General features: G+C 61.0%; 49 protein-coding genes and 1 pseudogene (2 of these 50 running past the window's edge). 25 read left to right on the top strand and 25 right to left on the bottom strand.

The features are described from left to right. The 4 genes from CGA21_RS04575 to CGA21_RS04560 form a co-directional block, all read left to right on the top strand. Nucleotides 1–459 carry the 3' portion of an ABC transporter permease gene (locus CGA21_RS04575; protein WP_188263635.1) on the top strand. The gene continues 447 nt to the left of window position 1, outside the view, so only the last 459 of its 906 coding nucleotides appear in the window; the start codon falls outside the window, past its left edge; its stop codon occupies nt 457–459. Then, nucleotides 456–1,241 carry an ABC transporter permease gene (locus CGA21_RS04570; protein ID WP_188263634.1) on the top strand — a complete coding sequence of 262 codons (786 nt, stop codon included), beginning with the start codon at nt 456–458 and terminating at the stop codon, nt 1,239–1,241. Before CGA21_RS04575 ends, CGA21_RS04570 begins: the two co-directional genes overlap by 4 nt. Nucleotides 1,242–1,266: 25 nt before the next feature. Beyond that, a complete protein-coding gene (locus tag CGA21_RS04565) occupies nt 1,267–2,028 on the top strand; it encodes an ABC transporter ATP-binding protein (RefSeq protein ID WP_188263633.1) in 762 nt (253 codons plus the stop codon). A gap of 63 nt (nt 2,029–2,091) precedes the next feature. Then, on the top strand, nt 2,092–3,423 hold the full coding sequence (locus tag CGA21_RS04560) for an LLM class flavin-dependent oxidoreductase (RefSeq protein ID WP_110752388.1): 1,332 nt from the start codon (nt 2,092–2,094) through the stop codon (nt 3,421–3,423). Between the two features lie 179 nt (nt 3,424–3,602). On the opposite strand, the gene CGA21_RS04555 is transcribed toward CGA21_RS04560, so the two are convergent. From CGA21_RS04555 to CGA21_RS04540, 4 genes are all read right to left on the bottom strand, one after another. Next, entirely contained in the window at nt 3,603–4,037 is a 435-nt protein-coding gene (locus CGA21_RS04555; protein WP_110752390.1) for a VOC family protein, read from the bottom strand. A 43-nt stretch (nt 4,038–4,080) separates the two neighbouring features. Further along, complete coding sequence (locus tag CGA21_RS29830) at nt 4,081–4,479, bottom strand: hypothetical protein (RefSeq protein ID WP_110752499.1); 399 nt, start codon at nt 4,477–4,479, stop codon at nt 4,081–4,083. Nucleotides 4,480–4,659: 180 nt separating this feature from the next. Further along, nucleotides 4,660–6,432 carry an acyl-CoA dehydrogenase C-terminal domain-containing protein gene (locus CGA21_RS04545; RefSeq protein ID WP_188263631.1) on the bottom strand — a complete coding sequence of 591 codons (1,773 nt, stop codon included), beginning with the start codon at nt 6,430–6,432 and terminating at the stop codon, nt 4,660–4,662. A 112-nt stretch (nt 6,433–6,544) separates the two neighbouring features. After that, nucleotides 6,545–8,167, bottom strand: coding sequence for an acyl-CoA synthetase (locus CGA21_RS04540; protein WP_110752394.1), 1,623 nt, complete (start codon nt 8,165–8,167; stop codon nt 6,545–6,547). A gap of 229 nt (nt 8,168–8,396) precedes the next feature. On the opposite strand from CGA21_RS04540, the gene CGA21_RS04535 reads away from it, so the two are divergent. Further along, entirely contained in the window at nt 8,397–10,667 is a 2,271-nt protein-coding gene (locus CGA21_RS04535) for a PAS domain S-box protein (RefSeq protein WP_188263630.1), read from the top strand. 10 nt (nt 10,668–10,677) lie between these two features. Beyond that, nucleotides 10,678–11,313 (top strand): response regulator transcription factor, encoded by a 636-nt coding sequence (locus CGA21_RS04530; RefSeq protein ID WP_188263629.1) that lies wholly within the window; start codon nt 10,678–10,680, stop codon nt 11,311–11,313. Nucleotides 11,314–11,349: 36 nt separating this feature from the next. Here CGA21_RS04530 and CGA21_RS04525 read toward each other — a convergent pair whose 3' ends face one another. The 4 genes from CGA21_RS04525 to CGA21_RS04510 all read right to left on the bottom strand — a co-directional run bounded on the left by CGA21_RS04525 (nt 11,350) and on the right by CGA21_RS04510 (nt 16,139). Then, complete coding sequence (locus tag CGA21_RS04525) at nt 11,350–13,071, bottom strand: FAD-dependent oxidoreductase (protein ID WP_223193990.1); 1,722 nt, start codon at nt 13,069–13,071, stop codon at nt 11,350–11,352. A gap of 149 nt (nt 13,072–13,220) precedes the next feature. Next, the gene (locus CGA21_RS04520; RefSeq protein WP_020800477.1) at nt 13,221–13,541 is read right to left on the bottom strand and encodes an NIPSNAP family protein; all 321 of its coding nucleotides are present in this window, start codon (nt 13,539–13,541) and stop codon (nt 13,221–13,223) included. Then, a complete protein-coding gene (locus CGA21_RS04515) occupies nt 13,510–15,288 on the bottom strand; it encodes an FAD-dependent oxidoreductase (protein ID WP_188263628.1) in 1,779 nt (592 codons plus the stop codon). The genes CGA21_RS04520 and CGA21_RS04515 overlap by 32 nt, the downstream gene beginning before the upstream one ends. A 32-nt stretch (nt 15,289–15,320) precedes the next feature. Beyond that, nucleotides 15,321–16,139 (bottom strand): shikimate dehydrogenase family protein, encoded by an 819-nt coding sequence (locus CGA21_RS04510; protein WP_188263627.1) that lies wholly within the window; start codon nt 16,137–16,139, stop codon nt 15,321–15,323. Between the two features lie 145 nt (nt 16,140–16,284). Between CGA21_RS04510 and CGA21_RS04505 the strand changes: the two genes are divergently transcribed. Further along, nucleotides 16,285–17,058, top strand: a complete 774-nt coding sequence (locus CGA21_RS04505; protein ID WP_110752403.1) for an IclR family transcriptional regulator C-terminal domain-containing protein — start codon at nt 16,285–16,287, stop codon at nt 17,056–17,058. 140 nt (nt 17,059–17,198) lie between these two features. Here CGA21_RS04505 and CGA21_RS04500 read toward each other — a convergent pair whose 3' ends face one another. Further along, nucleotides 17,199–17,585 carry a MerR family transcriptional regulator gene (locus CGA21_RS04500; RefSeq protein WP_188263626.1) on the bottom strand — a complete coding sequence of 129 codons (387 nt, stop codon included), beginning with the start codon at nt 17,583–17,585 and terminating at the stop codon, nt 17,199–17,201. 74 nt (nt 17,586–17,659) lie between these two features. On the opposite strand from CGA21_RS04500, the gene CGA21_RS04495 reads away from it, so the two are divergent. Both CGA21_RS04495 and CGA21_RS04490 read left to right on the top strand, forming a co-directional pair. Next, nucleotides 17,660–18,739 (top strand): SDR family oxidoreductase, encoded by a 1,080-nt coding sequence (locus CGA21_RS04495; RefSeq protein ID WP_188263625.1) that lies wholly within the window; start codon nt 17,660–17,662, stop codon nt 18,737–18,739. Nucleotides 18,740–18,817: 78 nt separating this feature from the next. Beyond that, the gene (locus CGA21_RS04490; RefSeq protein WP_188263624.1) at nt 18,818–19,717 is read left to right on the top strand and encodes a DMT family transporter; all 900 of its coding nucleotides are present in this window, start codon (nt 18,818–18,820) and stop codon (nt 19,715–19,717) included. A gap of 88 nt (nt 19,718–19,805) precedes the next feature. Here the strand turns inward: CGA21_RS04490 and CGA21_RS04485 are convergent, their stop codons facing one another. Next, on the bottom strand, nt 19,806–22,292 hold the full coding sequence (locus CGA21_RS04485) for an arylsulfatase (RefSeq protein WP_188263623.1): 2,487 nt from the start codon (nt 22,290–22,292) through the stop codon (nt 19,806–19,808). Nucleotides 22,293–22,472: 180 nt separating this feature from the next. Here CGA21_RS04485 and CGA21_RS04480 point away from each other — a divergent pair, with 180 nt between their 5' ends. Next, the gene (locus tag CGA21_RS04480) at nt 22,473–23,588 is read left to right on the top strand and encodes a formylglycine-generating enzyme family protein (RefSeq protein ID WP_188263622.1); all 1,116 of its coding nucleotides are present in this window, start codon (nt 22,473–22,475) and stop codon (nt 23,586–23,588) included. A gap of 102 nt (nt 23,589–23,690) precedes the next feature. Beyond that, nucleotides 23,691–23,909 (top strand): annotated as a pseudogene (locus CGA21_RS04475) (transposase); the annotation flags it as partial. A gap of 67 nt (nt 23,910–23,976) precedes the next feature. Here the strand turns inward: CGA21_RS04475 and CGA21_RS04470 are convergent. Beyond that, nucleotides 23,977–24,879 carry a LysR family transcriptional regulator gene (locus CGA21_RS04470; protein WP_110752415.1) on the bottom strand — a complete coding sequence of 301 codons (903 nt, stop codon included), beginning with the start codon at nt 24,877–24,879 and terminating at the stop codon, nt 23,977–23,979. Between the two features lie 108 nt (nt 24,880–24,987). Between CGA21_RS04470 and CGA21_RS04465 the strand changes: the two genes are divergently transcribed. The 4 genes from CGA21_RS04465 to CGA21_RS04450 all read left to right on the top strand — a co-directional run bounded on the left by CGA21_RS04465 (nt 24,988) and on the right by CGA21_RS04450 (nt 28,623). Further along, on the top strand, nt 24,988–25,827 hold the full coding sequence (locus CGA21_RS04465) for a hypothetical protein (RefSeq protein WP_110752417.1): 840 nt from the start codon (nt 24,988–24,990) through the stop codon (nt 25,825–25,827). 154 nt (nt 25,828–25,981) lie between these two features. Further along, nucleotides 25,982–26,947 carry an ABC transporter substrate-binding protein gene (locus CGA21_RS04460; protein ID WP_110752419.1) on the top strand — a complete coding sequence of 322 codons (966 nt, stop codon included), beginning with the start codon at nt 25,982–25,984 and terminating at the stop codon, nt 26,945–26,947. Between the two features lie 105 nt (nt 26,948–27,052). Then, nucleotides 27,053–28,171: an S-(hydroxymethyl)glutathione dehydrogenase/class III alcohol dehydrogenase gene (locus CGA21_RS04455; RefSeq protein ID WP_110752421.1), complete on the top strand. Its 1,119-nt coding sequence runs from the start codon at nt 27,053–27,055 to the stop codon at nt 28,169–28,171. 68 nt (nt 28,172–28,239) lie between these two features. Then, nucleotides 28,240–28,623: a VOC family protein gene (locus CGA21_RS04450; RefSeq protein ID WP_110752423.1), complete on the top strand. Its 384-nt coding sequence runs from the start codon at nt 28,240–28,242 to the stop codon at nt 28,621–28,623. A gap of 339 nt (nt 28,624–28,962) precedes the next feature. On the opposite strand, the gene CGA21_RS04445 is transcribed toward CGA21_RS04450, so the two are convergent. Continuing rightward, complete coding sequence (locus tag CGA21_RS04445) at nt 28,963–30,153, bottom strand: cation:proton antiporter (protein WP_042955806.1); 1,191 nt, start codon at nt 30,151–30,153, stop codon at nt 28,963–28,965. Between the two features lie 243 nt (nt 30,154–30,396). After that, the gene (locus tag CGA21_RS04440; protein ID WP_110752470.1) at nt 30,397–31,044 is read right to left on the bottom strand and encodes a TetR/AcrR family transcriptional regulator; all 648 of its coding nucleotides are present in this window, start codon (nt 31,042–31,044) and stop codon (nt 30,397–30,399) included. Nucleotides 31,045–31,169: 125 nt separating this feature from the next. On the opposite strand from CGA21_RS04440, the gene CGA21_RS04435 reads away from it, so the two are divergent. From CGA21_RS04435 to CGA21_RS04405, 7 genes are all read left to right on the top strand, one after another. Beyond that, nucleotides 31,170–33,206 carry an NADH:flavin oxidoreductase gene (locus tag CGA21_RS04435; protein WP_110752471.1) on the top strand — a complete coding sequence of 679 codons (2,037 nt, stop codon included), beginning with the start codon at nt 31,170–31,172 and terminating at the stop codon, nt 33,204–33,206. A 126-nt stretch (nt 33,207–33,332) separates the two neighbouring features. Further along, on the top strand, nt 33,333–34,640 hold the full coding sequence (locus CGA21_RS04430) for a M24 family metallopeptidase (RefSeq protein ID WP_188263621.1): 1,308 nt from the start codon (nt 33,333–33,335) through the stop codon (nt 34,638–34,640). 13 nt (nt 34,641–34,653) lie between these two features. After that, a complete protein-coding gene (locus CGA21_RS04425) occupies nt 34,654–35,463 on the top strand; it encodes an amino acid ABC transporter ATP-binding protein (RefSeq protein WP_020800489.1) in 810 nt (269 codons plus the stop codon). Next, a complete protein-coding gene (locus CGA21_RS04420) occupies nt 35,463–36,104 on the top strand; it encodes an amino acid ABC transporter permease (protein WP_110752473.1) in 642 nt (213 codons plus the stop codon). Before CGA21_RS04425 ends, CGA21_RS04420 begins: the two co-directional genes overlap by 1 nt. Further along, on the top strand, nt 36,101–36,760 hold the full coding sequence (locus tag CGA21_RS04415) for an amino acid ABC transporter permease (RefSeq protein ID WP_110752474.1): 660 nt from the start codon (nt 36,101–36,103) through the stop codon (nt 36,758–36,760). The genes CGA21_RS04420 and CGA21_RS04415 overlap by 4 nt, the downstream gene beginning before the upstream one ends. A gap of 58 nt (nt 36,761–36,818) precedes the next feature. Beyond that, nucleotides 36,819–37,652 (top strand): substrate-binding periplasmic protein, encoded by an 834-nt coding sequence (locus tag CGA21_RS04410; RefSeq protein WP_110752476.1) that lies wholly within the window; start codon nt 36,819–36,821, stop codon nt 37,650–37,652. Nucleotides 37,653–37,745: 93 nt separating this feature from the next. Beyond that, on the top strand, nt 37,746–38,753 hold the full coding sequence (locus CGA21_RS04405; RefSeq protein WP_110752478.1) for an Ldh family oxidoreductase: 1,008 nt from the start codon (nt 37,746–37,748) through the stop codon (nt 38,751–38,753). A 116-nt stretch (nt 38,754–38,869) separates the two neighbouring features. Here the strand turns inward: CGA21_RS04405 and CGA21_RS04400 are convergent, their stop codons facing one another. The 10 genes from CGA21_RS04400 to CGA21_RS04355 all read right to left on the bottom strand — a co-directional run bounded on the left by CGA21_RS04400 (nt 38,870) and on the right by CGA21_RS04355 (nt 52,163). Next, nucleotides 38,870–39,523 carry a TetR/AcrR family transcriptional regulator gene (locus CGA21_RS04400; RefSeq protein WP_188263620.1) on the bottom strand — a complete coding sequence of 218 codons (654 nt, stop codon included), beginning with the start codon at nt 39,521–39,523 and terminating at the stop codon, nt 38,870–38,872. Nucleotides 39,524–39,555: 32 nt separating this feature from the next. Next, on the bottom strand, nt 39,556–41,184 hold the full coding sequence (locus CGA21_RS04395; protein WP_188263619.1) for a methyl-accepting chemotaxis protein: 1,629 nt from the start codon (nt 41,182–41,184) through the stop codon (nt 39,556–39,558). Between the two features lie 63 nt (nt 41,185–41,247). Then, nucleotides 41,248–42,399 (bottom strand): acyl-CoA dehydrogenase family protein, encoded by a 1,152-nt coding sequence (locus tag CGA21_RS04390; protein WP_020800496.1) that lies wholly within the window; start codon nt 42,397–42,399, stop codon nt 41,248–41,250. Nucleotides 42,400–42,416: 17 nt separating this feature from the next. After that, complete coding sequence (locus CGA21_RS04385) at nt 42,417–43,505, bottom strand: enoyl-CoA hydratase/isomerase family protein (protein WP_188263618.1); 1,089 nt, start codon at nt 43,503–43,505, stop codon at nt 42,417–42,419. Further along, nucleotides 43,502–44,398: a 3-hydroxyisobutyrate dehydrogenase gene (mmsB, locus tag CGA21_RS04380; RefSeq protein WP_188263617.1), complete on the bottom strand. Its 897-nt coding sequence runs from the start codon at nt 44,396–44,398 to the stop codon at nt 43,502–43,504. Before mmsB ends, CGA21_RS04385 begins: the two co-directional genes overlap by 4 nt. A gap of 52 nt (nt 44,399–44,450) precedes the next feature. After that, nucleotides 44,451–45,959, bottom strand: coding sequence for a CoA-acylating methylmalonate-semialdehyde dehydrogenase (locus tag CGA21_RS04375; RefSeq protein WP_188263616.1), 1,509 nt, complete (start codon nt 45,957–45,959; stop codon nt 44,451–44,453). A 103-nt stretch (nt 45,960–46,062) separates the two neighbouring features. Then, nucleotides 46,063–47,766 (bottom strand): AMP-binding protein, encoded by a 1,704-nt coding sequence (locus CGA21_RS04370; RefSeq protein ID WP_188263615.1) that lies wholly within the window; start codon nt 47,764–47,766, stop codon nt 46,063–46,065. 1,004 nt (nt 47,767–48,770) lie between these two features. Next, nucleotides 48,771–50,021, bottom strand: coding sequence for an OprD family porin (locus CGA21_RS04365; protein ID WP_188263614.1), 1,251 nt, complete (start codon nt 50,019–50,021; stop codon nt 48,771–48,773). 166 nt (nt 50,022–50,187) lie between these two features. Continuing rightward, nucleotides 50,188–51,837 carry a cation acetate symporter gene (locus tag CGA21_RS04360; protein ID WP_110752494.1) on the bottom strand — a complete coding sequence of 550 codons (1,650 nt, stop codon included), beginning with the start codon at nt 51,835–51,837 and terminating at the stop codon, nt 50,188–50,190. Continuing rightward, nucleotides 51,834–52,163, bottom strand: coding sequence for a DUF485 domain-containing protein (locus CGA21_RS04355; protein ID WP_020800907.1), 330 nt, complete (start codon nt 52,161–52,163; stop codon nt 51,834–51,836). Before CGA21_RS04355 ends, CGA21_RS04360 begins: the two co-directional genes overlap by 4 nt. A 388-nt stretch (nt 52,164–52,551) precedes the next feature. On the opposite strand from CGA21_RS04355, the gene CGA21_RS04350 reads away from it, so the two are divergent. Both CGA21_RS04350 and CGA21_RS04345 read left to right on the top strand, forming a co-directional pair. Next, nucleotides 52,552–53,508 (top strand): LysR family transcriptional regulator, encoded by a 957-nt coding sequence (locus CGA21_RS04350; RefSeq protein ID WP_188263613.1) that lies wholly within the window; start codon nt 52,552–52,554, stop codon nt 53,506–53,508. A gap of 50 nt (nt 53,509–53,558) precedes the next feature. Next, nucleotides 53,559–54,587: an AraC family transcriptional regulator gene (locus CGA21_RS04345; protein ID WP_188263686.1), complete on the top strand. Its 1,029-nt coding sequence runs from the start codon at nt 53,559–53,561 to the stop codon at nt 54,585–54,587. Nucleotides 54,588–54,666: 79 nt separating this feature from the next. On the opposite strand, the gene CGA21_RS04340 is transcribed toward CGA21_RS04345, so the two are convergent. Beyond that, complete coding sequence (locus tag CGA21_RS04340) at nt 54,667–55,590, bottom strand: transporter (protein WP_188263612.1); 924 nt, start codon at nt 55,588–55,590, stop codon at nt 54,667–54,669. Nucleotides 55,591–55,645: 55 nt separating this feature from the next. Then, nucleotides 55,646–56,830, bottom strand: coding sequence for a serine hydrolase domain-containing protein (locus CGA21_RS04335; protein WP_188263611.1), 1,185 nt, complete (start codon nt 56,828–56,830; stop codon nt 55,646–55,648). A gap of 373 nt (nt 56,831–57,203) precedes the next feature. Here CGA21_RS04335 and CGA21_RS04330 point away from each other — a divergent pair, with 373 nt between their 5' ends. Continuing rightward, a protein-coding gene (locus CGA21_RS04330; protein ID WP_188263610.1) for an OprD family outer membrane porin crosses the window boundary here: on the top strand, nt 57,204–57,355 show its 5' end (the start). 1,090 nt of this gene lie beyond the right edge of the window; 152 of the gene's 1,242 nt are visible here — the first part of the coding sequence; it begins with the start codon at nt 57,204–57,206; its stop codon lies beyond the right edge, outside the window.

Here is a 57,355-nt window from a genome sequence, read left to right as displayed (position 1 = left end):
TTGGGCTGGCTGCCGTTCGCCTTGTTGCTGTTCGGCATCGGCGAGACGCTCAAGTATGTGCTGATTGCCAAGGCCGCCCTGGTGCCAATCACCCTGTGTACCTTGCAGGCGTTCCGCCAGGCGCCCAAGGGCTTGTTGGAAGTCGGCCGGACCTACGGCTTCAGCCGTCGGCAAAGCGTCACCTCCATTGTCCTGCCGGCGGCAATCCCGACACTGTTTACCGGGTTCCGCCTGGGCTTCACCAAAGCCTGGCTATCGCTGGTGGTGGTCGAATTGGTGGCCTCGAGTGAAGGGCTGGGCTACCTGATCGTCTATGGGCGCCAGCTGTTTCAACTGGACCTGGTGATGGCGGCCGTCGTGATAGTGGGGGCGCTCGGCCTGCTGATCGATCGCAGTTTCGACTACGCGCAGAAACGCCTCGATCACGGTCGGCCAACGGTTGGAGGGCGCCAGTCATGAGTGCGACGTTGTCGACAGGTAGCGGTAGCCACCGGTATCGCGGTTGGGTCTTGCCAATCTCGGTGATTGCCCTGTGGTGGTTGGTTTCGAACCAGGGCTGGAGTGAATCGGGGCTGTTCGTTTCGCCGGAAAAAGTCGCGGCGACAGCCTGGGATCAAATCACCTCGGACAAATTCTGGCGGGCGATTTCGGCGAGCCTTGCGCGCAACCTCAGTGGCTTTTTCATCGGCACCGCGCTGGGCCTGGTACTGGGTTGCCTGCTGGGTCTTTCGCGGCGTTTCGAGCGCTTGGTGGGGCCAAGCTTCAACACCTTCAAGCAAATCTCCCTGTTCGCCTGGATCCCGCTGATCTCGGTGTGGTTCGGCCTGGGCGATGTGGCCAAGGTGGTGTTCCTGTCACTGGCCGCACTGGTGCCGGTGGTGGTCAACACCTGCGACGGGCTGCGCAACGTCCCGCCCAACTTGTTGGAAGTGGCGCGGGTGTACGGCTTCACCCGTTGGCAAACTATTATCGGGGTGATGCTGCCTGCTGCCTTGCCGTCGATTTTCACCGGGCTCTACCTGGCGCTGGTCTACAGCTGGCTGGCAACCATCGGTGCCGAATACCTGCTGGTATCGGGGGAGGGGATCGGCAACACGCTGATCGATGGTAGCGAGCATTTCATGATGGACCTGGTGCTGTTTGGAATGGTGGTTATCGGCCTGGTGGGATGGGGCCTCAACGCCCTGGCCCGGACACTTGAGCGGCGGATGCAGCGCCTGTATGGCATCACGACTAACTGATTGCCACATTGAAAAGGATCGCAACATGAGCAACGGCCTGACCCTGGAACACATCAGCAAGCGGTTCATCTCCAAACCTGGCAGTTCGACGCAATTGCAGGTACTCGACAACATCCACCTCGACATCGCCCCTGGCGAGTTCATCAGCATCGTCGGCGCCAGCGGTTGCGGCAAATCCACGCTGCTGCGGCTGATCCTCGGCCTGGACGAGGAATTCGACGGGCGCATCCTGCTCGATGGCACACCCATCAAGGGCACGGGCCTGGAGCGCGGCATCGTGTTTCAGGACCACCGATTGTTCCCCTGGCTCAACGTCGAGCAGAACGTCGCCGTGGGCCTCAAGAATTCACCCCTGAGCGCCGGGCAGAAGCGCGACACCGTGCGCGAGCACATTGAACTGGTCGGCCTGCAAGACTTCATCGAGTCCTACCCGCATCAGATTTCCGGCGGCATGGCCCAGCGCGTGGCCATCGCCCGCGGCTTGGTCAATCGTCCGAGCGTGCTGCTGCTGGATGAACCTCTGGGCGCCCTCGACGCCTTGACCCGCGCGCGGTTGCAGGGCGAGCTGCAGAACATCTGGGCCAAGGAAAAAATCACCATGATCCTGGTCACCCACGATGTGGACGAGGCGGTATTCCTCGGCGACCGGGTGGTCGTGATGCAGCCCAACCCGGGGCGCATCCGGCGCGTCGTCGACGTCGCTCTGCCGCGTCCGCGCAATCGCAGTGACAGCCGTTTCATCGCCCTGCGCGATGACGTGTTGAGCGACTTTGCGGAGTTGCATTGAGTCGCGTGCTGTCCTGTTTTTTCAGATTCATCTACTCAGGCTTTTCATAGTAGGAAAAAGGAAATGTCCGAACGTCAGCTCAGCCTCAACCTCTTCATCTACCCCAATGGTCATCACGAAGCCGCCTGGCGTCACCCACAGTCGGTGCCGGAAGCGTCCATGGACATCGCTCACTACCAACAGCTTGCACTGAGGGCGGAACGGGAAAAGCTCGATGCGATCTTCTTTGCCGATTCGCCATCCCTGGCCGAAAGCGATCGCGAGGGTTTGCGCATACGTTTCGAACCAGTGACCTGGCTGGCGGCCATCGCGGCGGTGACCCAACGCATCGGCCTGATCGCCACGGCCAGCACCACCTACAGCGAGCCTTACAACCTGGCGCGTTCGTTCAGTGCGCTGGACCACCTGAGCAAGGGCCGCGCCGGCTGGAACATTGTCACCACGTCCCTGGCGGCCGCCGCCGCCAATTTCGGCCTGGACCAGCATCCGTCGGCCCATGACCGCTATGCCAAGGCCGAAGAATTCGTGCAGGTGGTGGGTGACCTGTGGGACAGCTGGGAGGACGATGCGCTGGTGCTGGACAAGGCCACCGGGGTATTCGCCAACGGTGCGAAAGTGCACTCGATCAACCACGTGGGGACGCACTACCAGGTCAAGGGCCCATTTAACTCACCACGCTCTCCGCAAGGACGGCCGGTGCAAGTGCAGGCCGGCTCGTCCGAGGATGGCCGTGATTTCGCATCAAGGCATGCCGAAGCGATCTTCACCGCGCACCAGACCCTGCAAAGCGCGACCGAATTCGCCAACGATATCCGCGCGCGGGCGAGGGCAGTGGGGCGCGACCCGCGCCAGCTGAAAATTCTCCCGGGTATCAGCCCCTACATCGGCAGCACCGAAGCGGAAGCCCGGCGCAAGTTCGATGAACTCAACGACCTGGTACTGCCGCACGTTGCCCTGGGCCAGCTGCGCCGATTGCTGGGTGTCGACCTGTCCGGTCAGGATCTGGATGCGCCTTTCCCTCGTCATTTGGTCAATTTTGAAGGCAGTGAGAGCCAGGCCAGTCGCTTCAAGCTGGTCATCGATATAGTCGACCGCGAGCAACCGACCTTGCGCCAACTGATCAACCGCCTGGCCGGTGCTCGCGGGCATTGGGTGCCGGTGGGCACGCCGGTGCAAATCGCCGACCTGATCGAACAGTGGTTCCGCAGCGGCGCCGCCGATGGTTTCAACGTGATGCCGCCGGCATTCCCCGAGGGCTTTGAAGTGTTTCTCGATGAAGTGTTGCCGATCCTGCGCAAGCGCAGGCTGTTTCGCGAGGACTATACGGGTACCACGCTGCGCGAGCATTACGGTCTGAGTCGCCCGGTTTCGCGGTTTGCGTTGAAGTCTGCCTGAGGGCGCGCAGCGATCGGGGGATTGTCTGGATGTCCGCGTTGTGATCGTTCCCACGCAGAGCATGGGAACGATCACAACGCGGACAGGCCGCCACGCTCTGCTTTTGATCGCGAGACCCCATTAACCACGATTGCCGAACGCAGGCATTGTGCAGTGGTCTGATAAAACCGCACACGCATTTAGCCGAGTTGCTCCGCAAGCCCGACGATGATGCCCTCAGGCCCACGAACATAGGCGAGCCGGTACGATGTTTCGTACTGCATCTGGCCAATCAATTCGGCGCCATGGGCCTGCATTCGTGCCACGAGCGCATCGATGTCATCGACGGCAAACATGATGCGACGAAGACCCAGGGCGTTCATTGGCGTGTCCACGGGGCCGTACCGCACGGCGTCCGGGGTGTGGAACTTGTCCAGTTCAATGCCCTGTCCGTCGGGGGTGCGCAGCATCGCGAGGGTGGCTCGCACGTTGCCCAGCCCAATGAGGCTGCCGACAGCAGCCCCTTCAACGGTGGTTTGGCCTTCGAGCGTGAGACCTAACGCGATAAAGAATGCCTTCACCGCTTCGAGATCGTCGACAACGATCAGGACGTTGTCCATGCGCTTGATGGTCATGTCCTTCGCTCCCTGTTGTTAAACGAAGTCGCGTAGCTTGGCGCTAGCGACGATAGTAGCGGCGATCGTCGTCGTAGCGGTACCGTGCGTCCCGGTCGCGGTGGCGCTCCCAGTAGCGGTGGCGTTCGGCTTCCCGGCGGGCTTGCTCTCTGCGCCACTGGGCTCTGCGCCATTCGTCTCGACGCCATTCGTCCCGGCGATCGTGCCAACGATCGTCGTGCCAGTATCGATCGTCATGGGCAAGCAACGGCCCTGACTGCTTGGTGGCCGTACTGGCCAAGGTCGGCCAGGGGTTGTCGGCGGCCCGCACGGGCGCCTGGACGGCTATGGCTGGGGGGGCGGAAACAGGGGTTGAAGTCTTCATCTGTGTTGCTGATGCCGAGCCCATTGCCGCGAACGCGAACAGGCCGAGGAGCACCATCCGTGGGACATGGAATTTCATGAGCGAAGACAACCTCTGATTGGCAATTGGACGTGTGGCCATCTGGCTGCGCGAAGCCTGCGGGTTCGCGCCTACCGAGCGGATGAGCCTATCCAAATAGACCGACAATCAAGGAAAAGTTCTAGGCAGGCGTTGCAATTAGTGCAACGCCTGCCAGAGCGCCATGGCGTCGCTCAATCGTCAGAACTGTTCAGCGCGCAGGCCATACAACGAGTCGCTACCGGCAAGAATGGATTGCTCAAGGCTCAAGGTGCGTGGAAGCAAGCGCTGGAAGTAAAAGTCGGCGGTGGCGATTTTCGCGGCGTAGAAATCTTCGTCTTCGCTGCGTTTTTGCCGCGCAACCTGAGCCATGCGCGACCAGAGCCAGGCGTAGGCGACGTAACCGAACAGGTGCAAATACTCCACCGACGCCGCGCCGACTTCGTTGCGGTTGCTTGCCGCTCTGTCTTGGAGCCAGTCGCTGATGTCCTCCAGCCGCTGCACGACATCCAGCAGTTGCGTGGCATAGGGGGCGTCAGGCTGTGCCGCGAAGCGGCGGATCTCGCCGGTGAACTGGCGCAATGCGTGGCCTTTGTCGGCGAGCACTTTGCGCCCGAGCAGATCCAGTGCCTGGATGCCATTGGTGCCTTCGTAGATTTGCGCAATGCGCACATCACGGACCAATTGTTCCTGGCCCCATTCGCGAATGTAGCCGTGGCCGCCGAAAACCTGCTGGCCATTGATGCAGCTCTCCAGGCCGCTGTCGGTAAAAAATGCCTTGGCCACGGGCGTCAGCAGCGCGACCAGGACCTGCGCACTGTCGCGCTCGCCGGCATCAGCGGAAAACTTCGCCAGGTCCAGTTGTTGCCCGACATAGCTGGCGAACGCGCGGCCGCCTTCGGTCATGGCTTTCATGCCCAGCAGCATGCGCCGCACATCCGGGTGAACGATGATCGGGTCGGCCGGTTTGTCCGCCGCCACGGCGCCCGTGGGGGCTCGACTCTGAAGGCGTTCGCGCGCGTAGGCGACGGCACTCTGGTAGGACGCCTCGGCGCAGCCGATGCCCTGAATGCCGATGGACAGGCGTTCGTAATTCATCATGGTGAACATCGCCGCCAGGCCTTTGTTCTCTTCACCGATCAACCAGCCACTGGCACCGTCGAAGTTCATCACGCAGGTGGCTGAGGCCTTGATGCCCATCTTGTGTTCGATCGAACCGCAACTCACGGCGTTGGCAGCGCCAAGCGAGCCGTCGGCATTGACCAACACTTTAGGCACGACGAACAGTGAAATGCCTTTCGGACCCGCCGGTGCATTCGGCAGTTTGGCCAGTACCAGATGAACGATGTTTTCGGTCAGGTCCTGGTCGCCCCCGGTGATGAAGATCTTGCTGCCGGTGATCTTGTAGCTGCCGTCGGCCTCAGGTTCGGCGCGGGTGCGGATCAGCCCAAGATCGGTGCCGGCATGGGCTTCGGTCAGGCACATGGAGCCGGCCCAGCGGCCTTCGTACATCGGTGGCAGATAGAGATTTTTCAGGGTGTCGCTGGCGTGGGCATCCAGTGCCAGGCAGGCGCCGGCGCTCAAGGCCGAATACAGCGCAAAACTTGAGTTGGCACCGTAGAGCATCTCTTCGAATTGCACGGCCAGCATTTTTGGCATGCCCATGCCACCGAACTCGGCGTTGCCGGACAGTCCCACCCAGCCGCCTTTGATGTAGGTTGCGTAAGCCTGTTTGAAACCGCTGGGGGTGCTGACTCGCCCCTCATGCCACTGTGCGCCTTCTTCGTCGCCGCTACGATTGAGGGGCGCAATCAGGTGCGCGGTGACTTTTGCCGCCTCCTCAAGAATGGCATCCGCGGTGTCAGCGTCGATGCTGTCGGCCAAGGCGGGCAGGCGCGCCCACAGGGCCGGTGCCTCGAACACTTCGTGCAGCACAAAGCGCAGGTCACGCAGGGGGGCTTTGAATTCTGGCATAACGTAAACCTCGTTGGGACGGTTGTATTACGGGCACAGCCGAATGTGGCCTGAACGACCCTCAAGCAGCAGGTGCATGACCTGCTGCTTGATGCAAGCAGGGTAGAAGGGATTAGAGCGCCTTGGCCCGGTCGCGCAGCACGTATTTCTGGATCTTGCCAGTGGACGTCTTGGGCAAGAGCGTGAAGATCACGGTGCGCGGGACCTTGAACCCGGCCAGATGCTCACGGCAGAAAGCGATGATGTCAGCCTCTCGAACGTCCTGGTGATCCGCCTTCAAGGTGATGAAGGCGCAGGGCGTTTCGCCCCATTTCTCATCGGGACGGGCGACCACGGCGGCTTCCATCACAGCCGGATGGCGATAGAGCACGCCTTCGAGCTCGATGGTGGAAATGTTCTCGCCGCCGGAAATGATGATGTCCTTGAGTCGGTCCTTGATTTCGACGTACCCGTCGGGATGCCAGACCGCCAGGTCACCGGTGTGGAACCAGCCGCCTTCGAACGCTTCGGCAGTGGCGGTCGGGTTCTTCAGGTAGCCTTTCATCACCGTGTTGCCGCGCAGGAAAATCTCACCGATCGTCTGGCCATCGCGCGGGGTTGGTTCCAGCGTTGTGCAGTCGCCGACCATCACGCCTTCCAGTGTCGGGAAGCGCACACCCTGTCGCGACTTGATTTGCGCCCGCTGCTCCAGGGGTAACTCATCCCATTCGGCGTGCCAGGCGCAGACCGTCACTGGGCCATAGGTTTCGGTCAGGCCGAACACGTGCGTGACCTTGATGCCCATCTCTTCGACGGCACCGATCACTTTGGCCGGTGGCGCAGCGCCCGCGACCAAGGCGTTGACCGGGTGATCGATGGCCGCTTTCGCCGACTCCGGCATGTTGACCAATGCATTGAGCACGATCGGCGCACCGCACAGGTGAGTGACCTGATGCTCGCGGATCAACGTGAGGATTCTCTGCGGGTCGACCCGGCGCAGGAACACGTGCACGCCTGCCAGGGCCGTGATGGTCCACGGGTAGCACCAGCCGTTGCAATGGAACATCGGCAACGTCCAGAGGTACACCGGATGATTGCCGATGGCCCAGGTCATCTGGTTGCCCAGCGCGCTCAGGTAAGCGCCGCGATGGTGGTAGACCACCCCCTTGGGATTACCGGTGGTGCCTGACGTGTAGTTCAGCGAAATGGCCTGCCACTCGTCGAGCGGCCATTTCCAGTCAAACGCCGGGTCGCCTTCGGCCAACAGCGCTTCGTAATCCAGGTCGCTCGCGGCCTGGCCTTCGCCGTATTCCGGGTCATTGACGTCGATCACCAGGGGTGGGTGATCGAGCATGCCAAGCGCCGCCTTGATCACGTCATGGAACTCGCGGTCGGTGATCAGCACTTTGGCTTCGCCATGCTGGAGCATGAATGCGATCGCTTCGGCATCCAGCCGGACGTTGAGCGGGTTGAGCACGGCACCGATCATCGGCACGCCGAAATGCACTTCCAGCATCTCGGGAATATTGGGCAGCATCACCGCCACCGTGTCGTCCTTGCCGATGCCGCGACCGGCCAGCGCCGAGGCCAGGCGGCGGCAACGGGTGTAGGTCTGGGCCCAGGTACGGCGAATCGAACCGTGGATAACGGCGGGGTGGTTCGGGTAGGTACTGGCGGTGCGCTCGATGAAACTGAGCGGCGAGAGGGCAATGTGATTGACAGCCGAAGGGGCCAGGCCCTGGTCATAGATAGACATGTACGGGTACTCGTTGGCTGATTGTTAGCTCTATGGCTGACCGGGCGGCGTAGTCGCCGAGGTCACCTTCTAAGTCCGGATGACGTTATATAATATTTCGCCGGTTATATGGAAGTACAACCTAAGCACTATAGTATATATACTATATGTGGTTCTTCTGATTCTGAGTCGACGCCACTGACCTTCCAAGTTGGTATAGGCTTGGTTTCCCTGACAAAGTGGGCGCGTAATGACCGTGACTCCCGTTCGATTGCACAGTTGGTTGCGCCTGCAGCGCGAGAGTGTGTCCCTGGCCGCCCGGGCTGATGCGTTGTGTCTGGCGCTGCAGGAGTGTCCCGAAGTGCAGCGGGCGGTGTACCTGAGTTGGCAGCTCCCTTCGCGAATCTACCGCCATGAGGGCACGGCCCAGCATTTTCCGCCGGGACTTGGCGACCCTGCGCTGGCCAGCGACCAGGTGCTCTTCGATCTTCTGGCAGACACAGGGCGCCTGGCCCTGGCTGATGTGCGTCGACTCGATTGCTGGTTGTCCGGCCGGTTGCGCCGGGCCGCGATCAGCCATGGCCAGGTGTTCGACCTGGCCTTGACGCCCGGGCAGCCGGGCTTGTTGCTGGTGCAAGTGCGCGAGGGCGTGAGTCTCGATTGGCTGGGATGGGTCCAGGATTTGCTGACGACGCTGCTGAGCAGTGTCAACGGCATGCTGCGCGGTTCGCCGCTGCTGGGCCTCGACCCGCAACCGAGCCTGTTGCTCGACGCGCAAGGTCGACCGTTGGAGTTCAACGCGGCACTGATGGCGTTGCTCGCGGAAAAATCGCTGGGCGATGTGCTGGGTTTTTTACCGGTCAATCACCGAGAGCTGGTGCGTGCCTGCCTGACCCAGCAACGGGCTGTCGAAGGCGTCGAGGCTCAGTTTAAGTCACAGGTCCTGATCTGGACGTTTATCCCCGACCCCCAGGAAAACCGGGTGCTCGCCCGTTGCCGCGACGCCACGGCGCAGGTGCTGGCAGAGCGTGAGGCGGCCACTGCACGACGGCTTTACCGGCTGATCATCGAAAACACCACCGACCTGATTTCCCGCCACACACCGGATGGGCGTGTGATCGATGCGTCACCGGCCTCCTGGACCTTGCTCGGCTATTGGCCCGAAGCACTGCGCGGGCAAATGGCCCAGGGCCTGTTCCATGGCCAGGACCTGGCCGGCCTCGTGCAGCGTGCACGCGATGCGCTGGAGCAGGATGGTTATCACACCATGACGTACCGCATCCGCCATCGCGACGGCCATTACCTGTGGTTCGAAACGGCCAGCCGGGCAATCCGGGAAACCTACACCGGCGCGGTGGTTGAAATCGTCTGCGTGTCCCGGGACGTTACGGCCCGCGTGCAGGCCGAGGAGAACAAGCGACGCCTGGCCGAAGTGGTCGAGGCCAACATCGATCCGGTGTTGTTCATCGCTCCCGGGGGCCTGGTCACTTACCTCAATCCAGCCGCGCGCCGCATCCTCGGGATTGATGAGCAACAACCCATGCCGGCCCTGGCTACGTTGTTCGCCAGTGCTGACCTTGCGCGCCTGCAGCGCGACGGTTGGCGCAGCGCCGAGCGCGACGGTGTCTGGAGCACCGATGCGCGCCTGCAACCACCGGACGGCGGCACATCGGTGCCGGTGTCGCTGGTGTTGCTGGCGCACCGTTCGGCCAGCGGCGAGCGCTATTACTCATTGGTCGCGCGTGACATGACCGAGCGCGAACTGCGTGAAGCGCAACAGCGCCGTCATCAGGACGAACTGGCGCACACCGCACGCCTGGTCACCCTGGGTGAACTGGCTTCGGGAATCGCCCACGAAATCAACCAGCCGCTGGCGGCCGTGGTCAATTATGCGAACGCGAGCCAGCGCTACCTGCAGACGCTGGGCTCCAATCCTCAAGCGGCAGCGAGAGTGACCCAGGGCCTGGAGCGCATTACCCATCACGCCACCCACGCCTCCGAAGTGATTCGGCGGCTACGCGCCTTTTTACGCAAGGGACAACGTCGCATGCAGGCGCTGAACCTGACTGACGTGGCCCGCGAAGCCGTGCGTTTATGTGCCTGGGAGGCGAGCAATTGCCAAGTGACAATCGAGGATCGACTGCCGGATAATCTGCCGCCCGTTTATGCCGACCGCGTGTTGCTGGAACAGGTGCTGCTCAACCTGTTGCGTAACGCCATCGACGCCAACCGTGAGCAACATCCCGGGCAGCCTTCGGTGATCGTGATGACCGTGGGGCAGGGCGGTGGCACGTGCGTGGAGATCCATGTGCAAGATCAGGGGCCGGGCGTCAGCGAACCACAACTTCAGCAGATCTTTACCCCCTTCTACACCAGCAAGGCCGATGGCCTGGGGCTCGGTCTGTCCATGAGCCGCAGCATCATCGAAGGTTTCGGTGGCGAATTGAATGCCCGGCGCCAGCCTGTCGGGCTGCTGATGTGTTGCCGCTTGCCACTGGCCGGCCCAACAAAACAACAATAGGAATCAGGTAATGGCAGGTGTAACGGAGCAGGTGGTGTACGTGGTCGATGATGACCAGGGCATGCTCGAGTCGACGGTCTGGCTCCTGGAGTCGGTCGGGCTCAAGGCCCTGCCGTTCACCAGTGGTGTCGCGTTCCTCGACGCCTGCGATGCGAGCCTCGACGCCTGCGTGCTGCTGGATGTGCGCATGCCCGGTATGGGCGGCTTGAACGTGCAGGAAGAAATGCGCATGCGCCAACTGAACCTGCCGATCATCTTTGTCAGCGGGCACGCGGATGTGCCGATCGTGGTGCGCGCGTTCAAGGCCGGTGCCCATGACTTTATCGAGAAGCCTTACAACGAACAGCTGTTGCTGGACAGCGTGCAACAGGCGCTCAGCAACTGTGCCACCCACCGTTCGGGTAACCAGGGCCACGAAGCCTTGCAGGCGCGCTTGCTGACCTTGACCCCGCGCGAGCGCGATATCCTGTTGCCGCTGGTGCAGGGTTACACCACCCGCGAAATCGCCGAGCAACTGGGCGTGAGTGCAAAAACCGTCGATCTGTATCGCGCGCGCGTCATGAAACGCATGCAGGCCAATACGTTGCCGGACTTGGTGGGCATGGCCATCGCGGCGCAGATGGTCGATCCGCTGAAGTTGCGTTGATCCCTCGCCCTGGCCGGCATCTGCTTGATGTTGCACTCATCGACCCGCCGCTGAGCCTGCCAGTGTTCTTGCTGCAATGTAGCCGAACGTCATGCCCGGCCCGAGGGTAATGCCGCCGCTGGGGTAATGACCGTTCATGATGCTGTTCATGTCATTGCCCACGGCGAACAGTCCTGGAATCGGCGCTTGATTGTCGTCCAGTACCCGGGCACAGGCGTCGGTGTGCAGCCCGGCGAAGGTGCCGAGGCTGCCAGGCACCAGCTTCACGGCGTAGAAGGGGGCTTGGCGCAGGCTGCCAAGGGACGGGTTGGGACCGTGGAGGATTTCCCCCTGGTTTTTGTTGTACAGCGACTCACCGCGACGAAACTGCGGATCGCAGCCTTTCTCGGCAAACTGATTGAACGTGTCGACCGTGGCCTGCAGTTGTTGCGCATCGATCCCACACTGGCGTGCCAGTCCTGCCAGGGTCGAGTCCTTGAACAGATAGCCCATGCGCACATAGGACGCTGTGGGGAAGGGAAAGGGCCTGGACCAGCCCAAACCGTAGCGCCGCTGGGCGCGATGGTCGCAGATCAACCAGGACACCGGGGTTTCTCCCGGTCCGCAGGCGTCGAACAGTGCGCACATGTAGTCATGGTAGGAGTCTGCTTCGTTGACGAAGCGTCGACCATCCCGGCGCACGGCGAGAAAACCCGGTTTCGCCCGATCCATCAAATGTGGAAAGCCACTGAAGCCGCCGTCCTCGCGCGGCACGCGAGACACCGGTGCCCACGCAGCGGCCTGCGCCAGGTCGCTGGCGACGCGAGCGCCGACGCTTTCAGCCAGGCGCAAGCCATCGCCGGTATTGCCCTTGGGGGCAGCGCTCAAGTGTGCGCTGCCATCAGGGGCGTGGGCGAACTGCTGGGCAATTCGTTGCCGGTCGTGGGGGAAGCCGCCGCAGGCCATCACCACTCCCCGTCGTGCACGGATCTCGAGCAGGCCTGCGCCGCGGTCGATACGCGCGCCGACCACACGTTGGTCCTCGCGCAGCAGCTCACCTACCTGTGTATCGGTCAGCAGGCGGACGTTGCGATCCAGGGCACTTTTCAACAGCCGCGCGACCAAGGCATTGCCGTTCACCAGGTGCATGCCCCGGCCGTGGCACATCAGGTCCCGGGCATGGCGCAACAGGCGTTTGCCGACATACAGCAGTGAACTTGCCGAGCGGGTCGCATTGAGGAAGTGGTTGAGATCGGCGCCGCCGGCAATGCCCATTCCGGCAAGGCTGATGAGGTCCAGCGGACGCCGAAGCTTGTCGATCCACGGACCCAGTCGACGACCATCGAATGGCAGCGCGCAGAGCGAGCGGCCGCCTCGGGCATGACCTTCGCTGGCATGAAAGTCTGGCATCTTGCTGCCGGAGAAAAACTGCACTTCGGTATGGCGCTGAAAAAATTCGACCATCTTCGGGCCCTGCTCGAGGAACATCTCCATGCGCGGGTCGAGCACATCGCTGTGCAGCTCGTTGCGCAGGTAGATTCGCGCCTGTTCGAGCTCTTCCACGACGCCTTCGGCGACTGCCAACGGGTTGCGTGGGACCCACAGCCAGCCGCCCGACCAGGCACTCGTGCCGCCGAGCACCGGCTCTTTTTCCACCACGATGACGTCGAGGCCGAGCTCGGCACAGGTGACGGCAGTCGCCAGGCCCGAGGCGCCGGAACCGATGACCAGGACATCACAGATAAGGTCGTCGACATTCATCGACGGCAAGACGCTCATGGCGACCTCCATATTTGGGCTTTTCACTGTAGGAGCGAGCATGCTCCGGGCGGCGTTCCGACGATGGACGTCAACGATGACGCGGAGTACCTGGATATACGCGGCGCATTGGAGATCATCGCGAGCATGCTCGCTCCTACTGGGGACGGTTATTGCAACGGTGAAAAGTCGGTCGGGCGCAGCAGGCGCGACTCCAGCGTCACCACGGCGTCGAGCGCCTTGTTCTGCCTGGCGAAGTCCTGCCAGCGCGGATCGGCGGCCATGGCGTTGCGGCGGTTCATGCGATCGTCGAGGCTGGTATAGGCCCAGATGTGCACCACCTGGTTGACCTCGCCGATTTCGGTGGTGAAGAAACCGACCAGGTTGCCCAGGTGCTCTTGTTGCACGGCCAGTGCCGCGGTTTTGTACAGTGCCAGCCAGTCGCCAAGGCGGGTCGGTTTAATCGTGTAGGTGCGCAGTTCGTAGTACATGCGGTGCTCCGGTTTGGGCGTGTGGGTGTGTGTTGTGCTCAAGACGGGCGGCGATATCACTGGCGGCGAGGTAGCCGAAGGTGATGCCCGGGCCGAGGGTGATGCCAGGGCCTGGGTAGGTGCCGTCCATGATCGAATTCATTTCATTGCCGGCGGCGTACAGACCGGGGATCGGTGCACCGCTGCGGTCGAGCACGTTGGCCTGGCCGTTGGTGACCAGTCCGCGGGCGGAGCCGAGGTCGCCAGTAAACAGGCGAATGGCGTAGAACGGCGCCTTGTGCAGCGGCTTCAGGCACGGGTTGGGTCCATGGAGCGGATCGCCCATGTAGCGGTTGTAAGCGCTGCTGCCTTTGCCGAACTGCCGGTCGACGCCAAGCACTGCATCGGCGTTGAACTGCGTCAGGGTCTGCTCCAGGGCCGTGGCATCGATGCCCGCGATGAGGGCCAGTTCGGCGAGGCTGTCTGCGCGCAGCAGGTAACCGGCTTCGATCAATGCGCTGTTGTCGACCGGCCGCGGACGGGCCAGGCCCATGCCGTATCGGTTCAAGGCTTCGCTGTCACAGATCAGCCAGCAGGGCGCATTCGCGCCGCCGTTGGCGAACATGCCTTGGACGAAGCAGTGATAGGAGTCCGACTCGTTGACGAAACGTCGTCCGGCGCGGTTGACTGCGATCACACCGGGTTTGGCCCGATCGGTCACCAGGTGGGGAAAACGCTCGAGGCTGCCGTCGGCCTTGCGCAGGACCGAAACCGGCGCCCAGAAGAAGTTTGCCGACAGGTTGTCGCCAATGGCCGCGTTGACCGCAGCGGCCAGTCGTTGTCCGTCCCCCACATTGGCCGCAGGGGACATGCTCCAGTGTTCCGAGTCGGTCGCTGGCCGCTGCCCCGCGGCTTGGGCGCCGGCGGCAAATCCACCCATGGCCAGTACCACACCGCCCTTGGCCAATACCTTGCGGGTTTGTCCGCGCCAGGTGATCTGCACGCCCTCCACGCGTCCCTGTTCGATCAGCAGCGCGTCGGGCGTCGCCTCGAGCCACAAGTCGACGCCGTTGGAGAAGGCGGTGGTCGCCAGCCGGGCGATCAAGGCATTGCCTACGGTCAGGCGCGTTCCGCGTGGATGGCTGAGACGATCGATAGCATATCGGCCCATCAGTTTCAGGCAGTGCCAGAGCGATTGCGGCGAGCGCTTGAAGCTGAGGAAGTGCTGGATGTCGACACGATTGACCATCATGCCGCCGAACAGCAGCATGCCGTCCGGTGGCCGCTTCAAGTCTTTGAAGTGCTCACCGAGCTTGCGCCCGTCGTACTCGTCGATTTCCAGGGCGCGACCGGTTTGCGTGCCACCGGGCAAGTCCGGGTAATAGTCGGGCGACAGTGGCCGCAGGCTGTATTTGAGTTCGCTGTTGGCCTGCAGAAAACTCAAGGCTTCGCGGCCATTGTCGATGAAGGCGTCGATCAGCGCCGGGTTGTAGCCAGCCCCGATCACCTCCTTGAGGTAGCGGCGCATTTCGTCGGCGCCCAGGTGATGCCCGGCGGCCCGGGCCTGATCGGTGTCGTGCAGCCAGACCGCGCCACCGGAAATCGCCGAGGTGCCGCCGAAGGTTTCGGTCTTTTCCACCAGCAAGACCTTGAGGCCGCGGCAACTGGCGGTCACTGCCGCGGCGAAACCGGCGGCGCCGCTGCCCAGGACAATCACGTCGTAGGCCCGGTCGGCACCGGCAGGGAGCTGGGTAGTCGTCATGTTCATTGTCTATCGCCTGTTAAGGACACGGCCGCAGATCAGATCTGCAGCGGTGTCACGCCCATGAAGTGGCCGAGGTTGCCCAGTTGCGCCAGGGCCATTTGCGGGCCGGTCTGGATCGGGCAACCGCGGCTTCGGGCGAAGGCGAGAAACGGCGTCACCGCTGGCGAAGTCACGACATCGGCAACCAGCGTCGACGCTTGCAAGCTTTGCATCAGGCCTTGAGGCAATGGCAGCGGACCTTCATCGCTGGTGGCGTCCATGCCGACCGGCGAAGCGTTGACCACCAGATCGAAGTGCTCAAGCGAGGAGGGATTGGCGCTGATCACTGTCTCGGGAAACGTGTCGCGCAACAGTTCGCCGAGCATCTCGACGCGCTCCGCGCTCAAGTCGCTGATGACCAGATGACGGATCCCGCCCTGGCACAGTGAATAAGCAATCGCACTGCCGACACCGCCGGTGCCGATCACCAGCGCCTGTTTGTCTTGCGGATTGAAACCCTGCTGGCGCGCCGCACTGAGAAAACCTTCGCCGTCGACGATATCGCCCACCAGCCGGCCGTCGGCCTCGCGCCGGATCACGTTGACCGAACCCAGCGCCGCCGAGCGCGCACTGACGCTGTCCAGGCGGCCGGCCAGTAGCTGTTTGTAGGGTACGGTGACCACGCAGCCGCGCAGGTTCTGCCAGCCACGCAAGGTCTCGACGAAGTTCTGCAGGGCGCTCGGCGCAAGGTCGATGGCCAGCATGGCAACGTTTTGCCGGTGCCCAGCGAACCAGTGGTTGAAGTTTTCCGGCGATTTGACCTGTGTCACAGGCGAGCCGACGATGGCGACCAGTTCAGTCGAACCCTGAATCATTTGATGTACCCGCTTATTGGCTGTGTTGTGGGGCCGATAGTGCGAGCGGGGAGGGGAGCGGACAATCAGGCTGCCAGGCGTTTAAGTTGATAATCGCAGCATCAGTGCGATAATCGCATTATCTGCCTGAATTAGAGTCGTCGCGATGAAGCAGCCCACCATCCATCAACGGGACCTGATCGTCGGCCTGCAAAAAGGCCTGGCGTTGTTGCAACTGTTTTCCCAGGAACATCCGCGCCTGAGTGTGCCGGAGGTGGCGCGCATGGCCGACATGACGCAGAGCGCTGCCCGGCGTTTTTTGCTGACGCTGGTGCATGACGACTTCGCGCAGACCGATGGTCGTTTCTATTGGCTGACCGCCAAGACCCTGCGCATTGGCCAGGCCTATGTCGATTCGGCCGTGCTGCCGCGCATGCTGCGGCCGATCGTCGAACAGGTGGCGCGAACCACCCAGGAGCATGTGTCGGTGGGCATTCGCGACGGGGATGACATCGTGCATGTGGTGCGCAGCCGCTACAGCCACATCACCTCGATGTCGATCCGGCCTGGCTCACGGGTGCCCATGTATTGCACCGGCAGTGGCCGGCTCTGGCTGGCGAGTTTGTCTGGCGAAGCGCTGGACGGGTATTTCGCACGCAACCCGCCCCAGGCGATCACCCCCTACACGCTCACCGATGAAAAACAGATCCGCGCCGAAATCGCCGTGGCGGCGCAGCGTGGCTACGTTCTTGTGGATCAGGAATACGAAGTGGGTATGCGGGTGCTGAGCGTGCCGTTGATTGATCGCGAAGGGCAGCTGCAGGCCACCTTGACGCTCACTACCCATGCGTCGCGAATGACCGTGGAGCAAATGCGCGAGCGTTATCTGTCCGCCTTGTATGAAGGCCAGGCCTTGTTGCGGCCGATCATGACGCTGTAGGGCGATGGTGTTGCCTGTGGGGAAGGTTGCGATTGATCCGACGTGGACGGATGCCAAGGGCAGCTATCGGCCAAAGCGGACGGTTGGAGTGAAGAAATAAAGCCGCCCCTTTCGGTCCCCTTTTCGCGCCCGGAGGTACTTCAGTAAGAGTTGTTCAGCTGCTGAAGCTCAAGTTGCTTGGCAGCACTGGCCTCGAGGTTTGCACGCTCTTCATCCAGATACCGATAAATGCTTTGGAGGTTGGCGATTTTCTGTTTGATTTCCGCCATCTTCTTTTCAATTAGCTTAGCGCCATCAGCACAATCGATCAGCTGGTTGCGCTGCGCATCCAGAATCTCGCCTATTTCTCCCAGGGAAAACCCCATGCTTTGCGCGCGCTGGATAAAATCCAGATCCTGAAGCGTTTGCGCTGTGTAAACGCGATAATTGTTGGTTTGCCGCACCGGTGAGATCAGGCCGATTTGCTCGTAGTAACGCAGCGTATGACGGCTGGCACCGCTGCGGGCCTCGAGCTCGCCGATTTTCATGGAAACACCGCTTGACTGTAGAGTTGGGTCGATAGTTTACGCTTGGTTTCTCACCTTAAACAAGGAACAGGGAAATGAGCGTGGAGTGCTTTGTCACGGGGGGTACTGGCTTCATCGGTCAACATTTGGTGGCGCACCTGAGTGCAAAAGGTCACACCATTCGGGTGTTAATGCGTCGCCCGGAGCGACTCGCTGCACTGCGGGAGCAAGTCGACAATTTGGGAGGGTGCGCAACCCGGGTATTTGCCGTAGCTGGCGATCTGGAACGGGACAACCTCGGGTTGAGTCTTGCCGACCGAGAAGTGCTAAGGCACGCCAGTGTCATATTCCACCTGGGCGCCCACTTCGCATGGGGGCTTTCAGTGGCGCATTCTCGTGCGGTGAACGTGGAAGGGGCAAAACGCGTGGCGCTGTTGGCGGCTGAGCAAAAAAGCCGGTTAGTGATGATCGGCGGCTACATGCTGAAAAATCATGAACATCTGCAACGCATCGGAATTGATCCTCGTCATCCGCAGCTGACGAATTGGCCTGCCGTCTACCGACATGTCGGTGGTTACGAGGGGAGCAAGCTGGAGGCGCATTTTGCGACCCTGGAGGTCATGTCCGCCAAGGGCGGGGAGATGACCGTTGTCCACCCTGCGACGGTTTGTGGTCACAGCCGCACGGGGCATATCCTGGACGGTCAGCCGCTGGTAGAGCTGATACGCAACTTTGTGCAGGGAAAGCTGACGGCAGTGCCCGGTACGGCCGAGCACTGGCTGCCACTGGTCACCGTCGATTACCTGGTTGAGCTGGTGGCGGTTTGTGCTTTTGATCCTGCCATGGTGGGCCAGGAACTGCTGGCGCTCGATGGCCAAACGCCCAACTTGCGAGAACTCCTGGTACAGGTGGCACAACCTTTGGCTTTAAAGTCTCCCAAGCACTACGTTTCACTCCGATTGCTGAAGTGGCTACTGAGTATTCCTCCGGTCGCGCGGTTTTTGAATACAAAACCCGAAGCCTTGGACTTTATCCAAACCACTCGTTTTGATACTGCGCCGGTCGAGCAGTTTGCCAACAGGCATGGAATAGCCAAACCGGATATACGTCAGTCTTTGCAGCACACTGCAATGTTCGTCAACTCATATTGCATAGCCAAGGGCCAGGCCCTCTGACTTCTACCTTGGGGGGCGACAAAGCCGTTAGCCCCGCCATTCCATCCAACGACAATTCAGCGACAGGGATCGTCATCAATGCAATCTACTTTCAGCAAAGGCCTCATATTTGCACTCTGCGCTGCGGCGCTGAACGCAACGATCGGTGTACTCAGCAAAGTACTCATGAGTAATGGTTTCACCGCGAGCAGTGTCGCTGTCATCAAGACCGTACTGGGTTGCGTGCTTCTCTCGATCTTACTGTTTTTCCTCAAGCGCCCGGCGGCGTCGACCAAATGGACTCAGGCGGCTATCTGCGCATTCCTTGGCATCTTCGTGCTGTTCCATTTCGAAACGTCCGCCTATCGACACTACGCTGCGGCGGGTGTGGTGGTGGTGCTGATGGCCAGCGCCTCAATTTCCTCGATCATTCTGGGGCGCATTTTCCTCAAGGATGCCATCACCGCGAACGCTACCGTTGGCGCCGCACTGGCCATCGCCGGGATCTCGGTGATCTTCGGCGGTGACCTGCAGCAGGGCTTTACCCTGCAAGGTGCTGCGCTCGCCTGCATGGCCGGCTCCGGCTATGGAGCCTTTTCGGTTGCCATGAAGCGTATGGGAGTGTCGGGTGGGCTGCATTTCACCCGACAATTGTTGTTCTTTGGCAGCCTGTACCTGCTGATGCCGGCTGCGGCCGATGGTTTCGCGATCGGCGAGTTGTCGCCGTTGGCGATCGCCGCGCTGCTGGCGCTGGCCACGCTGCCGACAATCCTGGGCTTCTTCTGCACCACCAAGGCCATCGAGTACCTCAAGCCATCCCAAGTGCAAGCGCTGGAGCTGACCGAGCCATTGTTCGCCGCGCTGCTGGCGTTTGTGGCGCTCAATGAAGTACCGCGCGAAAGCCTGTACGCGGGAGCGGCACTGATCATCGTCGGTCTGTGTTTCTCCAATGAACTCATTCGCTTGGGCAGCAAAGCATCCGTCCCTTCGACCGAGTGAGCTATTTTCGGATTCTGTTTACTTTGGCAATCAGCGGTTTTCGCTGATAGTCGCAGATCATCCCGTGAGAGATGATCTGCGCGCATTCCTAGTCTTTGTTGCCGACCTTGTTCTGAGCTACTTCCTTGCTCGTGGCATTCAACTGTGCAGGCTCGAGCTTGACTGTAAGTCTGTGCAGTGTGCCGGTGAACGCAAACGGCACTTGGTAATCCTTGTCATCCACGGGGGTGCCGGTATCGGAGCCGACATCGAAGCTTTCATCGACACCGAAGACGAATGGGACGCTGTGGGGAATCGTATGACTGACCAGTTGCTTGCCATCCACTGAGAGTACGCCGGTGCCGCCTTTGCCGAATCCCGGCCCGGCATATTTGAAGTCAAAGCTGATGCTGTGCTTGCCGGGAGTAAGTGCCTCGGTCCCTTCCCAGCGGAAGCGCGCAACGCCTTCAAGGTTGTAATTGAAAATCGGCTTGCCTTTTAGAAGGTAGAGGGCGTAACCACCGAAGCGGCCACCATCGGTCACCAGCGCACCGTCGCCGCCATTTTCCGGAACAGTAATGTCAGCCGTAATGACGTAGGACTTGTTCAAGATGCTGGGTTCGTTGCCGGGAAGAATGCCGGTCACTGGCGACAGATAATCGAATTCGCTCCGTCCGGCCACGATGCTCGGCCTCTGTGCAAGGAGGCGCGCCGAGCCGGAAGCGTCGAGCGGCAACACTTGGTACTTGTTTGCTTCCACCCAGAACAAGTCCTGTAGCTCCTTGAGTTTTGCGGGATTGGTGGCTGCAACATCGTCGTTTTGTGTCCAGTCCTTGGTGATGTCGTACAGTTCCCAATTGACGCCATTGACGATGTCCTTGGGTGGCTGAGCGGTGAGGTCCCAAGGTGCGCGGAAGGGTGTCGTTGAAGCCATCCAGCCCTCGTGATAAAGCGCACGCAAACCAAACATCTCGAAATACTGGGTGGTGCGTGTAGAAGGCTTTTCGGCACTCTGTTTGTCGAAGAGGTAAGCCATGCTCGTGCCTTCGATAGGTTTTTGCGCAATGCCGTCAACTTGCAGCGGCGCATCAATGCCTGTGGCTTCCAGGATCGTCGGTTCGATGTCAATGACGTGGTGGAACTGGTTACGGATCCCGCCGGCATCCTTGATCCGGTTCGGCCAGGAGATGGCCATGCCTTGGCGAGTGCCGCCAAAATGCGATGCAATTTGCTTGGTCCACTTGAAGGGGGTATCCATGGCCCAGGTCCAGCCCACGGCCATGTGCGGATACGTCTGGTCCGACCCCCAAGCGTCTAGATACTTCAACTGGTCGGCAACCGATACGTCGATTCCGTTGAAGGTGGTCATTTCGTTTGGCGTGCCGTTAGGGGTGCCTTCGGCACTGCCGCCGTTGTCGCCACTGATGTAGATAATCAGCGTGTTATCGAGTTTGCCCATGTCATCGATTGCCTGGATCACCCGGCCAATTTCGTTATCGGTGTACGCGAGATAGGCTGCGTAGACCTCCATCTGGTGGGCATACAATTTTTTCTCGTCCGCCGACAGTTCATCCCATTTCTTCAGGGAGTCAGGCCACGGCGTGAGTTTGGCTTGCGCCGGGATCACGCCAAGGCGCTTCTGATTGGCGAAAATCTGGTCGCGCGCGGCATTCCAACCCATGTCAAATTTGCCCTTGAATTTGTCAATCCATTCGGGGGGCGGATGATGTGGCGCGTGAGTACCGCCAGGGGCGTAATAAAGAAAGAAAGGCTTCTTCGGATCGAGCGCGTTCAACTCATGGACGTAGCTGACCGCGTCATCCGCCATCGCGGTGATGAGGTTCCACCCCGGTTTGCCGACGTAAGGATGGATCGGCGTGGTGTTGCGAACCAGATTGCCCGGCTGCCACTGGCTGGTTTCTCCACCCATGAAACCGTAAAAATAATCAAAGCCCATCCCAATGGGCCATTGATCAAACGGACCGGCCTGACTGGCCTGGAATGACGGCGTGTTGTGGTTTTTGCCAAACCACGACGTTGCATAGCCATTGTCCTTGAGGATTCTGCCAATGGTCACCTTGTCCTTGGTGATGACGCTGTTGTAGCCGGGATATCCGGTTGATGTTTCCGTGACCATGCCGAAGCCGACGGAATGGTGATTGCGCCCGGTAATCAAGGCCGCGCGTGTCGGTGAGCACAGTGCCGTCGAATTGAATTGCGTGAAGCGTAATCCGGCTGCCGCGACGCGATCCAGGGCGGGCGTGGGGATGAGGCCGCCGAAGGTACTGGGCGCGCCAAAACCGACGTCGTCGGTGATGATCAACACTACATTGGGCGCGTCTTTAGGCGGGACGACGGTCGGTGTCCAGTAGGGCGTGGAGTTCGCGGCGTCGAGGTTGATAACGCCACCGAATGCCGCTGGAGGGTTAGGGAGGTATCGTCCATCGATGGTCGTGGTCGCGCTGGGAGAGCCGGGCGTGCCGTTGACTTCTTGTGTCGTTGCATTGGCACAAGAGAACGCAAGCAAGGTAACGGCCAGTCCTGAACAGATGCGCTGGCTCAGCCATAACGGTTTATTCCAGTGTGCAATGGCCATGGCCAGCTCCTGTAAACCCCCGAACCCCAGACTCGGAGTGTAGAACCGTTTTTTTCTCTCGCCAGTCCATCTCAACATTGATCCGAGTGGCCGTTGACTTTGGAGGAGTGCTGTCTATACCTGATCTTGATATCAGGCAGGTTCAGCATCGGCCGCAGACTGTATGCGAGAGGGGCGCAAATGCTTATCAGGAAACCGCATTTTGCTACCGCCATCGTCTGTGCCGGGATCGTGTCGATTTGCCTGGCGTTTGCGGTATCTCAGCACATTCGCGGCCCTAAGCCTTTGACGCTGGGTGATGGGAAAAATGGCCCGCGGGAAATGGTCTGGCTTCCTGCAGGCGAATTTTTGATGGGGAGCGATCATAAGCTGGCTCGTCACAATGAGGGGCCGGCGCACAAGGTCCGACTTGAAGGGTATTGGATCGACCGTTACGACGTCACCAACGCCAATTTCGCCCGTTTCATTTCTGAAACTCATTACGTCACCACCGCCGAACGCAAACCCGAATGGGAAGACCTTAAAGTCCAGCTGCCACCAGGGACGCCTGAGCCCAATGACAGCGAACTGGTGCCTGGCGCAATGGTTTTTGTCGGCACGGACAGACCTATCCCGCTCAATGACTTCAGCCAGTGGTGGGCGTTTGTCCCGGGGGCTGACTGGCGTCACCCGCTGGGCCCGGACAGTACCATTGAGGGCAAGGAAAACCATCCGGTCGTGCAAGTTTCACATGAAGATGCAGAGGCGTACGCAAAGTGGGCGCATAAACGTCTGCTGACCGAGGCTGAATGGGAGTACGCCGCAAGAGGTGGTCTTGAACAGGCGAATTATGCGTGGGGGAGTGACTTCTCACCCGGTGGGGAAAAGATGGCGAATACCTGGGATGAGATACAGCCGTTTCCAGTGACCGGAGCCAGTAATAAATTCAAGGTTGGCACCAAGCCGGTAGGCAGTTACCAACCTAACGGCTACGGGCTCTACGATATGTCCGGGAATGTTTGGCAATGGGTCGCCGATTGGTATCGTGCCGATGCGTTTAGAGTTGGCCTCAAACGTCAACCAGCGGGTGAAGCAGTGGTAAACCCAGTGGGGCCCTCCGACAGCTATGACCCTGAACTTGGGGTGACGGCCAATGCACCGCAACGTGTAATCCGAGGCGGATCTTTTCTTTGTAGCGACAGCTACTGCACAAGTTTTCGCACCAGCGCCAGGCAGGGTGCTGATCCTATGAATTCCATGTCGCATCTCGGCTTTCGCTTGGCAATGAGTAATGACCAATGGGAAAAGAACCGTTGAATACAAAATGCGCTTGGGTGTGAAAGCACGAAAGACTGCCCTTGGCCGATTCTGTTGAAAAAGTAACTCCCCTGTCTGGCCTGCGGCAAAATCTCTGCATTCATGTTGAACGTGGGCTACTGCTAAGGTATTCGCTCCGAGCGGCGGTCGTGCGAAGAGACCCATTTAAACCTGGCGTATCGCTGGTTCTGCCGGTTAAGCCTCAGGATGAAATTCCCAATCACTCGACCTTTTCCAAAAAATCGACACGGCCGTTTTCGGGGCAGCGGTCTGTTTCGCTGGCTGTTCAATGAAGTGCTGCGTCGTTGCATGGACGCAGGTGATCTGCAAATCCGACTTTTTCAACAGAATCGGCCGGTTGCTGCCTGCCGTGAAGCATTACCAGCAATCAGCCTTTTTCAACTTTTTTGATCCAGGTCTCAAGCTCCATCACCATCCTGTTGACCTCGCTGTCCTGCCGTTCAGAGGGGCGAACGATGGCGTTCCAGGCAATGTCCAGGCCGTCGTTCAGTGCCGCCCACGCAAGCTCTCCGCGCTCGAGGCTGGGGCTCACCAGGTCCCGTTGCAGGATGCTGATGCCGTAGCCTGAGCGAACCAGTTCAACGATGGCTTCGATCAGCTCCACGGTGATCATGCGGCGCGGCAAGATGCTGGCAGGGGCGAAGAAGCGGTCGTATTCCCAGCCGCTGGCGCGATCGGTTGAGTAGGTCACCAGGTTGTAGGTCTTGAAGTCCTGCGCGTAGATATTTTTCCTGTCCGCCAGGGGGTGGTCGGTGGCCATGATCGCGATCAGGTCGTCGCGAAACAGCGGCAGCTTGGCGACACCGCTGGGCACCATGCCGTCATCGATGATGGACACATCGATCCGGCCTTGCATCAGGCTGGCGTACACGTCGTTGCGGGGCACGGTCACCAGGGTGATTTCGATGTCCGGGCGCAGGCTCGAGTAGTGCTTGATGAACTTTGGAATCCAGCGAAACGGGCCATAGGAGGTGACCCCCATGCGCACGAACGCGGTGACGCCGCCGGCCATCGACCGGGCTTCGGACTCGGCCTCGTTCAGTATCGCGATGATGTCCTTGGCGGCCCGTTCCAGGCGCACGCCGGCAGGGCTGAGCCGCAGCTTGCCGCCTGATCTTTCGGTCAGGCCCACACCCAGTCGCCGTTCGGCTTCGCGCAGGCGGTGGCTGACCGCCGAGGGCGTCAGCCATAAGCGCTCGGCAACGGCCGTGACCGAGTCGACCTGCGCCAGGGTTTGCAACATCACAAGGTGATCGAGGGTAAGTCTCATGGCGAGCGACCTGAAAATAATTCACAAAATTGCGTAAAATTATGAGCGTGACTTGTTTTTGGTGGCGATGCAATCTGAATCCAGCAGAGCCCACCGGAGACCACAACAATGACCAACCTGCCCACCACTGCTGCACACACCCTTGGCGATATCATCGACCTCGAGCGTTACCCCATCACCGATCGCGCCAGTTCCTCATACCGGGCACTGGTTGCGCAAAGCCAGTCGCTGCTCGGCGAAGAGGGCGTGGCGATCTTCCCGGGTTTTGTCCGCGAGCCATCGGTTGTCGCCATGGCGCAGCAGACCCTTGCACTGCACTCGCGCATGTTTCGTTTCAGGGAGAATCACACGGTTTATTTCAAACCCCAGGACGAAAGCGTCGATCCGCAACATCCGCTGCGCCGCTTGATGACCACGGCCAAAGACACCGTTGCCTACGCCGATATTCCGCTCGACCATGCGATCCGGTCGATCTATGAAGCGGATGAAGTCCTGGCGTTCATCAAGGATGTATTGAACCTGGAAACGCTCTATCGCCACGCCGATCCACTGGCCGCCCTCAACCTGCAGGGCTTCACGGCAGGGCAGGAATTGGGGTGGCATTTTGATCGTTCCGACTTCAGCGTCACGCTGTCACTGCAGGCGGCGAACGCGGGCGGGGATTTCGAGTATGTGCGCATGCTGCGCAATGAACACGACGATTGTCATGAGGCGGTGAGGCAATTCCTCGATGACCCGAAAACACAGCAGGTAGAGGTGCTGCCTCAGGTGCCCGGCACCCTGACACTGTTCCGTGGCCGCTATTCATTGCACCGGGTCACGCCGGTGGCAGGCGACAGGTTGAGGCTCAACGCGGTGTTGGCGTATGTGGACCAACCCAATGTCGAATTCAGCGCCTATGCACGCCAGTTGTTCTACGGACGTACCACCGTTGATCCATTGGTTTGAGTGTCGCCCATAACCATAAAGGCAACTGATTCACTTCTTCGCTTCACATGTTTGCGCGCGCACCTGGCCATGTTAAATCTCATGGGCCCATTTGTTCCTGTGTCGCCCACAACAGTTCGCTGCCCCCAATAATAATGATTCGGAGCGTCTGATCATGAAAAACAGGAAGAGTTTGCTGGCTTCTTTACTCACCCTTGGCTTGCTCGTCGGCAGTGCTTCAAGCCAGGCTTCGGGCTGGTGTGATTCGGGCAAGCCGGTGAAATTTGCCGGCTTGAACTGGGAGAGCGGGATGCTCCTCACCGACATCATGATGGTGGTGCTCAAGGAGGGTTATGGCTGTGCCACGGATCAGCTGGTGGGCAATACCATCATTCTTGAGACCGCGTTGGCCGGCAACGACATCCAGGTGTTTGGCGAGGAGTGGATGGAGCGCAGCGAGGTCTGGAAAAAGGCCGCGGCGGCCGGCAAGGTCGTCGGGGTGGGCGCGCCGATCATCGGGGCGACCCAGGGCTGGTATGTGCCGCGTTATGTCGTGGAGGGAGACACCAAGCGCAATCGACCGGCGCAGGCGCCCGAGCTGAAGACGGTCGCCGATCTGAGCAAGTACCCGGCGGTGTTCAAGGATCCGGAGGAGCCGTCCAAAGGCCGTTTCTACAACTGCCCTGCGGGCTGGATCTGCGAACAGGACAATACCGAGATGTTGAAAGCCTATGGGCTGGAAAACACCTTCACCAACTTCCGCCCAGGGACAGGAGCGGCATTGGATGCCGCCGTGCTCTCCAGTTATAAACGCGGTGAACCGGTGCTGTTCTACTACTGGTCACCGACGCCGTTGATGGGGCAGATCGATGCGATAAGACTGGAAGAAACCGGGGCCAACAAAGACGTCGTCACCATGGTCGGGCTCTCCAGGACTTTCCATGAGCAGGCACCCGAACTGGTCGCGGTGCTGGAGAAGGTCAACATTCCCATCGATCTGTTGAACCAGAACCTGGCACGGATGACCCGGGAACGCATCGAATCGCCGAAGCTGGCGAGGATGTTCCTCAAGGAGCACCCGGAAGTCTGGCACGCCTGGGTCGATGAAACCGCGGCAAAAAAGATCGAGGCGTCGCTCTAACCAGTCACGAGGGCACGGATGCCCGCCCTGCGTAACACTCTTCTACTACTGATTTTTACCGTTTCTGCACAGCGGCGACGCCTCTGTGCGCCCAGGAAAAACACCATGATCAAATCACGAGCCGCTGTCGCCTTCGCGGCGAACCAGCCTCTACAAATCGTCGAAATCGATGTGGCACCCCCGCAGGCCGGGGAGGTGCTGGTGCGAATCATCGCCACCGGCGTCTGCCATACCGATGCGTTTACCCTGTCCGGCGCGGATCCGGAAGGCCTCTTTCCAGTCGTCCTCGGGCATGAAGGCGGCGGCATCGTCGAGGCCATCGGCGAAGGCGTGACCTCGGTGGCGGTGGGGGATCACGTGATCCCGCTGTACACACCGGAATGTGGCGACTGCAAGTTCTGCATGTCCGGCAAGACCAACCTCTGCCAGAAAATTCGTGCGACCCAGGGCAAGGGCCTGATGCCGGACGGCACCAGCCGTTTTTCCTATCAGGGCCGACCCATTTTCCACTACATGGGCACTTCGACCTTTTCCGAATACACCGTGCTGCCGGAAATCTCCCTGGCGAAAATCCCCAGGGAAGCGCCACTGGACAAGGTCTGTCTGCTCGGTTGCGGCGTGACCACCGGCATCGGTGCTGTGCTCAACACCGCCAAGGTGGAAGAGGGCGCCAGCGTGGCGATCTTCGGCCTGGGCGGTATCGGCCTGGCGGCGATCATCGGCGCCACCATGGCCAAGGCCGGTCGCATCATCGCCATCGATATCAACCCGGCCAAGTTCGAGATCGCCAGGCAACTGGGCGCCACCGATTTCATCAACCCCAAGGATCACGACAGACCGATCCAGGACGTGATCGTCGAAATGACCGAGGGCGGCGTCGATTATTCCTTCGAGTGCATCGGCAATGTCCAGCTGATGCGTGCAGCGCTTGAGTGCTGTCACAAGGGCTGGGGCGAGTCGGTGATCATTGGCGTCGCCGGCGCCGGTCAGGAAATCAGTACTCGCCCGTTCCAGTTGGTGACCGGTCGTGTCTGGCGCGGTTCGGCATTTGGCGGCGTAAAAGGCCGCAGCGAACTGCCCACTTACGTCGAAAAGGCCCAGGCCGGTGACATTCCGCTGGATACCTTCATCACCCACACCATGGGGCTCGAGGACATCAACAAGGCCTTCGACTTGATGCATGAAGGCAAGAGCATTCGCACCGTCATCCATTTCGATCGCTGATTCAAGCGCCCTGGCGTCGAGCGCGCACGGGCCCCATACAGCCTGTTTTTCATAGAGAGAGCATCAAGATGAGCATCTTCACCCACGTCACCGTTGGTACCAACAACTTGCAGCAGGCCCGCCGTTTCTACGACACCGTGCTCGCCACACTCGGCCAGAAACGCATCGCCGATCTGGATGACAATGGCTCGATCTGGGGTGAAAACGCCCCGTCGTTCTTCGTGCTCAAACCCGCCAATGGCGCGCCTGCCAGCGTCGGCAATGGTGTCACTGTCAGCTTTGAAGCAGCAGATCGCGCCGCTATCGACGCCTTCCACGCGGCAGCCCTGGCCAGCGGTGGCACCGACGAAGGCGCACCGGGTCCGCGAGGCTGGGCACCCAACGCCTATGCGGCTTACGCACGGGACCTGGACGGTAACAAGCTGGCTGCATACTGCTTCAAGGCGGCGTAAGTCATAGGCGCTGCGCTTGACCGGCATCGCCCATGGGAACAGGGTCACTTCACGAGTTTGCCAGTGACCCTGTTCCCCCCTTTGTGCAGCGGGCAGCCGGTTGAATCCACAGTCCACGGGAGACGTTCATGCCAGGGTGCGCCAGCACCAGGGGATTGCTCGTGAAGCTAAACTGTTGCCGCTGACCGCAAACTGACCCAGTAAAGGCTGTTCTGCCGACTGAAAACTGACCCAGGTATTCAACTGCTTCTGCTCACTTTTCGAGCAGGAGAACACAGGGTGATGCAACAGAAACCGCAGCGGCCAGCGCAGTTCGAGATTACTGAACAAACACGGTCATCAATGATCACGACTGGCCAGCCGTGCAACCCATGGATTGGCACTCAGGCCGTGTAATAGCACACTGAGTAAAACGGTACAGACAGCAGTAGCCACCAAGGTACGGCTTGCTTGCAGGGGGTAGGCCAATATCATGACGGCAAAGACAATACTGGCCAGGCCTCGCGGGCCGAACCAACCGATGAAGAGGCGAGTTTCGAAATCGAAGCGGGTTCCGACCAGGCTGATCAGCACGGGCAGTATGCGAATCATGGTCAGGCTGAGCACCGAGTAAAGCCAGATGTTCAGGGTGAGGCTGCTCCAGGCCCACGGGATCACCAGTGCGCCAAATACGACCCAGGTAATGACCGATAACAGACTGGCGAACTCTTCGCTGGCCTTGAGCATCTGGTGCTTTTGCTCGGTAAACAGAAAGCTTGCAAGCAACCCACCGACGAACGCGGCGATAAATCCGCTACCGCCTAGTGTTTGCGCTGTGGCAAAGCACAGGATGGCGAGCCCGGGCAGGGTCAACTGTGACCACACTGGCGTTTGCCACTGGTGTTTTACGGAGTAGCGCTGCAACCGCCAGGCGATGAGCGTCAGGGTAATACCGATGAGTGCACCGATGCCCAGTTCCTCGATCACTAACTCTAATGCCAGTGAGATAGGGGACCGTGTCTGTTCTTCGACCAGCAATGCCAAAAACATAAGCAACACTGGAACGCAGATTCCATCATTCAACCCGCTCTCAACGTTTAACCCTTCACGCACGGACGCGGGAACCTGAGGGTTGCTCACAACCGCCTTGCCGAGCGCAGCATCGGTGGGTGCCAGAAGGGTTGCCAGTATTGCCAGTTCCAACGGTGGGACCTGTGGGAACAGCCAGACGCCGACTAGCCAACCACCCGCTATGGTCAGCGGTAGCCCTATCATCAGCAAGCGCAGTGGAAGCCCTTCATTGGCCCGAAGGACCTTCAAATCGGCGTTGGCCGCATCGCTGAACAGAACAATCGCCAGCGTCAGCTCAGCCAGGAACTTGAGGCCCTCCCTGTCAATCCGGAGTTGCAGAACGCCCAGAAATGCCGGGCCGAGCAGCAAGCCGGCAAGCATGAACATAAGCGGGCCATTAAGCAGGCGTGACTCGAAGCGCCCCGCAAATAGGCTGTAGGTAAGGAGGAAGGCGGCAAGCAGCGCTAGGTTCTGATACATCGACGACCTGCCTGTTAAGGGTGGGCAGATGTAACACGCGACCTTGAGGTAAACACTTTCAGGGTAGCCCCATTTGCAGTTTCGTGGAGAACACCGGACCTATCGCAATGGTTCAGATACCGACCCCGGACGGGGCTATCGGCGATTCGGGCCAGGCACTGATTGAAGGAATGCCTGGCAGCGGTGCGCCAAAGGGAGGGCCTACCAGGACGCTCTCCAAAGAAACGACTTGGAGTCGATGATTCAGACGTTCAAATCGGCACTGCTAAAACCGTTGCGCTGATAAAAGCGCTCCAGCTCACGGGCTTCCGGCTCCCTGCCGGTGAAAATCTTCAGGTACTCGGGGATGTAGCGCATGCGCTGGGCCAGGGGCTCCCGGGTTTTCATGCTGATGTAGCCGATTTGCGTGAGGTAGATCGAACGGGCGCGGGTTATTGCCGCATCGTGTTCAAAGCCGAAACGGTCGAACATCTGCCGCAATGCCTCGACGCGCTGCTCGTCAGCCTGGCCGATTTCCTGCGCCACTTCCGGTGATTGCAGCGCCCAACTGCGCATGGCGAACTCGAACTGCGAGTCGAACAAATCGCTGTTTAGCCAGCAGTCGAAGACGTTGAGGATCGCCTCGGTGATGGACTCGGCATAGGCCTGGGATTTGGTCACCAGGTTGAAGGTGTTCTTGTTTTTCCATTGCTCGATCAAGGCGACGAGCAAGGCATCGCGGTCTTCGAAAAACCAGTAGAAGCTGGTGCGCGACAAATTCAGTTTTTTCGCCAGCGGCATCACTCGCACGGCATCGACGCCTGACTCGGTCAGGCTCTCGTAGGCCGCATTGAGCCAGGCTTCCAGTGAGCCTCGGCCTGCCGGTTCCGCCATTGAGGTGGTTGCTTTCATGGGCATTTCTTCCCTGTTGAAATGTGCTTTTCGTGGCCAACTGTACACCAGCGTCAAGAGTATTGACACCTATGTACACAGGGGCATATTGTCGGCGTGCCTGATGACCTGTTTGCGAGACCGATATGAAAAACGATCCGCTACTTCAGCCTTATCGCCTCAAGCATTTGACCTTGCGCAACCGTATCATGACCACCTCCCATGAACCGGCTTACCCGGAAGACGGGATGCCGAAAAAGCTCTACCGGGCCTATCACGTCGAACGTGCCAAAGCCGGTGTAGCCATGACCATGACCGCAGGCTCCGCTGCGATCTCCCGTGACAGCCCGCCCGTGTTCAACAACATTTTGGCCTACAAGGACGAAGTGGTCGGCTGGATGAAAGACCTGACCGACGAGTGCCATGAACATGGTGCGGCGGTGATGATCCAGCTCACTCACCTGGGCCGGCGTACCCGCTGGGACAAAGGCGACTGGCTACCGGTGGTGTCGCCCTCCCACAATCAGGAGCCCGCACACCGCGCCTTCCCCAAGCAGCTCGAACAGTGGGACATCGACCGCATCATTCGCGACTACGCCGATGCCGCCGAACGCATGAAAGCCGCCGGCCTGGACGGCATCGAGCTGCAAGCCTACGGTCACTTGATGGACCAGTTCTGGTCGCCGCTGACCAACGAACTGGAAGGGCCGTATGGCGGCTCGCTGCAAAACCGCCTGCGCTTTACCTTCGATGTGCTCACGGCCATTCGCAAACGCGTGGGCCCGGAATTTATCGTCGGCATTCGCTACACCGGGGACGAAGTCCTCGCTGGCGGCCTGCAAAAAGAGGAGGGCTTGCAGATCTCCCAACTGTTGAAAGACAGTGGCATGATCGACTTCCTCAATGTGATCCGCGGCAACATCGCCACCGACGCCGGGCTGACCGACATCATCCCGATCCAGGGCATGCGCAATGCCCCGCACCTGGATTTTGCCGGCGAAATCAAGGCGCTGACCGGCTTCCCGACCTTCCATGCAGCGAAAATTCCCGACGTGGCCACGGCGCGTCATGCCATTGCCTCGGGGCTGGTGGACATGGTCGGCATGACCCGCGCGCACATGACCGACCCGCACATCGTGCGCAAGATCATCGAAGGCCGTGAAGACGATATCCGCCCTTGCGTGGGCGCCAACTATTGCCTGGACCGCATTTACAACGCTGGCGCTGCCTACTGCATCCACAACGCCGCGACCGGGCGTGAAACCACCATGCCTCATGAAATACCCAAGGCTGCGCACAAGCGCAAAGTGGTGATTGTCGGCGCCGGCCCTGGTGGCCTGGAAGCGGCTCGGGTGGCAGGAGAGCGCGGCCACGAGGTGGTGGTGTATGAGCTGGCGGACAAACCCGGCGGACAGATTCGCCTGACCGCGCAGTCCGAGCGGCGCAAGGAAATGATCAGCATCATCGATTGGCGCATGGCGCAATGCGAGCGCCTTGGCGTGACGTTTCACTTCAACACCTGGGCAGACACCGCGATTGTTCTCGACGAAAATGCCGACGTGGTGATCGTGGCGACCGGGGGCCTGCCGCACACCGAAGTGCTGGAACGCGGCAATCAATTCCTGGTTTCAAGCTGGGACATTATTTCCGGTGACGTGAAGCCTGGGCGCAATGTGCTGGTGTACGACGATGCGGGCGACCACGCCGGCCTGCAAGCCGCCGAATTCATCGCCCGCAGTGGCGCCAAGACTGAAATCATGACCCCCGACCGCTCGTTCGCGCCGGAAGTCATGGGCATGAACCTGGTGCCCTACATGCGCTCGTTGCAGCAACTGGACACCACCTTTACCGTCACCTACCGGCTCAAGGCTGTGGAGAAACAAGGCGACCAGTTTCTGGCTACGATCGGCACCGATTACAGTGACCTGACTAAAACACGCCGGGTGGATCAGGTGGTGGTCAACCACGGCACCCGGCCGCTGGATGAACTGTATTTCGAACTCAAGCCCCTGGCCAGCAACGAGGGCGCCGTGGAGTACATGGACCTGATTGTCGGCAAGCCGCAAACCGTTGCGAGCAACCCCGAAGGGCGCTTCCAGTTGTTCCGCATTGGTGATGCCGTGGCGTCGCGCAATACCCATGCGGCCATCTACGATGCCCTGCGGCTGGTCAAGGACCTCTAGCTGCCGTGTGTCGCCCACCACGATAAAGACAGCCGTCACCTGATTTAGAAGCCTTTAGTTACTGCCCCAACAGTTGGACTGATTGAATTTGATGAACATCAAACTCTTCCCAGCGGAGGTTGTTGCATGCATACGGGTTCTGATTCCATTGAGCTGCTCACGGCGTTAACCGAACGCGACCTGCGCTTTCGCAGCGATGCCAAGGTCACTGAACATGCCCTGGCGCCGGTCGACACGGCGTTACTTGATGCGTATAGCGCCATCGACCGCAAAGCCCTGCGTCATTACCGCCTGGAGCGTATTCGCGAGCAACTGCGTGCCCAGGATTACGCCGGCATTCTGTTGGCCGATCCGATCAATATTCGCTATGCCACCGACACCAATAACCTCGGTTTGTGGGTGATGCACTCGCCCAGCCGCTATGTGTTCGTGGCCACCGACGGCCCGGTGGTGCTGTTCGAGTTCACCAGCAGCCGGCACAACAGCGAGCACGTGGAAACCATCGATGAAATTCGCCCGGCGATTCCCTGGCTGTATTTTCTTGCCGGCCCCCGCGTGCAGGAAAAAGCCGAGCGCTGGGCCCGGGAAGTGGCGGACCTGATGACCCGCCACGGTGGCGGCAATCGCCGCTTGGCGGTGGACCGTTGTGACCCTTGGGGCGCGCAGCGCCTGACGCATAAGGGCATTGAACTGTTCGATGCGCAGCCGTTGATGGAGCAGGCACGCTTGATCAAGTCGGCGGAAGAGGTGGCCAGCCACCGGGTCTCCATGGGCGTGTGCGACCTGGCCATTGCCCGGATGCGCACAAGCCTGGTGCCGGGGGTCACTGAAAACCAGCTGTGGAGCATCATGCACGGGACTAATGTCGCGCACGGCGGGGAATGGGCCGAAAGCCGCTTGCTCAGCTCCGGGCCGCGCACCAATCCGTGGTTCCAGGACGCCACCGACAAGGTCATCAAGGCCGGTGAGATGGTCTGTTTTGACACCGACATGGTCGGGCCCGGTGGTTACCTTTCGGACATCTCTCGCAGCTTCGTCTGCCCCGGCAAGGCGCCGACAACGGCCCAGCGCGACTTGCTGGAAATCGCCTCGCAGCAGATCAACCACAACGTCGAACTGCTGCGCCCGGGCCTGTCCTTTCGCGAGTTTGCCGAACACTGTTGGCCTGTGCCCAAGCGCTTTGAGCACAACCGCTACATGATGATGCTGCACGGAGTCGGCCTGGTGGACGAGTACCCCAGCGTCGCCTACGCCGTGGATTTCGCCGAGTGGGGTTACGACGGCCTGTTCGAGGAAAACATGGTGGTGTCGGTGGAAAGTTACATCGGTGAACAAGGCGGTGGGGAAGGGGTGAAGCTCGAAGAACAGGTGCTGATCAGCGCCAACGGGCCGATAAAACTTTCGCGCACGCCCTTAGTCGACGGCGATCGATAGCTGGAGCAAAAACATGAGCAGTATGACCGTGATCGAATCCGCGCCCTCCTTGGCACCGCGCCCGGTGGCCAGCGCCGAACCGTTCTTGCGCCTGGAGGGAATTCATAAGCAGTTTGGCCCCTATCCCGTCCTGCACGACGTGTGTTTTGAAATGAGCAAGGGCGAGGTGGTGGCCATTATCGGGCCCAGTGGTTCGGGCAAGAGTACCTTGCTGCGCTGTATCAATCAGTTGGAGCCGCCGACCCAGGGCCGGGTCAGTATGGATGGCGTGCACATCGAAGCTGGCAAGGCGTTACCCCGTACGGAGCTGCTCAAGCTACGCCGGCGCATTGGCATGGTGTTCCAGTCGTTTAATCTTTTTCCGCACCTGACGGTACTGCGCAATGTCAGCCTGGCGCAAATCCGTACCTTGGGCCGCAGCGCCAAAGAGGCCGACGCCCGTTCCATGCAACTGCTCGAACGCGTGGGGTTGGCCGACAAGGCCCAGCATTATCCGGCGCGCTGTTCCGGTGGCCAGCAACAACGGATCGCCATCGCCCGCGCCCTGGCACTGGACCCTGAATTGATGCTGTTCGATGAGCCGACCTCGGCGCTGGACCCCGAGCTAGGCCTGGAGGTGCTGGCGGTGATGAAAGAGCTCGCCTGCGAAGGCATGTCGATGATCGTCGTGACCCACGAAATGCACTTCGCCGAAACCGTGTCCGACCGCGTGGTGGTGATGGCCGAGGGGCGAATCATCGAGCAGGGGCCGAGCCAGCAAGTGATGCGCCAGCCCGAGCATGAACGGGTGATCCAGTTCCTCCAGGCCGTGAGGAATCGCTGATGCAAGACATCCTGATGATGCTGTTGAACGGTGTGCCGTGGACCATTGCGGTCACCGTGCTTGCCTTCTGCGTCGGTGTGGTGCTGGGGTTTCCGATCTGTGCCCTGCGCCTGTCCAGGGTCAAGCCCCTGCGTTTTCTGGCGGCCATGCTGGTGCTGACCCTGCGCTCCATTCCGCCGATTGTCTGGCTGTTTTTCATCTTCTTTGGCATTGGTGGCGGCTATATCAGCCTGTCGCCGTTTACCGCGGCAGTCGTCGGCCTGGGGCTGATTACGGCGGCGCACATGTCCGAGGTGTACCGCGGTGCTTTCGCGGCCATTCCCGCCGGGCAATTCGAAGCCGCCTATGTGCTTAACCTGTCGGCATCGCAACGGTTTTTCGATGTGGTGTTACCGCAGTTGGTGCGCATCGCCATTCCCACCTCGGCCACCTACGCTATTGGCCTGCTCAAGGATTCGGCGGTGGCCTCGACCATTGGCGTCGGCGATATCAGCTTCCAGGCCTATCAAGTTTCACAACAAACCTTTCAGGGCCTGAGCGTCTACAGCGCGGCGGCGGTGGTTTACCTGGTGCTCAGCGTGCCGGTGGCCTTGTTCTCCCGTTGGCTCTCGGCCTCGTTGAAACAGAGGATTGCCCGATGAGCGAACTGCTGACGATGTGGGCCCAATGGCTGCCGGAGTTGTGGAAGGGCTTTGTGTTGTCGATGCAGGTCACGGCGGTGAGCCTGGGCCTGGGTATTGTCCTGGGGCTGGTGCTGGCACTCGGTGTCTCGGCCCCGAGCCGCTGGTTGCGTTACCCGTCTTTGGTCATCGTGGAGTTTGGGCGCGGTGCGCCAGCGTTGATCCTGCTGCAGTATTTTTACTTTGGCCTGCCCAGCGTCAACCTGACCTTGACCTCGTTCTGGGCTGCCGCGCTGGCCATGGCGTACTGCACGGCGGCCTACACCAGTGAAATCATTCGCGGTGGCATCGAGGCGGTGGCCCCAGGGCAAACCGAGGCCGCTGAGGTGATCGGCCTCAACCGATTCGACGCCCTGCGCTTTGTGATCCTGCCTCAGGCCTTGCGGGTAGCGCTGCCGTCGTTGCTGGGGTTTTCGATCATGATGTTCCAGGCTTCGTCGCTGTGTTTCACCATCGCCCTGCCAGAAATTGTCAGCCGGGCGTCCTCCATAGGTTCCTCCACGTTCGAGTACATGCCGGTGCTGATCCTGGCCGGTTTGATGTATGCCGCTGTCTGTGCTCCGGCAACCCTGGGCGTGGCGGCGCTGGAAAAAAGACTGGCACCCAGCCAGCCATAACAACAAATGCCACTCACGCCGTTTTCGGCTGCTGCTCTCTTATTGCAAAGGTGACGTCATGACTCGCTCATTCAAACATTTTACCCGTTGGATGTTCTTGTGTTCGACCCTGGCTGGCGCGCCGTACGCCCTGGCCGAATGCACCCCGGCAAACCAGTTTGAAACCATTACGCCGGGTGTGCTGACCGTGGCGGCGTATGTCTTCCCGCCTTACTCGATACCGGGGCCGAACAACCAGTTGAGCGGCGTGGATGGCGAGATCATCAAGCGCATCGCCGAGCGCGAATGCCTGAAGGTCAAGACCATGGTGGTGGACACCGCTGCGGTGGTGCAGGCGGTGGTGGCAAAGCGCGCCGATGTCGGCATCGGTGACTGGTACCGCACGGCAGAGCGCAGCAAGGCGTTGGGGTTGTCGGCACCGTTGTACCTGGACGTGATGGGCATTATTTCGGATGAGGGCTACACGAAGATTTCCGAACTGGACGGCAAGCGCATCGGCACCGTGCAGGGCTACCTCTGGGTGGACGATTTGAAGAAAGCCTTTGGCGATAATCTGGTGCTCTACCCGAACCCGGTGGCCATGGCCCAGGACCTGGCGTCCAAGCGCATCCAGGTCGGCGCCGACAGCTTCGCGGTGGGGGTCTCTTCGCAGCAGAAGGGCGCGTACCCCGGCAAGAGCATCAGGGTGTCCGAGCCCGATCAACGGGTCAAGGCCACGCTTGAGCCTGGGCAGAGCGCCTTCCCGTACACCAAGTCCAACGCAGCCTTGGGCGAGGCGCTGGGCAAGAACATCCAGGCCTTGCATGCCTCGGGCGAAATCGCTGAAATCCTCGCCTCGTTTGGCCTGGACCGCGAGGCTGCGAAGGTGGGTGAGCCAAGGATGATCCAGTAAAGATAATCAACTGGACGAGCAGGAGCGGCCAGCGCAGCTCCTGCAAGTTCTCAAGCTGCGGCACACCTACAATCCGAGAATATTGAAGCCACCATGGACGACGATAAACCCCACAAGCGCCTGTCTCTGGCCGAGGCCACCACCTTCGCACAACAACTCTGCCTGGCCCACGGTACCAGCCAGGCCGTGGCCTCGGCGCTTGCCAACGCCACGGTATCAGCCCAGGCCCATGGCCAACACGAGGTCGGTTTCGGGCATTTGCCTGATTACCTCAGCGGCTTTGCCACCGGCCGAATCGCCAGGGCTGCGGAGCCCATCGTGACCCAGGTCGCGCCGGCCATGATCCGCTGCGACGCGGCCCAAGGCATCGCGCAACTGGGGTTCGATCGCGCTTTCCCGGCGCTGTGCAGCAATGCGCATCAACTGGGTATCGCCCTGTTTGCGCAGTTCAACGCTTTCACCTGTGGCGAATTGGGCTATTACACCCGTCGCCTGGCGCGCGAGGGGCTGGTCGCGTTGGCGTTCACCAATGGCTCACCGCTGCTCACCGTGGCGGGCCAGAGCCGGCCGCTGTACTCCACCAACCCCATCGCATTGGCCGCCGCCAGTGCTGCAGGTCGTTTACTGGCGATTGACCAAGCCAGCAGCGCCACGGCCTACGTCAACCTGCTTCGGGCCGCTGAAGCGGGGGAGGCGATACCGCCAGGCTGGGCGGTTGATGCACAAGGCAATGAAACGCGCAGCGCGCGGGAGGCATTGCACGGGACGTTGCTGGCATTCGGGGGCGGTCGCGGCGCCAACATCGCGTTGATGGTCGAGGTGCTCGCGGCGGGTTTGACGGGGGCCAACTGGTCGTTGGATGCAGCCGATTTCCGTTCCGGCAGCGAATCCCCAGGGTCAGGCATGCTGGTGATTGGCATTGCTCCCAGGTTGCTGGACGAGTGCTTTGCTTCACGGCTGGGCGAGCAGATGACGCGGCTTGAAACCTTGGGCGTTTACCTGCCGGGCAAGGCCAAAGAGCAAGCCTATGCCCGTGCGGTCCGCGAGGGCATCAGCCTGCCGTTATCGGTGTACGACGCGTTCAAGGCGCAGGTGGAATAGTCAAACCCTCCGCCACCGCCGGCCGCGGCAGAAAACGCTCAAGCGCGGCGGTCACGTTGGGCCGTGCTTGCCCGGCTGCTGTCATTGCGCTACCGGCCAGGCATTGCTACGGCCGATCATGACGCTTTAGGCCCGGGAGCCTGCAACGCACCCTTCAGGGCGCCCATGACCATGTCATGCAGCAGCTTGCGCCGTGTTCCCTTGCTCGCTGTTGACTCTGCAATCCAGGCCGGCAGTTGGTTGAGCAGGGACACGATGCCGCTCAAGGTAGAGCGCAGGGTGACGCTCGCCGGTACACCGGTGAGCTGTTCAATCGTGGTCACCAGGTGTTCCTCGTAGCGCCTGCGCAACGCCAGGATCGAGCCAAGCTGTTCGCTGTCCAGGCAATGGAGGTCATGCTCGGCCAGGCGAAAATGCGCGCCCATGCGCTCATGCAACAGCAAGTGCGTTTCAAGCAACGCGTGCAGTCGTACCGCGGGGCTGGATTTGCGCCGGTTCACCAGGCGGGCACCCTGCAGCAACTGTTCGTAGAGCTCCTCGATCAACTCGAACAGCAGTGCCTCCTTGCTGTCGATGTGGTTGTAGATGGAGCCGACCTTGATCCCCAGATAAGCCGCCAGTTCGCGCATGCTGACCCGGCTGAAACCACATCGGGCGAACAGCTCGAGGGCTTTTTGCCGGGTTTCCAGGTAGCGGGAGTGGTGCACCTGGTCGATGGCCCCCGCAAACGAAGAGCCGGGGCGGGAGGCAATGGGTTGCGAGGCTGTCATCTAGGCGATACCTCCATCGTTGCTGATCCATTTCAAAGGCGAAACTGCCCCAATAGCCGATTGAGATGGCCCGCCAGTTGACCCAGGTTCTGGCTGGCCTCGTTGGACTGGTCCGCCGCCAGGGCATTCTCGTGGGCCAGCGAGGCGGCGTGGGTGACATTCTGGTTGATGTCCTCGACCACGTGGGATTGCTCCAGGGTGGCACTGGCAATCGAGGCGTTCAGTTCAGTGAGATTGCGCAGCGCGGTGATGACCAGGTGCAGGCTTTCACCGGTTTCGCGGGCCTGTACCACGGTTTGGCGAGCGGCCTGGCTGCTGGCATTGATGACATCGACCGCCGCTTCGGAGTTGCCCTGCAGGCGTTCGATCATGCCCTGGATCTGCGCGGTGGACTGCTGGGTGCGCTGCGCCAGCAGGCGCACTTCGTCTGCCACCACGGCGAAGTCACGACCCTGTTCACCCGCGCGCGCGGCCTCGATGGCTGCGTTCAGCGCCAGCAGGTTGGTCTGCTCGGCGATGGCGCGGATCACCTCCAGCACGCTGCCGATCTGCGTGCTTTCCTGCGCCAGGCTCTGGATCACTTCGACAGCCTGGCCGATGGTCTCGGACAACTGGTCGATCTGGCGCAGGCTGCTGTCGATGTTGTGCTGGCCCTGGCGTGCCTGCTCATCGGCCTGGCGTACTTCATTGGCCGCGTGTTCGGCGTTCTTCGCCACGTCCTGCACGGCATAGGACACTTCGTGGATGGCGGCGGCCACCAGTTCCATTTGCTGGGATTGCTGTTGGCTGTGGCGCTGGCTGTTGCTGGCAATCTCGCCAAGCGATTGCGAGGCCTGGTCGAGGTTGCCGGCGGTCTGCATGGACTGGCCGATCACGGCGCGCAGCTTGTGGGTGAACGCGTTGAAGTGGCTGCTCAGGGCGGTCAGCTCATCGCGCCAGCGACTGTCCAGGTTGTGGGTCAGGTCGGCTTCGCCGCTGGCGATGTTCTCCATGGCATTGACCACCTGCGCCAGGGGCAAGGCGATGCTGCGGGCGATCAGCAGGATCAGCGCGCTGAGCAGCAGGGCGATGGTCAGTACGATGACGAAAGCCTGTATCAGCTGGCGGCGGAACTCCACTTGTACGTCGTCGACGTAGATGCCCGAGCCGACGATCCAGCCCCAGGGCTTGAACAGTTCGACATAGGAAACCTTCTCCACCGGCGCGTCGGAGCCCGGCTTTGGCCAGCGGTAGTGCACCAGGCCGGAGCCGTCGCGGTTTGCCACGGCGACCATCTCGTCGAACAGTGCCTTGCCGTCAGGGTCGAGGGTGCCCGCCATGCGCTTGCCCTCGAGCTTGGCGTTGGGGTGCATGACCATGCGTGTGTCGAGGTCTTCGATCCAGAAGTAGTCGTCGTGGCCGTAGCGCAGGTTGCGTATGACCGCGCTGGCCTGTTGCTGCGCTTGTCCACGCTCGAGACCCTGGCCTTCCAGGGTCTGGAAATGACGCAGGATGCCGCTGACGGTCTCGACCACGTGACGGGTTTTCAGGGCCTTGGCCGCATAGAGATCGTCATGGTTCTGCTTGAGCATCAGGCCGGCGAGAATCAGCAGCATCAGGATGGACGTCAGCAAGATCAACCACAGGCGGCGGCTGATGGAAAAATTACGCAGGCCGAGCATGGGCAACTCCAGAAGGGGCAGGCAAGGGGGCAGCCGGCGCGCAGGGCGCGTCCGGCCAAGGGCTCAGAGCGCGTAGTGGGCCAGCTCCCGGGCGATCAGCAGGCGTTGCACCTCGCTGGTGCCTTCGTAGATCTGGGTGATGCGCGCATCGCGGTAGTAGCGCTCCACGGGGTAGTCCTCCAGGTAGCCATAACCACCATGGATCTGCAGGGCGCTGGAGCACACGCGCTCAGCCATTTCCGAGGCGAACAGCTTGGCCTGGGACGCTTCTGACAAGCACGGTTGCCCGGCGCTTTTCAGGCGCGCGGCATGCAGCACCAGCAGGCGGGCAGCATTGAGCCGGGTGTGCATATCGGCGAGCAGGTTGGACACGCTCTGGTGTTCGATGATCGGCTTGGCAAACTGGATGCGTTCGCGGGCATACCCCAGCGCAGCCTCGAAGGCGGCGCGGGCGATGCCCAGGGACTGGGCGGCGATGCCGATGCGACCGCCTTCAAGGTTGGACAGGGCAATGGCCAGGCCCTTGCCGCGCTCGCCAAGCAAATGGTCCTGGGGGATCGTGCAGTTATCCAGCGTCACCGCGCAGGTATCGGAGGCCTTGATCCCCATCTTGTGTTCGCTGCGATCGACCACGAAGCCGGGATTGTCGGTGGGCACCAGGAACGCCGACAGGCCCTTCTTGCCCAGTTCCGGATCGGTGACGGCAAAGACAATGGCCAGCTTGGCGCGCTTGCCGTTGCTGACGAATTGCTTGGCACCATTAAGTACCCACTGACCGTCGCGCAGTTCGGCGCGCGTGCGCAAGTTGTGCGCTTCGGTGCCCGCCTGTGGCTCGGTCAGGCAGAAGCAGCCAATGGCCTGGCCGCTGGCCAGGAGCGGCAGCCAGGTGTCTTGCTGGGAAGGGCTGCCATATTTGAGCAGCGGGCCGCAGCCCACTGAGTTGTGGATGCTCATCAAGGCGCCGAGGGCGCCGTCGCCGGCCGAGATTTCCTCTACGGCCAGGGCGTAGGCCACATAGTCGGTGTAACTGCCACCCCAGGTGTCCGGCACCACCATGCCCAGCAGCCCCAGTTCACCCATCTGCGCCACCACGGCATCATCGATCCAACCAGCCTTTTCCCAGGCCTGGGCCTGCGGGCCGACTTCGCTGCGGGCGAAGTCGCGTGCCATGTCGCGGATCATGCGTTGTTCTTCGGTCAATTCGATATCGTGCATTGCGAGTCTCCTGCCGTTCAGGCGGTACGAAGGGGTTTGCCAGAGGCCGGGCGAAAGTCGCTGAAGAAAGCCTGCACCCGCGCAGGCACCAGTTCCGCCAGGGTTGGCGGGTTCCAGCGTGGGGTCTTGTCCTTGTCGATGATCAGTGCGCGCACACCTTCCATCAGGTCGCCCTTGTCGAACCACTGGTAGTCCAGGTGCAGCTCCAGGGCAAAACAGTCGGCCAGGCTCAGGTATCGACCGCGGCGCAACAGTTCCAGGGTCGTAGCCATTGCCAGTGGCGAGCGGCTGTCGAGCAGCGCGACTGTCTGTTCGGCCCAGTCGCGCAGCTCGGGACGTTGCTCGCGCTGCAGCGCATTGCGAATCGCCGACACATCAGGCAGGGAGAAATAGTCATCGATCACCTGGCGGTAAGCCTTGAGTTCCGATCCGGCAATACGCTCGGCGGCCAGCCCCGCCAGCAGGTCTTGCAAGTCTTCTGCGGGCGCACGGGTCCAGTTCAAGTGATCCAGGGCGGCATCCAGTTCGACCAGGCGCTCGCTGGGCAGGTAGTAGTCGGCGAGGTCGGCATAGAGCGCATCGGCGGCCCGTACCTGGCAGCCGGTGACGCCCAGGTAGATACCCAGCTCACCGGGAAGCCGCGGCAGGAAATAGCTGCCACCGACATCGGGGAAAAAGCCGATGCCGACTTCCGGCATGCCCATGCGCGTGCGCTCGGTGATCACCCGCAGCGAAGCCGCCTGCGCCAGGCCCATGCCGCCGCCCAGAACGAAACCGTCCAGCAGCGCCAGCACCGGTTTGGCGTAGCCGTGCAGGTATTCTTCCAGGGCGTATTCCTCTTCGAGGAACAGCTCGTGCAGGTTGCTACCGGCCTGGTGACTGTCGTACAGCATGCGAATGTCGCCACCGGCGCAGAACGCTTTTTCCCCGGCGCCACGGACAGTGACGGCGACGATGTCGGGGTCCTGCTCCCAGGCCCGCAGGTGCCGCCAAAGCAGCGTCACCATGGGCAGGTCCAGGGTGTTCAGCGCGCTGGGCCGGTTCAGCGTGAGGTGGCCAATGCGGTTACGCACGCTGGCCAATACCGGGACTGCCTGCCCGCTCATGCCTGAACTTCCCCTTGGAACAGTTTGATGATGGCGGAGAAGTCCAGGCCGCCATGACCTTGCAGGCTGAAGGTCTGGTACAGCTGCTGCGCGGCAGCACCGAGCACCACCGGCTGGCGCGCGTGTTTCGCCGCTTCGGTAGCGAGGCTGAGATCCTTGAGCATCAGGTCGGTGCCGAAGCCGCCACTGTAACCGCGCGAGGCCGGCGCATTTTCCAGCACGCCCGGGAACGGATTATTGATCTCCGAACTCCAGCAGCGACCGGTGGAGGTGCCGATGACACCGGCCAGCACCTTGGCGTCCATGCCCAGGGCCACACCCAGGGCCATGGCCTCGGCGACGCCGACCATGGAGATGCCGAGCAGCATGTTGTTGGCGATCTTGGCCACCTGGCCGTTACCGGCTTCGCCGCAGCGCACGATGTTCCTGCCCATGGCCGAGAGGATCGGCAAGGCCTGGTCGAATACGCTGACGGGGCCGCCGACCATGAACGTCAGGGTGCCCGCCGTCGCACCGCCGGTGCCGCCGGAGACCGGCGCGTCGAGCATCGGGTTGCCTTGGGCAAGGGCGATTTTGGAAACTTCGCGCGCACTCAGCGGGTCGATGGTCGAACTGTCTATCAACAGCACACCTGGGCCGATGTTGGCCAACAGGCCGTCCTTGGCGCCATAGACCTGCTTCACGTGGTGTGCGGTTGGCAGCATGGTGATGATCACTTCAACCCCGGCCTTGGCCACGCCTGCGGGTGAGTCGGCGGCGCTGGCGCCGGCCTCCACCAACGCGGCGACTGCCTGCGCGAAGGGATCGAAGACGGTCAGGCGATGGCCTGCCTTGAGCAGGTTGCGGGCCATCGGGCCGCCCATGTTGCCGAGGCCGAGAAATCCGATATGCATGATGACTACCTTTTGCGTGTGGTGGCGAGGGGATGAATCCCCTCGCCACAGATCATTTGAGGGTGATAGTGGTGTTCACCGCGCCCACGACGTCGTCTTCGTCGAACCAGCGCTGGGTGATCGTCTTGGTCTGGGTGTAGAAGGTCACCACTTGCTTGCCGTAAGGGCCCAGGTCGCCGAGCTTGGAGGCGCGCGAACCAGAGAAGGAGAACAGCGGGACCGGTACCGGGATCGGCACGTTGATGCCCACCTGGCCAACGTCGATTTCTTCCTGGAAGTGGCGGGCCGCCGCGCCCGAGCGGGTGAACAGGGCGGTACCGTTGCCATTGGGGTTGGCGTTGATGATCTCGATCGCCTCGCTCAGGCTGGCGGCCTGCATGACGCACAGCACCGGGCCGAAGATTTCTTCGCGGTACACGGACATTTGCGCGGTGACGTTGGAGAAGATGGTCGGGCCGACGAAGTTGCCGTCCTGGTAGCCAGGCACGCTCGGGTTGCGGCCATCCAGTTCGAGCTTGGCGCCTTCTTCGATGCCACTGGCGATCAGGCTGTTGACGCGATCCAGGGCAGCGCAGGAAATGACCGGGCCGATGTCGGTGCCAGGTTCGGTGCCGCCATTGATTTTGAGGGTTTTGGTCCGCTCGATCAGGTCCGGCAACCAGGTCTGCGCTTCACCTACCAGAATCACTACCGGCAGGGCCATGCAGCGCTGGCCAGCGGCGCCGAAGGAGGCGCCCAGCAGGTTGTTCAAGGTCTGCTGCTTGTTGGCATCGGGCAGGACGATGGCATGGTTCTTCGCGCCCATCATGCACTGTGCGCGTTTGCCGTTCTGCGTGGCGCGGTTGTAGACGTGAGTGCCGACCTTGGTCGAACCCACGAAGGACACGGCCTTGATGTCCGGATGATCACAAATCAGGTTCACCGCATCGACGCCGCCGTGGATGACGTTGAGTACGCCCTTGGGTACACCGGCCTCCAGCGCCAGTTCGACCAGGCGCATGGTCACCAGCGGGTCTTGTTCGGACGGCTTGAGGACGAAGGTGTTGCCGGTGGCGATGGCCATCGGGAACATCCACAACGGGATCATCGCCGGGAAGTTGAACGGGGTGATGCCGGCGCACACGCCCAGCGGCTGCATCAAGGTGTAGGTGTCGACGCCGTTCGCGACGTTGTTGGCCAACTCGCCCATCTGCAGGTTACCGATGGAGGTGGCGTGCTCGACCACTTCCAGGCCGCGGAACACATCACCTTCGGCATCCGGCAGGGTCTTGCCCTGTTCGGCGGTGAGCAGGGCGGCGAGTTCCTTGATGTTCTCGCGGATCAGCTGCTGGTACTTGAAGAAGATCCGCGAGCGGGCGCCGATTGGCGTCTTGCGCCAGGTCTTGAAGGCTTCCTTGGCGCTGGCCACGGCGGCATCCATTTCCTCGGCGGTGGCGAATGGCACACGAGCGAGGATTTCCTGGGTGGCCGGGTTGACCACGTTGCGCCACTCGGTGCTGCGCGATTCGACGAACTCGCCGTTGATGAGGAGCTTGACGCTTGGAACGCTGGATGAGGTCATTTTCGGGTCCTGTCTGCTTTCTTTGAGTCGAGTGAGGCCCCTCGGCCTGGTTGGCCGAGTGGTCGGATGTGAGTTTCAGGAGGGCCGGCGCACCGGCCCGGGTTCAGCCCTTGAGCTGAGGGAAGTCTTCTTCGAAGTACTCTTGTGCGCCGCGCGCGTCACTCTGCCGACGCTGCACTTCCATCTGGCGCAGCTCCACCCGACGGATTTTCCCGGAGATGGTCTTGGGCAGCTCGGTGACGAACTCGATGCGTCGCACTCGCTTGTACGGCGCCAGGTGCTCGCGGGCGAAGGCGAGGATATTGCCGGCAAGCTCGGCGCTGCCGGGTTCGTCATGGGCCAGGATCAGGAACGCCTTGGGCACGGCCAGGCGCAGCGGGTCGGGGCTGGGGACCACGGCGCATTCCATCACCGCCGGGTGCTCGATCAGAGCGCTCTCCAGTTCGAAGGGGCTGATGCGGTAGTCGGAGGCCTTGAACACGTCGTCGGCGCGACCGACAAAGGTGACGTAGCCATCATCGTCGATCTGCGCGGTGTCGCCGGTGCGGTAGTAACCGTCGCGCATCACCTCGGCGGTTTTTTCCGGGCTGTGCTCATAGCACAGCATCAGGCCAAGTGGCCGCACGTCCAGCGGCAAGGCGACTTCGCCCTCATTGCCAGGGGCCCCGTCGGGGTCGAGCATGGTCACTCGGTAGCCCGGCAGCGGCCGGCCCATGGAGCCGGGCTTGAGCAATTGGCCGGGCGTATTGCCGACCAGGGCGGTGGTTTCAGACTGGCCGAAACCGTCGCGCAATGGCAAGTCCCAGGCATGCAGGATCTGCTCGATGATTTCCGGGTTGAGCGGCTCACCGGCGCCCACCAGTTCGCGCAGGCACAGGCGCTCCTTGTAACTGGCCAGGTCCTCCTGGATCAGCATGCGCCAGACCGTGGGCGGGGCGCACAGGCTGGTGACGCCATAGCGCTCCAGGGCACCCAGCAGGGCAGGGGCGCTGAAGCGCGCGACGTTATGGATGAAGATGCAGGCGCCGGCGTTCCAGGGGGCAAAGAGGCAACTCCAGGCGTGCTTGGCCCAGCCCGGTGACGAGATGTTCAAGTGCAGGTCGCCCGGCTGCAGGCCGATCCAGTACATGGTCGACAAGTGGCCGACCGGATAGCTCTGGTGGCTGTGCAACACCATCTTGGGCTTGGAGGTGGTGCCGGAGGTGAAGTACAGCAGCATCGGGTCGGTGGCCAGGGTGCGACCCTCGCTTTCGAACTGCTCGGAGTATTCGCTGGCGGCGCTGTGGGGTGTCCAGCCGGCGGGGGCCGGGCCGACGCAGACGCGGCTGCAGCCTTCACCCAGGCCGTCGAACTTGTCGACATGGGCGGCACCGACCACCAGATGGCGAACCTGGCCACGTTCGATGCGGTCGGCCAGGTCATCGCAAGTCAGCAGTGCGGTGGCAGGGATGACCACGGCGCCCAGCTTGAAGGCGGCCAGCATGGTTTCCCACAGGGCGACGTCGTTGCCGAGCATCAGCAGGATGCGCTCGCCACGGCGCACACCAAGGGCACGCAGGTGGTTGGCCACCTGGTTGGAACGCGCGGCCAGTTGCTGGAAGCTGTAGCGCTGTTCGCTGCCGTCTTCTTCGACGATCCACAGGGCGTTGGCCTGGTTGCCCTCGGCCATGGCATCGAAGTAATCCAGCGCCCAGTTGAATTCGTTCAGTTGCGGCCAACGGAAGTCCCGCGTGGCAGTGGCGTAGTCGGTACGATGGGCCAGCAGGAAATCACGAGCTTTGATGAAGGGTTGGCAGTTGCTGTTCATTGGAGTCTCCATCGATCGCGGGGGCGATCGGCGCGGTAACGGGTACGGGAGGGTCAGGCGGCGAGGGGCGCTTCGCTGCGGGCGGCGGTGCGTACATGACGCGTGCGGGTACCTGGGAGCGGGGAGACGATGGCAAGCATGGATGTCTTCACGGTGTATGCCCTTGTTTGTTTTTGTTGGGTCTGGCCCGGATCATGACCGGTGCTTGAGTCCAGTATATGCATGCAAAAATGAATTAAAAATGCTCATAAAAGCCGGTGCGTTGTGCAGAAAAGTCATAGCTGTGGCGCGCTGGGTGGCAGGCCGATCGCACTGTCAGGTCATGCGGGGCGCCCTTACTGAAGGCGCCAGGCTTGCCGGCGAAGGCGTCTTGAGGGCCAATGGGGATTTTGTGACTGAGTACATATCCATTTCTGCGGTAACGGCCACTTATGGTTTCGCCCTTACGGCGAGTCACTTGGAAGAGCCCCAAGTAACCAAGGGCTCTTGCCCCTGGCGTTCGGTGCCTCGCTAAGGCTCGGCATGCCCTCGCTCCGGTCCTGCTCCGTGGGTCGCCGCGAAGGGCCATCCATGGCCCAGCGCGGCTAAACCGGCATCCATGCCGGTTTACCCACTGCGCAGAACCTCCACTCGGCCTCTCGATGGGGCAAGAAAATCAAAAGCCAAAGCCAAAGCCAAAGCCAAAGCAAAAGCAAAATCAAAAGCGAGGCGGCCTTAAAGCCGACCTGATTGCAGCCCTGTCCGCGATCCCCTGTAGGAGCGAGCATGCTCCGGGCGGCGTTCCGACGATGGTCGTCAACGATAACGCGGGGCACCTGGTAGCCCGCAGTGCTTTCAGGTTCATCGCGAGCATGCTCGCTCCTAAAGGGGAGCGAGGTTCACCCCTCAAAGTCAGGTCGGCTTTAAGGTCGCCTCGCTTTGCTGTCGATCGCGGGCGACCCACGGAGCAATGCCTTCGTTCTGGCATGCCGAGCCCAAGCGAGGCACCGAGTGGCGGAGGAGATTTACCAGAGCGCCAGGGTATAGCTGAGGATCAGTCGGTTCTCATCCAGGTCACTGCCGAAATGGGTCGAGCGCACCGTCGCGTTGCGCCACTTCACGCCGACATTTTTCAGCGGCCCGCTCTGGACGACATAACCAATGTCGGTATCCCGTTCCCACTCCTTGCCTTCCGGGCGGTTTGCGCCCAGGTCGATGTTGTCACCCGTGAGGTAGCGGGTCATGAAAGTCAGGCCCGGTAAGCCAATGGCCGCAAAGTTGTAGTCGTAGCGCGCCTGCCAGGACTGTTCGTCCTTGCTGGCAAAGTCCCCGATCTGCACGAAGTTCACCAGGAAAGCGTCGGTGCCGTTGACGTAGGCGTAGCCGGTATCGCCGCTCATGCCTTGATAACCGAGGCCCAACGCATGCCCACCAAGGTTGTAGGTAAACATCGCGCCAATAGCGTTGTTATCGACATTGCTGCCCCCATCGTCCGTTGAACGGGCGAAGCGCAGATCCGTCTTCAACGACTGGCCGGTCGTCACTGGCAACACGTAGGTCAGGTTGACCAGGTGCTGGCTGTAGAAGTTGTCGAGGTGACCGTAGCTATAGCCGGTGGCGAGGTTGCTGGTCCATTTGTAGTTCAGGCTGGCGAAATCGAAGCGGTCGCTGTCGATGTGACGTGTGGTAATGCCCTTGGCGCCCGTTCGGGTGATGCCCATGTCCTCGTAGTCCGAGGAGTCGCGCTGATTGACCTGCGTCAGGCGCCCGGCATCCACGGTCAGGCCTTCGAGTTCCAGCGACGTCAACTGACCGCCCTTGAAGGTTTGCGGCAACAACCGTGAATCGTTAGCCAGTACCGTCGGCAGCTTCGGCAGCAACGTGCCGAGTTTCAGTGTGCTTTTGGAAGCACGCACTTTGGCGGTCAGCCCCAGTTCGCCATACTCGTCCTGCGCACCCTTGCTCGTGTCGCGATGGCGTTTGAGCAGGCCGGAACCTGCGCGATCAGGGCTTGAGTCGAGCTTGACGCCGACCAGTCCGATGGCATCGAAACCGACACCGATCAACCCTTCGGTGAAGCCCGATTCATAGCGCAGCAGGAAGCCTTGGGCCCATTCCTCTTGTTTGGATTGGGCGGCGTTGGCCTGACGATAATCTCGGTTGAAGTAAAAATTGCGCAGCTCCAGGCTGGCCTTGCTGTCTTTGATGAAGTCCGCGTGGGCCTGAGTGGCAAGGCTGGTGCCTGCGAGGAATAGACTGAAAAGGGTAGGTTTCATGTTTGTCTCTTGTTGTTATGGGCAAGCCGATCCCGCACTGGCCGTGGCCGGTGGAGGGAAGGCTGGTTGGCGGTGCCCTGGCCGGCGGCGCAGGGCGGGCGTAAAAAAGCGCGAAGCCAAGGGGCGCACTCGCGCTCGGGGCATTGGCCCCGCAAACACTGCAGCGTCAGTGACTGCTGGCCATGGCAGCGCCGAGGCCGGTCTGGGCGCGCACGAACTGATCGGCATAGGCCGCGCGTTCACGATCGGCACGCTCGCTGCGGTCCAGCCTGGACACGACCACTATGACCAGGAAGGCCAGCGGCATGGAGAACAGTGCTGGCTGGTCGTAGGGGAAGATTGCCTGGGCATGGCCCAGTACACCGACCCACACCGACGGCGAACCGATGACCAACGCCAGGGCGCTGACCAGTCCGGTCAAGCCGCCGTAGAGGGCGCCGCGGGTGGTCAGGCCACCCCAGTACATGGCCATGATCAATACCGGGAAATTTGCCGAGGCGGCGATGCCGAACGTCAGGCCGACCAGGAAGGCGATGTTCTGGCCTTCGAACAGAATGCCCAGGGAGATTGCGACAATGCCCAGGCCGACAGTGGCGATGCGCGACACGCGCATTTCCTGCTTCTCGTCCGCCTTGCCCTTCTTGAATACCGAGGCATACAGGTCGTGGGAGATCGCCGATGCGCCGGCCAGGGCCAGGCCGGCTACCACTGCAAGGATGGTGGCGAAGGCAACGGCGGAAAGGAATCCCAGAAACAGGTTGCCGCCCACCGCTTTGGCCAGGTGCATGGCTACCATGTTGCCGCCGCCGATCATGGCACCGCCGAGCTTACCGTCGACGTAGTACTGCGGGTCTGTGCCGACGATGACGATGGCGGTGTAGCCCAGGATGCAGACCACGAGGAAGAAAAAGCCGATGAACACCGTGGCAAACAACACCGATTTGCGCGCCTCCTTGGCATTGGGCACGGTGAAGAAGCGCATCAGGATGTGCGGCAGGCCGGCGATACCGAAGACGAGGCCCAGGGACAGTGACACCGCGTTGACCGGATCGGCCAGCAAGGTGCCCGGGCCCATGATCTGCACGCCGCTGGCATGCACCGCTACGGCCTGGGCCGACAGTGTCTCGAAGCTGAAGCCGAAGCGGCTCAGGGCCATCAACATCAGGGTCGTGCCGCCCGCCAGCAGCAGGACCGCCTTGGTGATCTGCACCCAGGTGGTCGCCAGCATGCCGCCGAAGATCACATAGACCAGCATCAGCAGCCCGACCACCACCACCGCCGTGCGATAGTCGAGGCCGAACAGCAGCTTGATCAGTTGGCCGGCACCGACCATCTGCACCACCAGGTAGCAACACACCACCGTCAGCGAGCCGAGGGCGGCGAAGCTGCGCACGCGAGTCTGGTCCAGGCGCAGGGAGACGATGTCGGCGAAGGTGTAGCGGCCCAGGTTGCGCAGGCGCTCGGCCATCAGGAAGGTGACGATGGGCCAGCCGACGAAGAAACCGATGATGTAGATGAAGCCGTCATAGCCCTTGGTGAACACCAGGCTCGAGAGCCCCAGCAACGTGGCGGCAGACATGTAGTCCCCGGCGATCGCCAGGCCATTCTGCAAGCCTGTGATACCGCCTCCGGCACTGTAGAAGTCGGCAGCGGAACGCGTACGGCGGGACGCCCACCAGGTGATCAGCAAAGTGGCGAGGACGAAGACGAAGAACATGCCGATGGCATGCACATTGAGCGGTTGTTTCTCGGCAGTGAGGGGGGCGGCGGTGGCCAGCAGGGGGCTGAAGGCGAGCAGGGCGAGTAGGGGTTTCATGCGCGGGTCTCCTGCAGGATCTGCGCGCTGAGCGCGTCGAAGCGGGTGTTGGCGGTGTGCACATACCAGGCGGTCAACAACCAGGACAGCAGGATAATCGCCACGCCAATCGGCATGCCGAGGCTCAGGTGACTGCCGTCGTACATTGGCAAGTGCAGCCAGGCGGGTGCAAAGGCCACGACCATGATGAAGCTGTAGTAAACCGCCAGGACCACGGCGCTCAGGGACCAGGCCAGCAGCGAGCGTTGGCGCGTAAGGCGTTGGAAGTTGGGATTGGCCCTGACCTGGGCGCAGATCTGGACATGGTTCGGATGGTCGGTCGTCATCGTGAGGCTCCGCTTTTTTAATTGTTGTTTGTCGGCCTTTTGAGGGGCGTACGGGTACCCGGGCGACGTTCCGAAACGGAGCGTCACCTGAATGCTGCTGGAGTCGTTGCTGCCCTGGCGATCTTCCGGAGGCGAGGGGATGTTGATGGCGAAATCGGGTGCCAACAGGGGGCCCGCCGCATGAGCCCGCGGTGGGTACGAATGCGACAGATTGCACTGCCGCGCAGTTGCCTTTTTTCGCCTTGAAAACAGGCTTTTGAGCCTGCATTCAGGCCGTCAGCCCTGATTGAACTCTGGGCCTTTCCGCTTGCGAAATGCTGCTGGTAAAACCAGGCTGGATGCGAGTATATGTTGGCTAATTTCCAATAAGAATTGGCAGAAAAGCCTGATGAATATGCAAAATCGCACAACGCAAAACCAAGTGAATTGGGACGATATGCGTTTTTTTCTCGAGGTCGCCCGTGCGCGCACCGCCAGTGGCGCAGCACGTCGCCTGGGGGTGGACTACACCACGGTGTCGCGGCGCATTCGCGCCCTTGAGCAAAGCCTTGGTGCGCTGCTTTTCGAGAAGTCCCGTGCGTCGGGTTTCGTCATGACGGTCGAGGGGCAGCGCCTGATCAGTCACGCCGAATCATTGGAAAGTACATTGCTGGCAGCGTGCGAGCAGGTATCGGGAACCACCGCGGGGCTCGCCGGGCACTTGCGCATCGGCTGTACCGAAGCGTTCGGCTCCTGCTTCATCACCACGCAGATGAGCCATTTCATCATTCACTATCCGCACATCTCGGTGGACATCCTGCCGGTCCCGCACTTCGTCAACCTGTCACGGCGCGAGGCGGACATTGCCATCACCCTGGAGCGTCCTGAACGGGGTCCCTACGTGTGCTCGCGCCTGTGCGACTATCGCTTGCGCCTGTACGCGACACCGCAGTACCTGGCCAGTCATCCACCGATTACCAGCAGCGAGGATTTGGCCAGTCACCCGTTCGTGACCTACGTCGAGGACCTGGCCTTCAGCTTCAAGCTGCTCTACCTGAACGACCTGCTGCCCGGCGCGCACAGCCGCCTGCGCAGCACCAGCGTAGTCTCCCAGTACCATGCGGCGCTGGAAGGGCGAGCGCTGGCCATCTTGCCCTGCTTCCTCGCCGGTCCCGATCCACGCTTGTGCGAAGTGTTGCCCCATGAGGTCGAGGTCACTCGACAGTTCTGGATGTACTACAGCGAGGATTTGCGCAAGCTCAAGCGCATCACTTTGGTCGCCGACTATTTGCGTGCCTGCGCGGAACTCAATCAGCCACTGCTGATGGGCGAGTCCCGTGTGATGGCGTACTTGCCGTCGCCCTGAGTTGAACCACTGATTTGCGGTCACCGAAAAAAATAAAAACAGGTGTCTCCATGCTTCTCGACCATGCGCTGCTGACTGATGTCAGCGGCAAACCGATACGCCAGCAGCACAAAGTTTTTTCAACCGAGTGGGATGAAATCAGCGCCTGGTCGGATCGCGTATACATGCCCTATCGTGTCACCCCCAAAGGGCAAGCCATCAAGCCTCGCGCCACCATGCATTCATCCAGGATTGGCGAGTTGACGCTGACCCGTTTTGGCTATGGCGTGGCGGTGAGCGTCGATGATTTTTCGCCTGAGGCGGGGAATGCCTTGCTGCTCACCACCATTGGCGGCAATGCCCGGCATTGGACACAACGTTCAGTCACTGAAGATACGGCAGTGGGTGAGTCCTACATTGCCGATTGCAGTCGTGTCGAATACCGGGTTGACCTGGATCCGGATCACCTGCAACTGAATTTGACCCTGCCTCATGCAGTGTTGGAGCAGATGGCGCAGCAGTGGTTTGGGTTCGTGCCCGACGATCGATTCTGGAGGCATAAGTGCGTCATCGGTGGGGTTGGTTCGAGCTGGCTAAGTCTGCTGGAGTACACGGTTCGCTGTGTTGCCGAAGCTGGCGAACACATGACTGAGGGACGTATGGGGGCTCATCTGCAGCAAGCCCTGTGCGTTCATCTGTTGCGAGAGTGGGCTGGCCGCGCCGCACAAGCCGGACTTGATTTCAACAGTCCAAAGAACCGGATTGCGCCCCGCTACGTGAGGGCTGCCGAAGAATTCATGAGTGCCAATGCAGCCAGCCTGCCGACGATGGCAGAGGTTGCCAGTGCGGTCGGGACCAGCGTGCGGGCATTGAGCGGGGCCTTCTCGCGCTTTCGCGGCATGACGCCCGGTGCGTTCCTGCGCGAACAGCGGCTACAGGGAGTGCGCCGCGATTTATTGGTGGCAGATCCAGCGTCGGGCGCGACAGTTTCTGCCATTGCCTTTCGATGGGGTTATCTGAACCTGGGGGATTTCGCGGGGCTCTATCGCAAGCGTTTCAGTGAACTGCCGTCACAAACCTTGCAGCGCCGGTTGCGCTAGCGGCTTGATGAAAAAAAGGGCACCGAGAGTAACGTCAAAGCCACTCTCGGTGCCCACCAACCCAGCCAATCGCAGCGGGTCAGAACACCCACAGCAGCCGTAGGTTAACCCGCTGTTCTTCCTTGAAACCATTGTCGACCGATACGTCCTGGCCGTAATTGAGCAGGGCCTGGAAGGTCGGGGTCATCCAGTAGGATCCTCCGACACGATACTTGCTGGTACCGGGTTCATCGTTCTGGTCCTGGCCATCGATGCGCGTCTCGCCGCCCCAGAGTTGAGACGCGCCGACGTGTACCGACAGCTTGGGTGTCACGGCGTACCTCAGGTAGGTCTGGGCTTGCCATAGCGGCTTCTGGCGCAACGTCAGGCCTTGACTCGTGAGATCGTCATTCTTGCCGAACAGCGTGACGTCGGCGGTGAGGTCCAGGGACAATCTGTCAGTGAGGCCGGTCACATAACCGGTCTGCAACGTCATCTTCCAACGGTTTTCACCGAGGTTGAGTATATCGTTGCGGTCATAGCTACCGGTCGGCACGAACACGTAGGGCGCGATGCCCCAGTAGCGGTTCTTCGCCGGATCGTTCACGAGCCACAGGGTCGAGGCCAGAATCAGATCACCCGTGCCACTGGTGTGTCCCAAGGCGTCGTTGTCGCGTGTTCCTTCCAGGCGACCGAAGGGCAACAGGAACTGTGTATTGATCGTGTAGTCCCCCAACTGCTGGTAATTGGCGACGCGCAGTATGCCGATATCCGAGTCGAGTCCCGCTTTGATCGCAACCTTGTGACCGTCACTGTAGAGCGACCGCCGCTCGGCATGCTGCAGGTAGAGCAAGCCGATATTGCTGCCGGCTGGAAGCGCAGCGGCGTATTCGCCGGCGTCCACATCGATGGCTTGGGCGTTGCCGGCCAGGGTGGCCAGCAGCAATGCGGCACCGATCGTTGAAGTATCCAATGCGCAAGCTGAGAAACGAGCGCGCACAGGGGTACGCGTGGAGATCTCCATGAGTCACCTGTTTTTGTTCTTGTAGGTTTTAGAGAGGGGTGAATCAGGAGCCGGCTCAGCGGCTCAGGTTGCGGTAGGCCGCCGTTTCGAAATCCAGATAACCCTGGGTCGATACAGGGTCTACGAATGGCAGTATCTGGGTGGCCCAAAAGCCACCGATGCCATTCTTGCGATCGATCCAATAGAAGAGATTGGCCAATCCAGCCCACGCCAAGGAACCCGCGGGGCGACCGGTGGGAGCGTCTTGTTCGTTGATCATGAAACTCAACGCCCACGACTTTGGCATGCCGGGGAAGAATTCCGCAGTATGGGAAATACTCGGAATCACGCAGGGAAGGGCTTTTATCTTCAGGTTGTCGAGGCCGTTTTGTTCGGCGAAACGAATCGTCTCCGGCTTCAGGATCCGTCCGTGATCGCCTTGTCCATCGTTCAGCCAGGCGCGGATGAACAGGCAGTAATCCTTGACTGTCGAAAACAAGCCATGGCCTCCCATATGCACTTCGGGTTCGGGCGGGAGGAGGGAGCCTTCGACCGGGCTCAGCGATCCATCCTCTTCACGCTGGTGCATGCCAGCCCGTCGCTGGAGCATTGACGGGGTCATGGTGAAGGCCGTGTCGGTCATGCCCAGAGGCTCAAAAATACGCTGTTGCATGACTTCGCCCAGGCGCTTGCCGGTAATGGCCTCGACCACCAGACCGGCCCAGTCCATGTTGGAACCGTATTCCCACTGCTCACCAGGCTCGAACAGCAAGGGCGTTTTCAGGGCAGCCAACGATCCGCTGATGATGCTGGGTTGTCGTTGTTCCTGGACCAGCCTGTTGTAGTGTTCGTTGAAGAATTCGTAACCCAGGCCTGCGGTATGAAGCAGGAGCATTCGGGTGGTGATGTGATTTTTCGCAGGGCGAAGCCGTGGGGTGCCGTCGCTATCAAACCCTTCGAGCACCTTGAGTTCGCCGATCATCGGCAGGTAGTCCCTGGCGGGCGCATCGAGATCCAGTCGGCCTTCCTCGACCAACTGGAGCACGGCGGTGGCGGTTATCGCTTTGGTCGTGGAAAACATCGCGAAAACACTGTCGGTCGTCATTGCCCCTGTTTGACCGAGCGTTCGTTGCCCTGAAGCACCCTCGTAGAGCAAACCGTCTCGCCCGGTGACGGCAGCGACGACGCCTGGGACGCGCTGCTGCCCAACTGTGACGGTATCGAGTATCTGGTCGAATGCTGATGTAGAACCTGGATTCATTATTCTTATTCTCCTTAAACCCAACCCTGGTGCGCTTGGCTAGCGCCGGGAGCGGGATGTGCAGTGACAGGACTGATTGGGCCGACGTGAAGCGATGAACGTCGGGCCAGGGGAGATTAAGAAAATAAAACCGGAGCGTTTGTCGGCTGCCGGCAGAGGGTGTCGGAATCCGGCATTTATCCAATTAGCCGCCTCGCCTAAGGGAAACCTTTAGCCGCACGGGAGATTTCCCCCTTTCGGATGCTGTTCATCTTGATACCGGCGCGGCGTCTACTCGCTTACCTTGCGCACACAGGAGGCGTGTCGTCGTAGCGAACTGTTTCATTGAGCTCGCCTTGCGCTTACCCCATAACAATAAGAATGGAGATATCAGGTGAAGCAATCTTGCCGTGGGCTCGGTATTGCCAGTGTGATCGGGGTTGTCTGTTCGCCATTGGCAGCTCATGCCGATGTGATCGATGACAGTCATTTCAAGGTGGATACGCGTAACTTTTACTTGCACCGCAACTACACCAACACCGCCGC

The organism is Pseudomonas sp. PSB11, assembly GCF_014596605.1.
GTDB lineage: Bacteria > Pseudomonadota > Gammaproteobacteria > Pseudomonadales > Pseudomonadaceae > Aquipseudomonas > Aquipseudomonas umsongensis.
This window is presented reverse-complemented; position numbering and strand designations above follow the sequence as displayed.

Coding starts and splice junctions, on each gene's coding strand:
- CGA21_RS04570 (WP_188263634.1), top strand. CDS start 456: ATGAGTGCGACGTTGTCGACAGGTAGCGGTAGCCACCGGTATCGCGGT.
- CGA21_RS04565 (WP_188263633.1), top strand. CDS start 1,267: ATGAGCAACGGCCTGACCCTGGAACACATCAGCAAGCGGTTCATCTCC.
- CGA21_RS04560 (WP_110752388.1), top strand. CDS start 2,092: ATGTCCGAACGTCAGCTCAGCCTCAACCTCTTCATCTACCCCAATGGT.
- CGA21_RS04555 (WP_110752390.1), bottom strand. CDS start 4,037: ATGACCATCAAGCGCATGGACAACGTCCTGATCGTTGTCGACGATCTC.
- CGA21_RS29830 (WP_110752499.1), bottom strand. CDS start 4,479: ATGAAATTCCATGTCCCACGGATGGTGCTCCTCGGCCTGTTCGCGTTC.
- CGA21_RS04545 (WP_188263631.1), bottom strand. CDS start 6,432: ATGCCAGAATTCAAAGCCCCCCTGCGTGACCTGCGCTTTGTGCTGCAC.
- CGA21_RS04540 (WP_110752394.1), bottom strand. CDS start 8,167: ATGTCTATCTATGACCAGGGCCTGGCCCCTTCGGCTGTCAATCACATT.
- CGA21_RS04535 (WP_188263630.1), top strand. CDS start 8,397: ATGACCGTGACTCCCGTTCGATTGCACAGTTGGTTGCGCCTGCAGCGC.
- CGA21_RS04530 (WP_188263629.1), top strand. CDS start 10,678: ATGGCAGGTGTAACGGAGCAGGTGGTGTACGTGGTCGATGATGACCAG.
- CGA21_RS04525 (WP_223193990.1), bottom strand. CDS start 13,071: ATGAGCGTCTTGCCGTCGATGAATGTCGACGACCTTATCTGTGATGTC.
- CGA21_RS04520 (WP_020800477.1), bottom strand. CDS start 13,541: ATGTACTACGAACTGCGCACCTACACGATTAAACCGACCCGCCTTGGC.
- CGA21_RS04515 (WP_188263628.1), bottom strand. CDS start 15,288: ATGAACATGACGACTACCCAGCTCCCTGCCGGTGCCGACCGGGCCTAC.
- CGA21_RS04510 (WP_188263627.1), bottom strand. CDS start 16,139: ATGATTCAGGGTTCGACTGAACTGGTCGCCATCGTCGGCTCGCCTGTG.
- CGA21_RS04505 (WP_110752403.1), top strand. CDS start 16,285: ATGAAGCAGCCCACCATCCATCAACGGGACCTGATCGTCGGCCTGCAA.
- CGA21_RS04500 (WP_188263626.1), bottom strand. CDS start 17,585: ATGAAAATCGGCGAGCTCGAGGCCCGCAGCGGTGCCAGCCGTCATACG.
- CGA21_RS04495 (WP_188263625.1), top strand. CDS start 17,660: ATGAGCGTGGAGTGCTTTGTCACGGGGGGTACTGGCTTCATCGGTCAA.
- CGA21_RS04490 (WP_188263624.1), top strand. CDS start 18,818: ATGCAATCTACTTTCAGCAAAGGCCTCATATTTGCACTCTGCGCTGCG.
- CGA21_RS04485 (WP_188263623.1), bottom strand. CDS start 22,292: ATGGCCATTGCACACTGGAATAAACCGTTATGGCTGAGCCAGCGCATC.
- CGA21_RS04480 (WP_188263622.1), top strand. CDS start 22,473: ATGCTTATCAGGAAACCGCATTTTGCTACCGCCATCGTCTGTGCCGGG.
- CGA21_RS04470 (WP_110752415.1), bottom strand. CDS start 24,879: ATGAGACTTACCCTCGATCACCTTGTGATGTTGCAAACCCTGGCGCAG.
- CGA21_RS04465 (WP_110752417.1), top strand. CDS start 24,988: ATGACCAACCTGCCCACCACTGCTGCACACACCCTTGGCGATATCATC.
- CGA21_RS04460 (WP_110752419.1), top strand. CDS start 25,982: ATGAAAAACAGGAAGAGTTTGCTGGCTTCTTTACTCACCCTTGGCTTG.
- CGA21_RS04455 (WP_110752421.1), top strand. CDS start 27,053: ATGATCAAATCACGAGCCGCTGTCGCCTTCGCGGCGAACCAGCCTCTA.
- CGA21_RS04450 (WP_110752423.1), top strand. CDS start 28,240: ATGAGCATCTTCACCCACGTCACCGTTGGTACCAACAACTTGCAGCAG.
- CGA21_RS04445 (WP_042955806.1), bottom strand. CDS start 30,153: ATGTATCAGAACCTAGCGCTGCTTGCCGCCTTCCTCCTTACCTACAGC.
- CGA21_RS04440 (WP_110752470.1), bottom strand. CDS start 31,044: ATGAAAGCAACCACCTCAATGGCGGAACCGGCAGGCCGAGGCTCACTG.
- CGA21_RS04435 (WP_110752471.1), top strand. CDS start 31,170: ATGAAAAACGATCCGCTACTTCAGCCTTATCGCCTCAAGCATTTGACC.
- CGA21_RS04430 (WP_188263621.1), top strand. CDS start 33,333: ATGCATACGGGTTCTGATTCCATTGAGCTGCTCACGGCGTTAACCGAA.
- CGA21_RS04425 (WP_020800489.1), top strand. CDS start 34,654: ATGAGCAGTATGACCGTGATCGAATCCGCGCCCTCCTTGGCACCGCGC.
- CGA21_RS04420 (WP_110752473.1), top strand. CDS start 35,463: ATGCAAGACATCCTGATGATGCTGTTGAACGGTGTGCCGTGGACCATT.
- CGA21_RS04415 (WP_110752474.1), top strand. CDS start 36,101: ATGAGCGAACTGCTGACGATGTGGGCCCAATGGCTGCCGGAGTTGTGG.
- CGA21_RS04410 (WP_110752476.1), top strand. CDS start 36,819: ATGACTCGCTCATTCAAACATTTTACCCGTTGGATGTTCTTGTGTTCG.
- CGA21_RS04405 (WP_110752478.1), top strand. CDS start 37,746: ATGGACGACGATAAACCCCACAAGCGCCTGTCTCTGGCCGAGGCCACC.
- CGA21_RS04400 (WP_188263620.1), bottom strand. CDS start 39,523: ATGACAGCCTCGCAACCCATTGCCTCCCGCCCCGGCTCTTCGTTTGCG.
- CGA21_RS04395 (WP_188263619.1), bottom strand. CDS start 41,184: ATGCTCGGCCTGCGTAATTTTTCCATCAGCCGCCGCCTGTGGTTGATC.
- CGA21_RS04390 (WP_020800496.1), bottom strand. CDS start 42,399: ATGCACGATATCGAATTGACCGAAGAACAACGCATGATCCGCGACATG.
- CGA21_RS04385 (WP_188263618.1), bottom strand. CDS start 43,505: ATGAGCGGGCAGGCAGTCCCGGTATTGGCCAGCGTGCGTAACCGCATT.
- mmsB (WP_188263617.1), bottom strand. CDS start 44,398: ATGCATATCGGATTTCTCGGCCTCGGCAACATGGGCGGCCCGATGGCC.
- CGA21_RS04375 (WP_188263616.1), bottom strand. CDS start 45,959: ATGACCTCATCCAGCGTTCCAAGCGTCAAGCTCCTCATCAACGGCGAG.
- CGA21_RS04370 (WP_188263615.1), bottom strand. CDS start 47,766: ATGAACAGCAACTGCCAACCCTTCATCAAAGCTCGTGATTTCCTGCTG.
- CGA21_RS04365 (WP_188263614.1), bottom strand. CDS start 50,021: ATGAAACCTACCCTTTTCAGTCTATTCCTCGCAGGCACCAGCCTTGCC.
- CGA21_RS04360 (WP_110752494.1), bottom strand. CDS start 51,837: ATGAAACCCCTACTCGCCCTGCTCGCCTTCAGCCCCCTGCTGGCCACC.
- CGA21_RS04355 (WP_020800907.1), bottom strand. CDS start 52,163: ATGACGACCGACCATCCGAACCATGTCCAGATCTGCGCCCAGGTCAGG.
- CGA21_RS04350 (WP_188263613.1), top strand. CDS start 52,552: ATGAATATGCAAAATCGCACAACGCAAAACCAAGTGAATTGGGACGAT.
- CGA21_RS04345 (WP_188263686.1), top strand. CDS start 53,559: ATGCTTCTCGACCATGCGCTGCTGACTGATGTCAGCGGCAAACCGATA.
- CGA21_RS04340 (WP_188263612.1), bottom strand. CDS start 55,590: ATGGAGATCTCCACGCGTACCCCTGTGCGCGCTCGTTTCTCAGCTTGC.
- CGA21_RS04335 (WP_188263611.1), bottom strand. CDS start 56,830: ATGAATCCAGGTTCTACATCAGCATTCGACCAGATACTCGATACCGTC.